Raw genomic sequence first — 57671 nt, 5'->3', positions numbered from 1 at the left:
ATGCTGCTGCCGCGTTCGGCCGAGGTCGAGGAGGAAGAGGACGACCCGCGTGCCGAACTGATCCGTCGCCTGCAGGAATATGAGCGGTTCAAGGCGGCGGCCGAAGGCATCGATGAATTGAGCCGGGTGGGCCGCGACGTCGTCGTGCCCAAGCTGGACGCCCCGGAAGCGCGGGCGCGCAAATTGCTGCCGGACGTCAGCCTGGAAGAGGTCCTGCTGTCCATGGCCGAGGTGCTGCGTCGTGGCGACATGTTCGAAAGCCATCAGGTCAGCCGTGAGCAACTGTCGACCCGCGAGCGCATGAGCGATGTGCTCGATCGGCTCAAGGGCGGCGGTTTTGTGCCGTTTGTCGAGCTGTTCACCGCCGAGGAAGGCAAGCTCGGCGTGGTGGTGACCTTCATGGCGATCCTCGAGCTGGTCAAGGAATCCCTGGTCGAACTGGTGCAGAATGAGCCCTTCGGGGCGATCCATGTGCGGGCCCGAGCCGAATAACGAGCGAATCAATGAACCTGACTGAACCCCGCGAGCTGGCTCCGCTGCTCGAAGCCTTTCTGCTGGCCTCGGGAAAGCCGCAATCCCTGGAGCGTCTGTACGAGCTGTTCGAGGAAACCGAGCGTCCCGAGCCGCCGGTCTTCAAGAAAGCCCTGACGCTGCTCGCCAAGTCCTGCGATGGCCGCGCCTTCGAACTCAAGGAGGTGGCTTCCGGCTATCGCCTGCAGATTCGCGAGAAGTTCTCGCCCTGGGTTGGCCGGCTCTGGGAAGAACGCCCGCAGCGTTATTCCCGGGCGATGCTGGAAACCCTGGCGCTGATCGCCTATCGCCAGCCGATTACCCGGGGTGAGATCGAGGACGTGCGCGGGGTGGCGGTCAACAGCCAGATCGTCAAGACCCTGCTGGAGCGCGAATGGATCCGGGTGGTCGGTTATCGCGAGGTGCCGGGCAAACCGGCGATGTTCGCGACCACCAAGGCCTTTCTCGACCACTTCAACCTGAAGAACCTTGATGACCTGCCGCCGCTGGCGGAACTGCGCGAACTGGAGCCGGACCCGGTGCTCGATTTCGAGGATGCGCCGGTGCCCGAAAGCCTGCAGGCCCTGGCCGACGCCAGCGCCGATCCGGAGGCGGTGGAGGAGCTGAAGGAAGAAACCAGCTTCCATACCCTGCTGCTGGAACTGGACTCGATGGAGGAGGGCATCAAGACCGACTTCGACGACTTGCTCAGGGATGGCGACAGCCCGCTGCCGAGCGGGGAGTTCCAGGAAGAACCCGGCCTGGAGCTGCCTGGCGAGGGCGAGGAAGCGCAGGCCGTCGAGACGCTCGATGAACCGCAGCCCGAGCAGGATTCCGACGAACTGCCCGATGAGCCGGAGGAGGATCTGGTCGGTGCCGCCGAAGCCCGCGAGCGCCTGCTGGCCGCGGTCGCCGCACTGGACGCCACCGCCCGGCCCGGGTTGAGTGACGAGGAGGCGGAAGCCCAGGCCCTGGCCGAAGCCATCGAGAACGAACGGCGCCAGTGGGAAGACTGATTGCCGCGACGGGGTGCGCCGACAAACTGCTACTCTGTGATGCGCGAAGCCGCGGATCCGCGTATGATTCGCGACCCTTCGACGATCCCATCGTCCAGAACAGGTTTTTTATCTCTTCAGGCCAGGCCTGAATCGACACACCGGGAGGTGCCCAGATGAGTGACAACGATCAGAAAGACAGCCAGGAAATCGGCCCAGCAGGCGAAAAACTGCAGAAGGTCCTCGCCCGTATCGGCGTCGGCTCGCGCCGCGACGTGGAAGGCTGGATCAGCAAAGGCCGGATCAAGGTCAATGGCAAAGATGCCACCCTTGGCCAGCGTGTCGACCTGCACGACGCCATCACCATTGATGGCAAGGTCATCAAGCGCGAAGAAGCGGCCGAATCGGTTCGCCGCGTGATCATGTACAACAAGCCCGACGGCGAAATCTGCACCCGTGACGACCCGGAAGGGCGCCCGACCGTGTTCGACAAGCTGCCGCGTCCGAAAGAAGGCCGCTGGATCAATATCGGTCGTCTGGACATCAATACCACCGGCCTGCTGATGTTCACCACCGATGGTGAACTGGCCAACCGCCTGATGCACCCGTCCTACGAGATGGACCGTGAATACGCGGTGCGTGTGCGTGGCGAAGTCGATGACGAGATGATCGAGCGGCTCAAGGCCGGTGTGGTTCTCGAGGATGGCCCGGCGAAGTTCACCGACATCCAGCAGGCGCCGGGTGGCGAAGGCTTCAACCACTGGTACCACTGCGTGGTGATGGAAGGTCGCAACCGCGAAGTCCGTCGTCTGTGGGAATCCCAGGGCCTGGTGGTCAGCCGCCTCAAGCGTGTGCGTTTCGGCCCGGTGTTCCTGAATTCCGACCTGCCGATGGGCCGCTGGCGTGAAATGACCCAGTACGAGGTCGATATCCTCAGTGCCGAGGTCGGCCTGACGCCGGTGGCGATGCCGCAACTGAACGCCAAGAGCAAGGACAAGCTGGAGCGGATGCAGCGCAAATCCTCGCGTCCGATGGGCAAGACCGAGCGTGTGCGCACCTTGCGTCCGGCCAACGGTGCGGCGGCTGGCGCCGAGCGCACTTCGCGCGAGCCGCAGATCGAAGGCGAACGTCCGGCCCGCAAGCCGGCCCCTCGCCAGGATGGTGAGCGTGCACCTCGTGCTCCGCGTCCGGCAGGCCGTGGCGAGTCGCGCGGGACACCGGTGGCGGATCGCCCGGTGGACAGCAAGCGTCCGGCCAAGCCGGCACCGAAGTCCAAGCGTCCTGGCATCAGCCTGGTGGACAAGGACGCCCCGTCGGGCAAGCGCCGTGGCGCCCCGGCCGGTTCCGGTCAGCGTCCAGGGTTCGGGCGGCGCAAGCCTGAATAAGCGCCCGGCGCCTCGCTGGAATAAAAAACGCCAATCATCGGATTGGCGTTTTTTTTTGCCTGGACGCTTGCGCCTCTGGAGGGGGCAAACGAGGAATCAGCGACGGCGGGAGCCACCATTCGTCAATTTGCCGGCAACTTTCCTGGCGGGCCTGGGTGGAAAAATTTCGTTACGGAGTGTCAGGCAATACTGACGCATTTGTCAGTCGAACCCCCTGGAATCAGCCGTTCCGGCGCCCCGTAAGGAATAGTTGCCGAGCGTCCGGGCGACCGGGCTTTTTCCTCCGGTCTGCCCCCTTGTTCCCCGACACCGGTCGCGGTGTGATGCGCCCATGCCTGCCGGTGCTGGCCTGGCGGTGTACAATGCGCGGCGTTTTAACTGTGACCCAACTGCGTATCCACGCATTTTGTGCTGTCCGGTGGCTGCCTTGCGATGCCCCGAAGGCCAATACACTCAAGGCTATCCGCCTTGTTCACTCCATCGCGCCACAAGCGTGATGGGTTCGATTTCGTCACAGATAAAAACAAACAGGTGACGCATGACCCGTACTATTTCCCGCAACTGCTGCCCTCCGAATGCCTGGCGTCCATGCCGTGGCCTGGTGTGTGTCTCTCCGGTTTCGTCTATCACCTATCGCTGATACCTCGACGCCCAACGAACCTCATCAAACCTTGCGTGAGACCCTTTGTAATGAGTGGATCCATCCCCCCTTCGGGCGAGCTGAAACGCGGCCTGAAAAATCGCCATATCCAATTGATCGCCCTCGGCGGCGCCATCGGCACGGGCCTGTTCCTCGGTTCCGCCGGGGTGCTGAAATCCGCCGGCCCGTCGATGATCCTCGGCTACGCCATCTGTGGCTTCATTGCCTTCATGATCATGCGCCAACTGGGCGAGATGATCGTCGAGGAGCCGGTGGCCGGTTCCTTCAGCCACTTCGCCCACAAGTACTGGGGCGGCTTCGCCGGCTTCCTGTCGGGCTGGAACTGCTGGATCCTGTACATCCTGGTGGGCATGTCGGAGCTGACCGCGGTCGGCAAGTACATCCACTACTGGTGGCCGGACGTCCCGACCTGGGTCTCGGCGGCGGCTTTCTTCGTGTTGATCAACCTGATCAACCTGGCCAACGTCAAGGTCTTCGGTGAAGCGGAGTTCTGGTTCGCAATCATCAAGGTGGTGGCCATCGTCGGCATGATCGCCCTCGGCAGCTACCTGCTGGTCAGCGGTCACGGCGGCCCGCAAGCCTCGGTGAGCAACCTGTGGGAGCACGGCGGGTTCTTCCCCAATGGCGTCAGTGGCCTGGTCATGGCCATGGCGATCATCATGTTTTCCTTTGGCGGCCTGGAGATGCTCGGCTTTACCGCGGCAGAGGCCGACAAGCCGAAAACCGTGATTCCCAAGGCCATCAACCAGGTGATCTACCGGATCCTGATTTTCTATATCGGCGCACTGGTCGTGCTGTTGTCGCTGACGCCGTGGGACAGCCTGCTGACCACCCTGAACGCTTCCGGCGATGCCTACAGCGGCAGCCCGTTCGTCCAGGTGTTCTCGATGCTGGGCAGCAACACCGCCGCGCATATCCTCAACTTCGTGGTCCTGACCGCGGCGCTCTCGGTGTACAACAGCGGCACCTACTGCAACAGCCGCATGCTGCTGGGCATGGCCGAGCAGGGCGATGCGCCGAAGATGCTGGCCCGGATCGACAAGCGCGGCGTGCCGGTGCGTTCGATCCTCGCTTCGGCACTGGTGACCTTCGTGGCCGTGGTGATGAACTACCTGATCCCGCAGCATGCCCTGGAGTTGCTGATGTCGCTGGTGGTCGCGACCCTGGTGATCAACTGGGCGATGATCAGCTACTCGCATTTCAAGTTCCGCCAGCACATGAACCGCACGCGGCAGACGCCGCTGTTCAAGGCGCTCTGGTATCCCTACGGCAACTATGTCTGCCTGGCGTTCGTGGTGTTCATCCTCGGCATCATGCTGATGATCCCGGGTATCCAGATCTCGGTGTACGCGATTCCGGTGTGGGTGGCGTTCATGTGGGTCTGCTACGGCATCAAGAACAAGCGTAGCGCCCGGCAGGCCTTGCTGGCGGCAGAACCGTCGCTGAAGTAGGTCATTGTCGTATCCAGCGAACCCGGCCCTGTGCCGGGTTTGTTATTTCGGTATCCTGAACGCCCTGATGTCGGACGCATTTCCCCATGCTGGTGATTTCCAACAACGTGCACCTGCCGGATGCCGAGATCGAGCTGACGGCCATCCGTGCCCAGGGCGCCGGCGGGCAGAACGTCAACAAGGTGTCCAGCGCGGTGCACCTGCGCTTCGATATTCCGGCCTCGTCCCTACCGCCGTTCTACAAGGAGCGCCTGCTGGCCTTGCGTGACAGTCGCATCACCGGTGACGGGGTGATCGTGATCAAGGCCCAGCAGTACCGGACCCAGGAGCAGAACCGCGCGGACGCCCTGGAGCGCCTGGTGGAGTTGATCCTGGCGGCGACCAGGGTCGAGAAGAAGCGTCGTCCGACCAAGCCGACACTGGGTTCGAAGAAGCGCCGACTGGAGACCAAGAACCAGCGCGGCGCGATCAAGGCCGGGCGCGGCAAGGTCGATTTCTAGATTCGGCCAGCCTGTGGGAGCTGGCTTGCCAGCGAAGAGGCCCCTGAGGCAGGTAGTGATCATCCGACCGCCATCGCCGGCAAGTCGGCTCCCACAGGGTTCAGGGAGCTCTTGAGAGCGGCGGCCAGATTCAGGTCTTGTCCCGCAACGCGCGCTGTTTGGGGGTCTGGCGGTAGAGATAAGCGCTCAGCAGCAACCCGCAAAGCGCGGCCAGCGCGGCGAACAGGAAGATCGAGGCGAAGCCGAAGCCGGACGCGATCGCGCCCACCAGCGGCCCGGTGATGCCCAGGGACAGGTCGATAAACAGCGAATAGGCCCCCACCGCCGCGCCCCGGCTGGAAGCCGGCACCAGGTTGACCGCCTCGACCCCCAGCGCCGGGAAGACCAGCGAGAAGCCGAAGCCGCTCAGCGCCGCACCGGCCAGGGCCCAATGGGCATCCGGAGCCAGCCATAGCAGCAACAGGCCGAGGGTTTCCACCGACAGGCAGGCAATCGCCACCCGAAAGCCGCCGAGACGGTTGATCAGGTTGCCGAACAGCAGCCGCGCGCCGATAAAGCTGGCGCCGAACAGGCTCAGGCAGAGGACGGCGTTGCTCCAGTGCTGGGTGGCGTAATACAGGGTGATAAAGGTTGCGATGGTGCCGAAGCCGATGGAGCCCAGCGCCAGCCCGGTGCCGTGGGGCAGGACGCGGCCAAGCACATGCAGGAACGGCAGGCGTTCGCCGGCAACGATCGGCGCGGCCTGTTTTGGCCATGCCAGCAGCAATCCGAGGCTGGCCAGCAGCAGGATGCTGACCCCCATGCTCCACAATCCCAGCTGGTTGACCATCAGTACCCCCAGTGGCGCGCCGACGGCGAGGGCGCCATAGCTGGCGATACCGTTCCAGGAGATCACCTTGGCGGTGTTCTGCGCCCCGACCCGGCCGATGCCCCAACCAATCGCGCCGGAGCCCACCAGGCTTTCGGCGCTGCCCAGGATCAGCCGGCCGATAAGCAGGCTGATCAGGCTCAGGGTCGGCCAGTCGTGGAGAAAGCTCGGCAGCAGCATGAAGATTCCGCTCAGGCCGCAACCGGCCAGGCCGTACATCACCGCGGGCTTGCTGCCCAGGTTATCGATGACCCGACTGGCATAAGGGCGACTGAGCAGGGTGGCGAGGTACTGCACGCTGATCACCAGCCCGGCGATGACCGCGCCGAAGCCCAGTTCGCTGTGGACATAGCCCGGCAGCACGGCCAGCGGGATGCCGATGTTCAGGTAGCCGATAAAGGTAAACAGGACGATGGAGACAACTTGCAGCGTGACCGCGAGGGGACGCTGGGTTTCTGGCGAAGGCAAAACGGGCACCCTGACAGCGAAGAAGAAAGATAGGTTGCTTATGATAGCGGCGGGAGGCGGCTTGCAGGGCGTCTAATCGAAAAAAATACCGGGCGGTGAGCGCTCAGGATTGGGCGGGTGCCAACAGCCGGGTGGTGACCAGGGCGGCCAGGGCATTCTCCTGGTTGCCGAAACGGGCGAGCAGGACGGCCTGTTTTTCCGGGCTGAGGTTGTTCCACAGCTCGATCATCTTTTCGGCGGTGCCGATCAGTACGCTGGCTTGGGTTTCGTCGAAAGTGTCGGTCACGGCGTGGTCCGGGGAGCGATGGCTGTGTCTGGCTGTGTGAAAAACACCGAGGGCGGTTTTTCACACGGCCAGCGTTCCAGGCGTTTCAGTCTTTGCTGTCGGCCTTGAGGCTTTCTGCGGCCTCGGTCTTTTCAGGCTGTTGGGCACTGGCTTGTTGCGGGGTTTTCTGCTCAGTCTCGTGCAGGCTTGGGAAGGGGAAGTTGGGTATCTCGTGCATCGTCGTCGCTCCTCGCAAGGTCTGTTTTTTAAATCGCTGGGTAGATCCGCGCTTTTAAAAAGCCTGGGCAGGATACAGCAGTACAAATGACAGAAAGATTTTTTTCGCCCCCGTTTGACGCCCATTCGTCAGCCCCCGAACGGCGCAGGCCGCTACGTCGGCTCCCCCCCTTCAGGGGCTGACGATTATCCTGCCAATCATCTGCGGATGCAGGGCGCAGAAGTACTCATAGGTGCCCGCCGTCTTGAACTCATAGGAAAAACTGTCGTTGGTGTCCAGAGCGCCCGAGCGGAACAGCTTGTGGGTTTCGGCCACCGTATGGGGGACCTGGTCGTCGTTGACCCAGGTCACCCGGGTGCCGGGCGCGACGGTCAGGTCCTTGGGCCCGAACATGAATTCCTTGATATCGATTTTCACTTCCTGTGCCCACACCGGGATCGAGAGCGCCAGGCACGCCAGGACCAGCCCCTGCAAAAGTCTTTTCATTCGCCTGTTCTCCTCAGATCAGTGTCGAGTCAATCAGCGCCAACGGGTGGGCGCCTTGTGTCGCGCGGATATCGGTGATCCCAAGATAATTGCGCAACTGGTCGGCGGCGACTGTCATCGGTCCCGGTGACGGCGCGGCTCCCGGCGCCGGTTGCGGGTAGGCGGTACCGCGCGCGGTGTGAAAGGTGATATTGCCTTCGACCTTCTGGATCACCTGGTGGATATGGCCGTTGAGCACGGTCACCGAGCCATATCTGCGCAGCAGGGCAATGGCTTGGTCGCCGTCCTCGGTCCCCCAGCCCCAGGGCTGGTAGATGGTCCACAACGGAATATGGGTGAACACCACGATCGGCGTGCTGGTCGCCACCGCGCGCAGGTCATCGGCCAGCCAGGCGAGTTGGTCGGCGCCGAGGTTGGCCTCGTGGCCGGCCTGGAAGTTGAACACGTTGACCAGCGCGATGAAGTGCACGCCATGGTCATCGAAGCTGTACCAGCCATTGCCCCTGGTGCCCTTGCCGTAGCGCTGCAGGTAGAGCTGGCCGCCACCCTCGTCGAGGGTGTCGTGTTCGCCCGGTACATAGTGCACGGTTGCGGGCAGCGCCTTGAGCAGTTGCGCGGCGGTGTCGAACTCCTCGGGCTTGCTGAGGTGGGTGATATCCCCGGTGTGGAGGATCAGTGATGGCCGCCTGGGCAATGCGATGACCTTGTCTATGGCCACCTGCAAGGTTTTCACCGGCTCGGGATTGGCTTCCTTGTTGAAACCGATATGCGAATCGCTGATTTGCACGAAGTGAAAACTCGCGGCCAGCGCGGCCGGGTCCGTGGGTTGGCCGTTCTGGTCCAGGGCAAAGGCGCGCGGAATCCCGCCGCTCAGCGCCCAGAGAACGCCGGCGCCGGCCCAGGCCGAGCATTTGAGCAGGCTCCGGCGGGCGGGGTCGAGCGGGCCGTCGGTACGTTTGTCGTGGGGTATCGGGTGCAGGTCCATGGGAACGCCCTCGCTGGCGGTCTACAGTGATTGAGCTCACATCTGTAAAACCGGGCGGCGCGGGGCTTTATTCCAGAAAAAAAGAAAATTCTTTCGGGAATAAAACACAACCTTTCACCGTTACAGGAACAAAGGTATCGGAGCCACTATGACGCGATTCGAGGCGCTGTTCGCGCCGCATCTGGATGCGGCCTATAACCTCGCGCGCTGGCTCACCGACAGTGACAGCGCTGCGCAGGATGTGGTCCAGGAAAGTGCCTTCAGAGCCTTCAAGTTCCAGCACCGCTTTGTCGACGGCAATGCCAGGGCCTGGTTCCTGACCATCGTGCGCAATGAAAGCTACAACTGGCTGAGGACTTCGATGGGCGCGCGCTGGGTGGCCATCGACGAGGAGTGGCTGCAGGACGATCCGGCGCTGGCCGATGTGCACGGCCCCGAATCCAGGATCGTCCAGGCCCAGGCGACCGAGCAGGTCCGCCAGGCGCTGCTGGCGCTGGCACCGGTGTTTCGCGAAGTGATCGTCCTCAAGGAGTTGGAAGACATGCCCTACAAGGACATAGCGAGAATCGTCGATATCCCCTTGGGCACCGTCATGTCACGGCTGGCCCGGGCCCGCGCGATGCTCAAGCGCGAACTGCTGAAGTTGCACCCTTATGAATGACCTCGACTGCAAGACCTGTGAGGTGTTGATCCATGGCTACCTCGACCATGAACTGGATGCGGCGACCACGACGCGGGTGGCCGGGCATCTGGCGGCCTGCGAGCAGTGCGCGCGACGGCATGAGCAGGCTCGTCAATTGATCGACGATGTCAGGAAGCGAGCGCCTTATTACCGTGCTCCCGAGGCCTTGAACCTGAGCCTGCTGGGCGCTGCCCCGACGCGCCCTTCGGCGGCAGCGGGTTTCATGCAGGGACTGCGGGCGTTATCGGGGCGCTGGTGGGCGCCGGCGTTTTCGACCCTGGCGTTGAGTCTCGCGGTCATGCTCTACGTGGTGACGCCGTCCGCCGAGCAACCCTGGCTGGATGAAGCGGTGTCCAGTCATGTGCGTTCGCTGATGGCCGAGCATTTGAACGATGTGGTGTCTTCCGACCGGCATACGGTGAAACCCTGGTTCACTGGCAAGCTCGATTTCGCGCCACCGGTCTTCGACTATGCGGCCCAGGGGTATCCGCTGCTGGGCGGGCGACTGGATTACCTGCAACACCAGACCGCCGCTGCGCTGGCGTATCGGCATGCCAGGCACACCATCAACCTGTTTGTCCTGCCGACAACCGAGTCTGATCGGGCGCTGGAGAGCCTGTCTTTGCGGGGATACAACGTGGTGGCGTGGCGACGCGATCATCTGCGCTTCATCCTCGTCTCGGATCTGGAGAAGGGCGAGCTGGAGGCCTTCGGGAAGCTGATCGAAAAGGGGTCGTGACTCCGTTGGGCATCAAGCCTGGTCTGATCGCGAGGGCACGATTGAACCGGTAGGAGCCGGCTTGCTGGCGATGCAGACACTGCGGTCCTTCAGACAGATCGCGTTATCGTTCATCGCCAGCAAGCCGGCTCCCGCAGGACCGGGTCCGGCCAGAGCCTGTCGTTGTGTCAGTCCTTGCACACCGCCGCAATCGCCTGTGCCAATGCATCCAGACGCGTCGCGTCGATACCGGCGACGTTGGCGCGTCCGGAGCTGACCATGTAGATGCTGTACTCGTCGCGCAGGCGCTTGACCTGGGCAGGCGACAGACCGGTGTAGGAGAACATTCCGCGCTGCACGCCGATATGCGCGAAGCGTTCCGCCAGGCCATGGGGCTGGAGGGCTTCGACCAGGCCGCTGCGCAACTGCGCGATCCGCAGGCGCATGGCTTCCACTTCGTCGGCCCACAGGCTTCTCAGCTGGGGATCGGCAAGGATGGTCATGACCACCGCCGCGCCATGATCCGGCGGGTTGGACCACAGGTTGCGCGCCACGGCGGCCAGTTGGCTACGGACATCCAGCAGCTTGTCGGCGTCGGCGGTGCAGACGATCAGGGCGCCGGTGCGCTCGCGGTACAGGCCGAAGTTCTTCGAGCAGGAACTGGTGATCAGCACTTCCGGCAGTTCCCGGGCGAACAGGCGCACGGCCCAGGCATCCTGCTCCACGCCATCGCCAAAGCCCTGGTAGGCGAAGTCGATCAGCGGCAGCAGTTCGCGGCGGCGGACGATATCCAGCACCTTGTACCAGTCGTCGTGGGACAGGTCGAAACCGGTCGGGTTGTGGCAGCAGGCGTGCAACAGCACCACGTCGCCCCGGGGCGCCTGCTCCAGGGCGGCCAGCATGCCCTCGATGTCCAGGCGGTTGTCGGCGTCGACGTAGGGGTAATGGCTGATCTTCAGGCCGGCGGCGGCGAAGATGGTTTCATGGATCGGCCAGGTCGGATCGCTGAGCCAGATGCCGCGCCCGGGCAGGCAGTGGGCGATGAAGTCCGCGCTCAGGCGCAGGGCACCGGTGCCGCCCGGTGTCTGGGTGGCCCCGACACGCTGGCCGGCGATCAGCGGCGAGTCGGCGCCCATGACCAGTTCGGTCAACAGGCTGCCGAAACGCAGGTCGCCATGGCCGCCGATATAGGACTTGGTCATCTGCCCGTCCACCAGCTTCTGCTCGGCCAGCTTGACCGACTGCAGGATCGGCGTCAGGCCCTGGGCGTCCTTGTAGACCCCCACGCCGAGGTCGAACTTGGCCGGGTTGGGGTCCTGGGCATAGGCCTCCAGCAACCCGAGAATCGGATCGCCAGGGACGCGCGCGATGGCGGTGAAATGCATTATTTACGGCCCTCGGCGGATTTGCTGACCTCGTCAGTGCGTGCCGCCATGATGAAATCGTTACGGTGCAGGCCCTTGATCGAGTGGCTCCACCAGGTAACGGTGACTTTGCCCCATTCGGTCAACAGGCCCGGATGATGGCCTTCGGCTTCGGAGATTTCGCCGACGGCATTGGTGAAGGCCAGGGCGAACTTGAAGTTCTTGAACAGGTAGACCTTCTCCAACTGCATGATGCCGTCGCGAACTTCGATATTCCAGTCCGGAATCTGTTTGATCAGCACCGGCAGTTCTTCATCGCTGACCTGTGGGGCATCGGCGCGGCAGGCTTCGCAGTGGGCTTGGTTCAAGGTGTTCATGGTGTATTCCTGTGGCTCGTTTTTGTTCGGTGGACGCCACCCGCCCATGCTCGGTGAAAGTGCGCGGGCGAGAAAGGCTCAGGTAATGGCAAAAGCCGCGGATCAGGCAGCCTTGGGTTTGGGTGGGAATTTCGGGGCGTGCAGGCCCAGCTTCATCCCTTGCTCGACCATGCCCATGATGTCCTCGTGGGCCAGGTCGAACAACCGCTTGAGGTTCGGCAGCGTGAAGTAGATCGGCTGCAGGATGTCGATGCGATACGGGGTGCGCATGGCTTCCAGCGGATCGAACGGTTGATGTTCGGGCGTATCGGACAGGCTGTACACCGTCTCCTTGGGCGAGGAGAGGATGCCGCCGCCATAGATGCGCCGGCCCTGCGGGGTGTCCACCAGGCCGAACTCGATGGTCATCCAGTACAGGCGCGCCAGGTAGACCCGTTGTTCCTTGCTGGCCTGCAACCCGAGCTTGCCGTAGGTGTGGGTGAATTCGGCGAACCAGGGGTTGGTCAGCAGCGGGCAGTGGCCGAAGATCTCGTGGAAGATGTCCGGTTCCTGCAGGTAGTCCAGTTCTTCTTCGGTACGAATGAAGGTGGCCACCGGAAACTGCTTGTTGGCCAGCAACTCGAAGAAGGTCTGGAAGGGGATCAGGGCCGGTACCCGGGCCACCTGCCAGCCGGTGGTGGCCGCCAGGACGGCGTTGATTTCGCTCAACTGCGGAATCCGGTCATGGGGCAGGCCGAGCTTTTCGATGCCGTCCAGGTATTCCTGGCACGCGCGGCCCTCGATCACTTTCAACTGACGGGTGATCAGGGTGTTCCAGACCGCGTGTTCGGCGGCCGGGTAGTCGATAAACCCTTGCGCATCGGGCTCTCGAGCCACGTATTGCGTCTGCTTCATACAGCTCTCCTGCTAGAGGGATCGTTCTTGTTATGTCCAGCGTTATCCCTAGTGTTGATCCGCGCCGGCAGGAAATGCATCGGGGGTGGGGGCCAAGCTGGCGAGCCTCGGGTGGTTAAATCGTAAAGTATTCGTTACGAATATCGGCTTTTGTCGAGATGACGGGGCTTGCGCGGGGTGACGAAGTGGATATCCGTCACGTAATCTTTACGAAAAACTGCAAGGCAACGAAAAAAATTGCCTGGAATCGGGCGGAAGAACCCCCGCGATGCAGTCCCGACCACCTTCCTGGGTCTTTCCATGCGTATCAAAGTGCATTGCCAGAACCGCATCGGCATCCTTCGCGACATTCTCAACCTGCTGGTGGACTACGGCATCAACGTGGCCCGGGGCGAGGTCGGCGGTGACCAGGGCAATGCCATCTACCTGCATTGCCCGAACCTGATCAATCTGCAGTTCCAGGCCCTGCGGCCGAAGTTCGAGACCATCGCCGGTGTGTTTGGTGTGAAGCGGGTCGGCTTGATGCCCAGCGAGCGCCGGCATATGGAACTCAACGCGCTGCTGGGGGCGCTGGAGTTCCCGGTGCTGTCCATCGACATGGGCGGCTCGATCGTCGCGGCGAACCGGGCGGCGGCCCAACTGCTCGGCGTGCGGGTCGACGAGGTGCCGGGGATTGCCTTGTCCCGCTATGCGCCGGATTTCGACCTGCCGGAACTGGTGCGGGCCAACAAGTCGCGGATCAATGGCCTGCGGGTCAAGGTCAAGGGTGACATCTTTCTGGCGGATATCGCCCCCCTGCAATCGGAACATGACGACAGCGAGGCGATGGCCGGCGCGGTGTTGACGCTGCACCGGGCCGATCAGTTGGGGGAGCGGATCTATAACGTGCGCAAGCAGGAGTTGCGTGGATTCGACAGTATCTTCCAGAGCTCGCGGGTAATGGCGGCGGTGGTGCGCGAAGCCCGGCGCATGGCGCCGCTGGATGCGCCGCTGTTGATCGAGGGCGAGACCGGTACCGGCAAGGAACTGCTGGCGCGCGCCTGTCACCTGGCCAGTCCGCGAGGCCAGGCACCGTTGATGGCGCTCAATTGCGCGGGGTTGCCGGAGTCGATGGCCGAGACCGAGCTGTTCGGCTATGGGCCTGGCGCCTTCGAGGGCGCACGCGCGGAAGGCAAGCTCGGGCTGTTGGAACTGACGGCCGGCGGCACGCTGTTTCTTGATGGCGTCGGCGAGATGAGCCCGCGCCTGCAGGTCAAGCTGCTGCGCTTTCTGCAAGATGGCGGTTTCCGCCGGGTCGGCAGCGACGAAGAGGTTTATCTCGATGTGCGGGTGATCTGCGCCACCCAGGTCGACCTGTCGGAACTGTGCGCCCGGGGCGAGTTTCGCCAGGACCTGTATCACCGTCTCAATGTGCTGTCGCTGCACATCCCGCCCCTGCGCGAATGCCTGGACGGACTGACGCCCCTGGTGGAGCACTTCCTCGACCAGGCCAGCCGGCAGATCGGTTGCCCGTTGCCGAAACTGGCACCGGCGGCCATGGAGCGCCTGAGTCATTACCACTGGCCGGGAAACGTCCGGCAATTGGAGAACGTGCTGTTCCAGGCGGTTTCGCTGTGTGACGGCGGTTTGGTCAAGGTCGAGCATATCCGCCTGCCGGACTACGGCGTACGCCAGCCCCTGGGGGACTTTTCCCTGGAGGGCGGGTTGGACGAGATTGTCGGGCGGTTCGAGAAGGCGGTGCTGGAGCGCCTGTATTCGGAGCATCCGAGCAGTCGTTTGCTGGGCAAGCGGCTGGGGGTTTCCCATACCACCATTGCCAACAAGCTGAAGGCCCATGACGTTGGCAAGCACGAGTAGGCCGGTGTGGGGGCGAAGCTTTCAGCAGCCTCGGGGGGGGGCTCTCTCGCGAAGCCGCTCCGCCCCACACCAATCAGATCCTCATGTCGATCAGATGTGGAAGTAACCCACGCATGAGTCAAACGGCAGGCGCTTGAGTTCGATCTTGTTCATGTCGAACACTTCGCGCAGCGCCTTGGTTTCGCCCGGGAAGTTGCGGTAGGCGACTTCGTCGAGAACCACGATGGCGCCCTTTGGCATGTACGGCAGGAAGGTTTCCAGCGCGACCTTGGTCGGCTCGTACAGGTCGGTGTCGAGGATCAGCATGGCCACTACCAGGTCCGGACGGGTCTTGACGAACTCCGGCACGGTCTTGCAGATGTCGCCTTTCACCAGTTCGCAGCGTGGGATGCGATTGACCGGGCGCAGCAGGTCGTTGGCATTGATCATGTCCTGGATCAGCGACTGGTCGGTATCGGAGAACATGGTCTCGTTGATATCGGCCGGGTCTTCGTCCTTGTTGATGCTGGTGAAGCCTTCGAAAGTGTCGAAACCGACGATCGAGCGGTTGATCGCGTAGGGTTCGAGGATCATCGACAGGTGCATGTAGAGCATCAGCGAGTTGCCCTTGTACACGCCGCACTCGACGATCGCGCCAGGGATATCCATGACCTTCTTGAACAGCTCCATGCGCGATAAGGCGGCGGTCACGTTGATGCGGTTGGCGAAGACGAACGGTGCATCGGCCACATACTCGGCATCGACCCGCTTGAGTACACCGGCACGGGTTTCGTTGTATTCGGCTTCGGCAGGCGTGAGGCGGCGCTTGGTCATTGGTAGATTCCTTGGAAATTCGAGAAGTCGTGGGCGTGGAAGTAATCTTTGAAGCCGGCCCCGACGTCCGGGCAGGCGCTGTCGACGTTCGGCGCGCCGCGCTTGTGCAGCAGGTCGTCGAGGTGCATCAGGCGGAAGTCCACGCTGAAGCGGGTCTGCTCGGTGTAGTTGGGCACGGTGCCGTGCAGGTGGGAGCCGGAGAAGGTCAGCATCTCGCCGGTGTTGCCGGCAATCCGGACTTCCGACGAACCGTCGATATCGCCCAGTGGCACGGGGTGCACGCGGACCTCTTCGGTCAGGTTGTCCTTGGCCTTGTGACGCTGGTTGTTGATCCAGTCGTTCAGGCTCCAGTCCTTCGAGGTGTTCAGCACCGGCTTGTCGAAGTAGGCGGCGTTGATCATCATCGTCTGTTCCGGCGCGATGGTGTAGACCGGCATCCAGGTGTTGATCTGGCAGTCGACGCTGCCATACCAGGTATCGCGGTGCGGCTTGTAGGCGTAGCTGACACCGGCGTGCAGGTAATTGTAATTGGGGACGACCCGCAGGCGCGGAACGTCAAAAATGTATTCGCGCGGGTCGAGGCCGATCTCATGGATGAAACCGAGGATCAGGTCCTTGACGCGCTGGCTGTTGGTGAACTGGCCCTTGAGGCGGGTCACCCGGCTGACGAACTCTTCGACGGCCATCATCTTGTGCAGCGACTGGTGATCGGTTTCACCGTCGAACGCTGCCGTGATGCTTTCCTTGGCGAAGCCACAGAGTTCCCTGGTCGCCGCCAGTTGGGTGTCCAGGAATACCGATCCTGAATAGATGGCTTCTTTGAAGTCGGCCTTTTTCTGTAGCTGGTTGATGTACAGGTTCACGGTAGCCCTCCTGAATACTCTGGCTGATCTAGGTGTCGGCAGCACCTTGGCAAACTGAAATCAGTCACTTGCTGCTGGGGCTTGCAAGGTCCGTTCCCGATCGGCGCTTTAATGCTTGATCGATGTGTAACCCGACTGATACTTGCCGCCAGCGGCATAACTCCGCCGTTTTTTCGTCTCCAGCCGGCATGCGCAAAACCCATGTTTGTTGCCCGGGCCCCGGCCCTGTTGGGTTGTGTTGTTCAAAAAACAAGTTGGTGCAGAAATTGCTAGGGCTCTCGCAGTACAGCGGTGGGCGGCAAACGTCCGTCAGAAAGAGGAAAGACTGTGGACAAGTACCTTTACGTGGCAATGACCGGCGCCAGCCAGAATGCTCTGGCGCAAAAGGCTCATGCCAACAATCTGGCGAACATCTCTACCAGCGGCTTTCAGCGTGACCTGGAACAGGCCCGCTCGATGCCGGTGTTCGGTGACGTCTTTCCGGCGCGCGCGTTTGCCATGTCCGAGCGGCCGGCAACCGACTTCTCTCCGGGCGCGATGCAGGAAACCGGTCGTGATCTGGACGTGGCCGTGGGCGGCGACGGCTGGGTGGCGGTGCAGGCTCCCGACGGCAGCGAAGGCTACGTGCGTACCGCGAGCATGAATATTGACGCGCTGGGCGTATTGCGCGCCGGCAACGGCATGCCGGTGATGGGCAATGCCGGGCCGATCGCCGTGCCGCCCGAGTCGAAGATCGAAGTGGGCGAGGATGGCACCATCAGTATCCGCGCCATGGGTGAGGGCCCGCGTGTGGTGGCGGTGGTCGACCGCATCAAGCTGGTCAACCCGGACCTGAAGAACATGACCAAGGGCCTGGACGGGATGATCCATACCAAGGACGGCCAGCCGGCGGTGGTCGATGCCAACGTCAAGCTGGTCTCCGGTTTCCTCGAGGCGAGCAACGTCAATGCCGTCGAGGAAATGACCTCGGTGCTGGCCTTGTCCAAGCAATTCGAGCTGCATATCAAAATGATGAACACCGCCAAAGACGATGACCAGGCAATGGCTCGGGTCTTGCAGATCAGCTAATCACCACAACGTAGCGCCGTAAAACAGGCGCGCGAAGGAGAACAGAATGCTTCCGGCACTATGGGTTGCAAAAACAGGTTTGGCGGCGCAAGACACCAACCTGACCACCATTTCCAACAACCTGGCCAACGTCTCGACCACCGGCTTCAAGCGTGATCGCGCCGAATTCCAGGACCTGCTGTACCAGATCAAGCGTCAGCCTGGCGCCCAGTCGACCCAGGACAGCGAACTGCCGTCCGGCCTGCAACTGGGTACCGGTGTGCGCATCGTCGGCACGCAGAAGAACTTCGCTGCCGGCAGCCTGCAGACCACCGACCAGCCGCTGGACATGGCGGTCAACGGACGCGGTTTCTTCCAGATCCTGCAGCCGGACGGCACCACGGCCTACACCCGTGACGGTACCTTCCACCTGGACAACAACGGCCAGATCGTCACCGCCAGCGGCTTTGCCCTGGAGCCGGCGATCGTGATCCCGAACAATGCCCAGACCTTCACCGTGGGCAAGGACGGCACCGTATCGATCACCGTCGCTGGCAACCCGGCTTCGCAAGTGATCGGCAACCTGCAGACCGCTGACTTCATCAACCCCGCCGGCCTGCAGGCCGTGGGCGGCAACCTGTTCCTGGAAACCGCCGCCAGCGGCGCGCCACAGGTCGGTACGCCGGGGCTCAACGGTTTCGGTACCACCGAGCAGAGCACCCTGGAAACCTCGAACGTCAGCACCGTGGAAGAGATGGTCAACATGATCACCACCCAGCGTGCCTACGAAATGAACTCCAAGGTGATTTCCACTGCCGACCAGATGCTCTCGTTCGTCGCGCAGAATCTGTAATCAAGTCTATGAGGCGGCCTGAGGGTCGCCTGCAACACCGTGAGGTAAGGGTCATGAATCGGTTGTTTTCTGTTCTCGCGCTGAGTGGGATTGCTGCGCTGGCAGGGTGCGTGAGTCCGCCGCCCAAGCCCAACGACCCCTACTATGCGCCGGTGTTGCCGCGCACCCCGTTGCCGGCGGCAGCGAACAACGGTTCGATCTACCAGGCCGGTTTCGAGCAGAACCTGTATGGCGACCGCAAGGCATTCCGGGTCGGTGACATCATCACCATCACCCTGAACGAGGCGACCCAGGCGAGCAAGAACGCCAACTCCAACCTGTCGAAGAAAAGCGCCACCAACATCGGCCTGACCTCGCTGTTTGGCAGCACCCCCAATACCAACAACCCGTTGGGCAGCGGTGACCTGAGCCTGAACGCCGGCTACAGCGGCACCCGTGCCACCGACGGTACTTCCAAGGCCGGCCAGAGCAACAGCCTGACCGGTTCGATCACCGTCACCGTGGCCGACGTATTGCCCAACGGCATCATCGCGGTACGCGGCGAGAAGTGGATGACCCTCAACACCGGCGACGAGCTGGTGCGGATTGCCGGCCTGGTCCGGGCTGACGACATCGCCACCGATAACACCGTACCGTCCACCCGGGTGGCCGATGCGCGCATCACCTATTCGGGGACCGGCTCCTTCGCCGATACGAGCCAGCCGGGTTGGTTCGACCGTTTCTTCCTCAGCCCGCTCTGGCCTTTCTAGGTGCCGATGACCATGTTCAACTTCAAGCATCTGATGGCGGCTGTGCTGCTGATGTCCACTGCCTTCGGTGTCCAGGCCGAGCGGTTGAAGGACATCGCCAGCATTTCCGGCGTGCGTTCCAACCAGTTGATCGGTTATGGCCTGGTGGTCGGCCTCAACGGTACGGGTGACCAGACCACCCAGACCCCGTTCACCCTGCAGACCTTCAACAACATGCTGTCGCAGTTCGGCATCAAGGTGCCGCCGGGTTCCGGCAACGTGCAGTTGAAGAACGTCGCGGCGGTCTCGGTCAGTGCCGACCTGCCGGCTTTCGCCAAGCCGGGCCAGGTGGTGGACATCACCGTTTCTTCCATCGGCAACTCCAAGAGCCTGCGAGGCGGTACCTTGCTGCTGACGCCGCTGAAGGGGATCGACGGCAACGTCTACGCCATCGCCCAGGGCAACCTGGTGGTGGGTGGTTTCGACGCCGAGGGCCGTGACGGCTCGAAGATCACCGTCAACGTTCCGTCGGCCGGTCGTATTCCTGGCGGTGCCTCCGTCGAACGTGCGGTACCGAGTGGTTTCAACCAGGGCAACAGCCTGACCCTGAACCTCAACCGCTCCGACTTCACCACGGCCAAGCGCATTGTCGACAAGATCAACGACATGCTCGGCCCTGGCGTGGCACAAGCCATCGATGGCGGCTCGATTCGTGTCACCGCGCCACTGGATCCGAGCCAGCGTGTCGACTACCTGTCGATCCTGGAAAACCTCGAGGTCGATCCGGGGCAGGCGGTGGCGAAGGTCATCATCAACTCGCGCACCGGCACCATCGTGATCGGCCAGAACGTCAAGGTCTCGCCGGCGGCGGTGACCCACGGCAGCCTGACGGTGACCATCACCGAGGACCCGATCGTCAGCCAGCCGGGCCCGCTGTCCAATGGCACCACGGCCGTGGTCCCACGCTCGCGGGTCAATGCCCAGCAGGAAGCCAAGCCGATGTTCAAGTTCGGCCCTGGCACGACCCTGGACGAAATCGTCCGGGCGGTGAACCAGGTGGGAGCGGCGCCGGGCGACCTGATGGCGATCCTCGAAGCCTTGAAACAGGCCGGCGCGCTGCAAGCCGACCTGATTGTGATCTGAGGCCGTTTCCATGGTGGATATTCGCAAGAGCGGGATCGTCAGTACCAGCGACTCGGGGGCCTATACCGACCTCAATCGCCTGAACAACCTGAAGGTCGGCGATCGCAACAGCGACGGCAACCTGCGCAAGGTCGCGCAGGAATTCGAGTCGCTGTTTCTCAGCCAGATGCTCAAGTCCATGCGTTCGGCCACCGAAGTGCTGGGCCAGGACAATCCGCTCAATACCCCGGCGGCCAAGCAGTACCAGGAAATGTATGACCAGCAACTGGCGGTGACCATGTCCCGCCAGGGTGGTGGTATCGGTCTGGCCGATGTCTTGATGCGCCAGATGTCCAAGGAAAAATCCTCGCGGCCATCCGACAGCGGGCTCAAGGCCGGACCGCCTGCGGACGCGATCGAGAAACCGGTCGAGACACCGATTGCCGCGGGCACCGCGACGGCGACGCCAGGTTCGCCGTTCGTGCGTTCCAACGGCCAGCATGTGTTGTGGGCGTCACGGGTCGGCACGCAGAACACTGCCGACGGCACGATGCGCAACGATGTCGCCAAGCTCAACGCGCGACGCCTGGCATTGCCGAGCAAGTTGGCGGATCGCCTGCTGGCCGGGCTCGTCCCGTCGGTGGATGGCGCCCAGGCCGCGCAGGCCAGGAATGTCCTGCCGCAACGCACGCCTGCCGCTGGCGATGGCGTGGTCAATGGTGACTGGCTGGCCATGCCGACCGGGACCATGCAGGTCTACGGGCGTGCCGTGGCCCAGCCGCCGCTGGCACCGGCCAAGCGGGCGTTCAGTTCCCAGGATGAATTTGTCGCCACCATGCTGCCCATGGCGCAGCAGGCGGCCCAGCGCATCGGTGTCGATCCGCGTTACCTCGTGGCCCAGGCGGCCCTGGAAACCGGCTGGGGCAAGTCGGTCATGCGCCAGCAGGACGGCAGCAGCAGTCATAACCTGTTCGGCATCAAGACCGGCAGCAGCTGGCAGGGGCCGCAGGCCCGGGCGATCACCAGCGAATTCAGGAATGGGCAGATGGTCAAGGAGACGGCGGACTTCCGTTCCTACGCGTCCTACCAGGACAGCTTCCACGATCTGGTGACGATGCTGCAAAGCAACAATCGCTATCAAGATGTGCTGAAGTCGGCCGATAACCCAGAACAGTTTGTACGTGAGCTGCAAAAGGCCGGGTATGCAACCGACCCGGACTACGCCAGCAAGATTTCGCAAATAGCAAAAACGATGAAGAGCTACCAGAACTACGCTGCGGCGGGCGCTTCCACGAATTTATAAGGTCTGAATCATGAGTCTGCTCAATATCGGGATGACGGGGTTGAACGCGGCCAGCTCGGCTCTATCGACCACCGGCAACAACATTGCCAACGTTGATACCGCCGGTTATTCGCGTCAGCAAACCGTGCAGAGCTCCGCGGCCTCGCAGAAGTACGGCAGCGTCTTCATCGGCACCGGGACCACCCTGGCCGATGTGCGCCGGGTCTACAGTTCGTACCTGGAATCGCAGCTGCATACCGCGACCTCGCTCAACAGCGATACCTCGTCGTACCTGGCCCAGGTCACGCCGACCGACTCGATGCTGTCCGACACCAACACCGGCATGACCGCTTCCCTGCAGAAGTTCTTCACTTCCCTGCAGGCGGTCTCGGCTTCGCCGACCGACGATCCGTCCCGTCAGACCGCGCTGAGCAGTGCCAAGGCCCTGAGTGACAAGTTCAACACCATCGCCAAGCAGCTCAACGACCAGAACACCGGGATCAACACCAACCTGGCGGACATGGCCGACCAGGTGAACAAGCTGGCGTCGAGCATCGCCAGCTACAACGACCAGATTTCCAGGATTTCCCCGTCCGCCGGCGCGCCCAACGACCTGATGGACAAGCGCAACGAGGCCGTCCGCCAGTTGTCCGAGCTGGTCGGCACCTCGGTGACCGAGCGTGGCTCCAACTACGACGTCTACCTCGCCAACGGCCAGCCGCTGGTCATGGGCAACAGCACCAATACCATTTCGGCCGTGCCGAGCAAGGACGACCCGAGCCGTTCCTCGCTGCAACTGAACCGTGCCTCGAGCACCATCGATATCACCGACTCGGTGACCGGTGGCGAAATGGGCGGCCTGATCCGTTATCGCAACGAAGTGCTGAACCCGGCGCTGAACGAACTGGGGCGCGTGGCGCTGGTCGTCGCCGACCAGATGAACAAGCAGAACGCCCAGGGTATCGACAAGAACGGCAACTTCGGTTCGGCGATCTTCAACGACATCAACAGTGCGGCCCTGGTCAGCCAGCGCAGCATCGCCAAGTCGACCAACAATCCGGCGTCCGGCAACCTGAACGTGAATATCAGCGACACTGGCGCGCTGACCACCTACGACTACCAGGTGACCTTCACCAGCGGCACGAACTACTCGGTCAAGCGTTCCGACGGGACCGACATGGGCAGTTTCAGCACGGCGACCACGCCGCCGCCGGTCATCGATGGCTTCACCCTCAATCCCAACAGCGCCACGGCGATGACCGCGGGTGACAGCTTCAAGATCACCCCGACCCGCAGCGGCGCCAGCGATATCCAGACGGTGATGACCGATTCGAAGACCATCGCCGCTGCCGCGCCCCTGACCGGCGTGACCAGTGCCAACAACGGCGGGACTTATACCCAGCCGACCCTGGTCGACCAGTTGGGCACCAGCAATGCAACCAACAACGCGCAGTTGCAGGACGCCATCAAATACGGGCTGCCGGCCAAAATCGTCTTCGGTGCTCCGGGTACCGGGGCCGCTGCGGGCACCCAGAGCTACACGCTGACCGACGCCAAGGGCAATGTCATGGGCACCGGTACCATCGTACCGGGCCAGAACAACACCCTGAACCTGAAGGTCAACATGGTGGACGCCTCGGGCAACCCGGTGATGGACACCACCGTCACGCCCAACGTGCAGAAGACCTTCACGGTCCAGACCACGGTGGGCGGCAATCCGAAAGCCGGCGAAAGCTTCACCATGTCCATGACCGGCGCGGGTTCCTCGGACAACCGCAACAGCACCGCCCTGGTCGGTCTGCAGACCAAGAAAACCGTCGATACCAGCACCGCGAGCGGCGGCATCAGCCTGTCGGACGCCTATGGCAAGCTGGTTTCCAATGTCGGCACCAAGGCGGCCACGGCCAAGTCGGACAGCGATGCGACCACCACGGTGCTGACCAACGCCAAGGGCGCGCGCGATTCCCTGTCCGGGGTCAACCTCGACGAAGAAACCGGCAACCTGGTCAAGTACCAGCAGTACTACACCGCCTCGTCGCAGATCATCAAGGCGGCGCAGGAAACTTTCAGCACGCTGATCAACAGTCTTTAAGGAGTCGTAATTCATGCGCATTTCCACCGCCCAGTATTACGAAACGACCGCTGCCAACTATCAGCGTGGCTACAACGACACCCTCAAGAGCGCCGCCGAGGCCAGCAGCCTGACCAAGGTCAACACCGCTGCCGATGATCCGGTTGGCGCGGCACGGCTGCTGCAACTGGGCCAGCAAAGCGCGGCGCTGACGCAGTACGGGACCAACGCTTCCGCACTCAAGACCCAATACAGTCAGACCGAAACGGCGCTGGATTCGATCCAGACGGCGATGCAGCGCGCCCGTGAGCTGGCGGTGGCCGCCAACACCGGCAGCAAGACCGATGCCGACCGCAAGGCCGCGGCCCAGGAGCTGGGGCAGTTGCAGCAGACGATTCTCGGGCTGATGAACAGTCAGGACTCCAACGGCAACTACCTGTTTGGCGGTTCGAAGACCAACACCCCGCCGTACACCGCGAACGCGGACGGCACCTACAGCTACAATGGTGACCAGTCCACCTTGAGCCTGCAGGTCGGCGACAACTTGTCGCTGGGCAGCAATATCACCGGTTGGGAGGCTTTCCAGCAGTCCATCAACACCGCACGAACCAATGTCACCATGACCGCCCCGGCGGTGGACGATGGCCGCGTGAGCTTGTCCAACGGCCAGGTCAGCAACAGTGCGACCTATGATTCCAAGTTCGCCGCGGGCCAGCCCTACACCGTGACTTTCCTCAGCAGCACGCAGTTGAAGATCACCGACGCCAGCGGCAACGACGTGACCTCGGAGGCCAGTCAGAACGGCGTCATCAGCAACAGCAACGGCGCCAACCAGTCGGTGAACTTCCGTGGCATCGACCTGGGCCTGAACATCAACCTGAAGTCCGGTGATGTCCCGGACACCGTGATTGCCGGCCACACCTTCACGTTGGCGGTACAACCGGACACCTTCAATACCTCGCGTAGCCCGGGCAACACCTCGACTTCGGTGATCACCGGTGCGACCACCACCAACCAGGCGGCCTACGCCAGTACTTTCCCGAATGGTGGGGCAATCATCAAGTTTGGTGCTGGTGGGGCCTATGACCTGTATGCCGCGCCGATCTCGGCGGACAGCAAACCGGTCTCCTCGGGCACCATGCCCGCGCTGCCTGCCGCGCAGACGATAACGGCAGCCGGTGTCACCTTCACCTTCAGTGGGGCGGCCAATACGGGCGATCAGTTCATCGTCCAGCCCAACGATCACCAGACCCAGAATATCCTCGACACCCTGGGCTCGATGATCAATGCCCTCAATACCCCGAGCGATGGCATTCCGACGGCCCAGCAGAAGCAGTTGGCAACGATGAATGCGGGGATCAGTAACATCGACAGCGCAATGAACCAGGTGGGCAGTGCGACGACCACTGTCGGTACGCGTGGGTCGGCGATGGATGTACAGGCAGCGACCAACGAAAGCCTCACCCTGGCCAACACCAGCAGCCAGCAGGCGATCAGGGACTCCGATCCGGCCGAGGTGATGACCCGCCTCACCTTGCAGCAGACCATGCTGCAGGCCGCTCAACTGGCCTTCAGCAAAATCAGCCAGCTGGGCCTGTTCAACAAGATCTAGGAATCATAATCGGGCGCGCAAGCGCCCGATTGCTGTCTCCCTCGAATACCCGCCGCTGTGGCCAGCGGCTCCAGGGACGCTGCCGTCGCAGGCGCGCTCCCGTCGCTTGAGAGTCCCGCCGTGAACACCACCCCCCTTGTCAGTCTCGTCATCCCCGCTTCCAACCCACGGTTCTTTCCCCGGGCCCTGGGCGGCGCCTTGACGCAGAGTTATGCCAACCTGGAAATCATCGTGTGCGATGACAGTCCGGGCGATGAGATCGAGAAGGCGGTAGAGGCGCTGAGCGAACGGACCGGCAAGGCCGTGCGTTATGTGCGCAATCCGCAGCCGCTGGGTTATATCGGCAATCTGCAGGCGTGCCTGGACCTGGCCACGGGTGAGTACATCAAGTTCCTGCTGGACGACGATCAACTGCTGCCCGGGATTATCGAGCAGCAGGCCCAGGTCTTTATCGATCATGCAGAGGCCAACCTGGTATTGGCACAGCGCTTCTACTGGGATGCCGACGATCTCCAATTGCCTTCGCGCCTGGAGAACAGCACCCTGTCGCCGGTTTCCGGGCTGTTCAAGGCCGAAGACCTGCTGGCCATCTGCGAGAACTTCCCGGTCAACTTTTTCGGCGGTCTGACTTGCGCGCTGTTTCGTCGGGATGATCTGCTCGAGTTGCTGCCGGCCCTGACCCAGCCCGGGCATTGTTTTGTCGCGTCCCTCGACCTGGCGCTGTATATCTGCCTGTTCCGGCGCGGCAGCCTGGCTGTATTGAACAATGTACTGAGCATCGAGCGCCTGTACCCCGAGCGGATCAATCGCCAGCAGGCGATGAAGGATGCCGCCGCCACGGAAATGCAGTGGCTGCTGCAAATGCTCAAGGCCCGTAGCGGCGAGAAGGCTCCGGCCCCGGGCTGGGTACGCTACGTGCCCCTGGCAACGGCCGGGGTCCTGCCGCGGGTCTGGGAAGAGCTGCCCCTGAGCCGGACCCTCGGCACCCGGCAGACCACCCAGCACTGGCGGGTCGGTATCGCCAGCGAAAGCTTCGCCCAGCTCTACGCCGAATGGCTGGCGTGCCGCACCCTGACCGAGCCTCAGCGCAAGTTGTTGCCGGATACGCTGAGCACCTGGCCCTGGCAGCCGAAGATCGTGCCCGTGGTGATTGACGAGCCGGGCGGTAGCGCCGATCTGGAAATGACCCTGCACAGCCTCGCACAGCAGCTCTACGCACCCCAGCTGACGTTGGTCCTGTCCAGTGCCTGTACCGAGGCCACGCTGGACGGTCGGGTGTTTCGCCTGCCTCTGGAGGAGGACTGGCGCCAGCAGGTGAACGGGTTGTTGGCGCAGCTCGATGAAGCCCACTGGTTCTATCTGTTGCGTGCCGGTGACCGCCTGCCCGAGCCGGCCTTGCTGGTGCTGGCCGAGCGTATCGTGATTTCGCCGAATGCCCGCTGTATCTACAGCGACGAGGGCGGCTTGCTGGCCGGTGAATCGACGGAGCCGGTGTTCAAGCCGGATTTCAACCTCGATCTCATGCGCAGCTACCCCTATGTCGGGCGTGCCCTGGCGTTCCAGCGCGAAGCTTTTCTGGCCCATGGCGGTTTCGACGTGCGCTGCGCCGAGCTGGCGCCCCACGACGTGCTGTGGCGGATGGTCGAAAGCGACGGCACGCGGGCGGTGGAGCATATTGCCGAGATTCAGCTGGAGTCGGCGTTTTCCCTGTCCCGATGGTTGTCCTTGCCCGAACTGGTCGAGCTCAACCCGTATGTCGTGCAGGCGCACCTGGAGCGGCTGGGGGTCGAGCATGAGGTTCGCCCCGGTGAGGGGCGACTGCTCAATCGTATCGACTACCACTACCCGTCGCGACCGCTGGTGTCGATCATCATTGTCAGCAAGGACCAGTGCGCAGCCTTGCAGCGCTGTGTCGAAAGCCTGCTGGAAAAGACTCTCTATACCGAATACGAACTGTTGCTGGTGGACAATGGCAGCGAAGGTGCCGAAGCGCAGGCCTGGTTGGCCGGCATGGCGCAGTTGGGCAGTGACCGCCTGCGCGTACTGGAGTACCTGCCACAGGGCAATGCGGCGGCGGTGCGCAACTTCGCTGCCAGTCAGGCGCGTGGCGAATACCTGGTGACGCTCAATCCCTACACCGTGATCACCCAGGGTGAGTGGCTGGACGAGTTGCTCAACCACGGCCAGCGCCCGGAAGTCGGCGTGGTCGGGGCCAAGCTGTTCAGTCCCGACGGACGCGTGCTGCACGCGGGCTTGATCCTCGGGCTGCGTGGCCCGGCAGGCATACCGTTCTACGGCGAGGCGATGCATGCGGCCGGCTACATGTACCGGCTGCAAGTCGTGCATGACCTGAGTGCGGTGGGCGCCGATTGCCTGATGGTCCGCAAGTCGCTGTTCGATGAGCTGGGCGGATTGAATGAACAGCAGTTCGGCCAGTCCCTCAACGAAGTCGACCTGTGTCTGCGGGTCGGCCAGAGCGGTCACCTGGTGGTCTGGACGCCCCATGCGCAGTTGGCCCTGGGCGCGCAACCGGCGGTGCAGCTGGAGGCCGAGCAGCAGCAACAGCGCGCCCTGGAAGAAGAGACGTTCTACAAGCGCTGGCTGCCCGTTGTCGCCCGCGATCCGGCCTACAATCCCAGCCTGACGCTGGACAGCCTGGGCGGCTCCAGCTTCAGCCTGGAGCCGGGCCTGCGCACGGGCTGGAGTGCCTTCTCCGGGCGTTATCTGCCACGGATCATGGCATTGCCGGTAAATGCCTCGGCCATCGGCCATTACCGCGTCACCCAGCCGCTGATCGAGCTGGAAGCGGCGGGACGGGCAGTCGGGAAGACGTACTACAACTTGCCTTCGATTATCGAGGTCGAGCGTCAGTCTCCTGACGTTATCGTTCTGCAGGGTCGCTACGCCGCGCAACCGATTGATGAAATCACCGGTCTGAAGACCTACAGCCAGGCCCGCCGTATCTATGAGCTGGATGACTATGTCATCAGCGTGCCGCGCAAGAACGGACATATTCGCAACCTGCCCGACCAGGACGAAATGGAGCGGCTGGTGCGTCGCGGCATCGGCATGTGCGATCGGGTGGTGGTCTCCACCGCACCCCTGGCGGACGCCTTGTCTTCCATGCACAGCGATATCCGGGTGGTGCCGAACATGCTGGCCACGCACCTGTGGAACGGCTTGCGCAGTCAGCGCCGGACCTCAAAAAAACCGCGGGTGGGTTGGGGCGGAGGGACCAGTCACGCCGGCGACCTGGCGATCATCGCCGACGTCGTGAAGGAACTGGCCAATGAGGTGGATTGGGTCTTCTTCGGCATGTGCCCCGATGATCTGCGCCCCTATATGCATGAGTTCCACGGGGTGATCGACCTGGCGATCTACCCGGCGAAGCTGGCCAGCCTGAACCTCGACCTGGCGCTGGCACCCCTCGAGTTCCACATCTTCAACGACTGCAAGAGCAACCTGCGTCTGCTGGAGTATGGCGCCTGTGGTTATCCGGTGATCTGCACCGATACCAAGGCCTATACCGGGTATCTGCCGTGCACGAAGATCAAGACCAACACCACGGATGAGTGGCTGCAGGCGATTCGCATGCACCTGGCCGATCCCGATGCCAGCTACCGTATGGGCGATGAGTTGCGTGAGATCGTGCTGCGGGACTACATGCTGCGTGGCGACAACCTGCGTTACTGGGAAAACGGCTGGCTGGCCGACTGATTCGCGTCCCCGATGTATTGCGCCGGCTCCGTCCGCGGAGCTGGCGCGTTTCCTGCAAGTCCCCCTTCATATCGCCATAAATCGTGCATTTGGCGGCGCGGCCAATCGGCCCTGAGCCATTGCGAACGATTTGACCCGGCAGTCTGGGAAGTCCCACAGGGCCCGAGCAGCTCCTGTGATGAAGAAGAAGGGGACGTTGATGAAGGCAGTAATTCTGGCGGGTGGCCTGGGCACGCGGATCAGCGAGGAATCGCACCTCAAGCCCAAGCCGATGATCGAGATCGGCGGCAAGCCAATTCTCTGGCACATCATGAAGCAGTACTCGGCCCACGGTATCCACGACTTCGTGATCTGCCTGGGCTACAAGGGCTACGCCATCAAGGACTTCTTCGCCAACTACTTCCTGCACACCTCCGACGTCACCTTCGACATGTCCAACAACCGCATGGACGTTCACCAGAATTACAGCGAACCGTGGCGCGTCACCCTGATCGACACGGGTGAGGAAACCATGACCGGTGGCCGCCTGCGTCGCGCCGGCCGTTACTTGGAAAACGAAGAGGCCTTCTGCTTCACCTACGGCGACGGCGTTTCGGACCTGAATATCGGTGCGTTGGTGGACTTCCACCGTGGCAGCGGCAAGCTGGCCACGGTCACCGCCGTGCAACCGCCGGGGCGTTACGGCGCGCTGGAGCGCGATGGCGACATGGTCCGCGGCTTCATCGAAAAACCCCGTGGCGACGGTGGCTGGATCAACGGCGGGTTTTTTGTCCTGTCGCCCAAGGTCTTGTCATTGATCAGCGACGATACCACGGTCTGGGAAGCCGAGCCGCTGATGGGGCTGGCTGCCCAGGGGCAGTTGAATGCCTTCCAGCATGATGGCTTCTGGCATCCGATGGACACCCTGCGCGACAAGAATCACCTGGAGCAGTTGTGGCAGAGCGGGGAGGCCCCATGGAAGCAGTGGGACTGAGCCCGGCTTTCTGGCGTGGCAAGCGGGTCCTGCTGACCGGCCATACCGGCTTCAAGGGCAGTTGGCTGGCGCTCTGGCTACAAAGCCTGGGCGCCGAGGTCAGTGGCTTTGCCCTGGCCCCGGCCACCGAGCCGAACCTGTTCGAACTGGCGCGGGTCGGCGAAGGCATCAAGGACCGGCGCGGCGACCTGCGTGACCTCGGTGCGTTGCTGGAACTGATCGCCGAGACCGAGCCGGAAATCGTCCTGCACCTGGCCGCGCAGCCACTGGTGCGTGAGGCGTATCGCGATCCCCTCGGTACCTATTCGAGCAACGTCATGGGCACCCTCAACCTGCTCGAGGCGATCCGCCAGGTGGGTGGCGTGCGTGCCTGCGTGCTGGTGACCACCGACAAGGTCTACGCCAATCAGGAATGGGCATGGCCCTATCGGGAAAACGAAGCCCTTGGTGGCCACGATCCCTATAGCAGCAGCAAAGCCTGTTGCGAGTTGCTGGCACAGTCCTACGTGGCTTCCTTCTTTCCCGCCGGGCGCTACGACGTGCATGGCCTGGCGCTGGCGACAGCGCGGGCGGGCAATGTCCTGGGCGGCGGCGATTTTTCACCGGAGCGATTGATTCCGGATGTGCTCCGCGCCTGGTCGGCGGATGAGCCGGTGACCTTGCGTTATCCACAGGCCGTGCGCCCCTGGCAGCATGCGCTGGAGCCGCTGGCCGGCTACCTGTTACTGGCGGCCGCGCTTTATGAGCGCGGGCCGGAATCGGCCGGGGCCTGGAACTTCGGGCCAGGTGAAGACGATATGTGCAGTGTCGGCGACGTGGTCGGGCGGCTTGCCGGGCGCTGGCCGCAGGCCCCGGGCCTGCGGGTCGAGCCGAGCGAGCTGCACGAAGCAGGGCTGTTGCGCCTGGACAGCAGCCGCGCGCGGCAACTGCTTGGCTGGCAACCGCGCTGGTCGTTGCAGCAATGCCTGGAACATACCCTGGACTGGCACCTGGCGTGGAAGAACGGCGCGGACATGCGGGCCTTCACCCTGGCGCAGTTGGATCTCTATCGGGGGGCGTTGTGAGCGAATTGCTGATTCACCCCTTGCCCCTCGAGGGTCTGTTCAGTGTGCAGCACAAACGGCACGCCGATCAGCGCGGGCAGTTTTCCCGGTTGTTTTGCGAAGGCAGCCTGAGTGCCTTTGGCCAGGTTTTTCATGTCCGCCAGATCAACCATTCCTGCACCCGTGAGCGCGGTAGCGTGCGCGGCCTGCATTATCAGAATGCCCAGGCTCCGGAAGCCAAGCTGATCACCTGCCTGCGGGGCGAGGTCTGGGATGTCGCGGTGGACCTGCGTCCGGATTCGCCGACCTTCCTGCAGTGGCACGCCGAGCACCTGCGCGCCGGCGACGGTCGCAGCCTGCTGTTGCCCGCCGGTTTCGCCCACGGCTTCCAGACCCTGAGCGACGACGCCGAGCTGCTGTACCTGCACAGCGCCGACTATGCGCCGGACGCCGAGGGTGGCCTGTCGGTGCTCGACCCGCGCCTGGCGATTGCCTGGCCCGAGGCTGTCAAAAATCTGTCGGCCAGGGATGCGGGTCATCCGCTGCTCGACACGTCTTTCCCTGGAGTACGTCTATGAACTGCCGAGGTTGCGGCACCCCGTTGGTCTTGCCGTTGATCGATCTCGGCACTTCGCCGCCGTCCAATGCTTACTTGCGGGCTGACCAGTTGGAGCAGGCGGAGCCCTGGGTCCCGTTGAAAGTCGCGGTGTGCCAGAGCTGCTGGCTGGTGCAGACCGAGGACTACACCCGTGCCGATACGCTGTTCGATGCCGAGTACGCCTACTTCAGTTCGTTTTCCAGCACCTGGCTGGCCCACGCCGAGCGTTATGTGGCCGAGATGGTCGAGCGCTTCGGGTTGAGCGCCGACAGCCGCGTGGTGGAGGTGGCCGCCAACGATGGCTACCTGCTGCAATATGTGGCCGGGCGCGGCATCCCCTGTCTGGGTGTCGAGCCGACTCGCAGCACCGCCCAGGCGGCGCGGGACAAGGGCCTGGAGATCCGTGAACTGTTCTTCGGCCGCGACACCGCGTTGCAGTTGTGCGAAGAGGGTTGGTCGGCCGACCTGATGACGGCCAACAATGTGCTGGCCCATGTGCCGGACATCAACGATTTCCTCCAGGGTTTTGCCACCCTGCTCAAGCCTGCGGGCGTGGCGACCTTCGAGTTTCCGCACCTGCTCGCCCTGATGGCCGGGCATCAGTTCGATACCCTGTATCACGAGCACTACTCCTATCTGTCACTGACCGCGGTGCAGGCCCTGTGCGCGCGCAACGGCCTGGAAGTCTTCGACGTCAGCGGCCTGCCGACCCATGGTGGTTCGCTGCGGGTCTTCGTGCAGCGCGCCGATGGTTCGCAGCGTGCGGTACAGCCGGTGGTCGGGCAGGTTCTGGCGGCCGAACTGGCCACCGGCGTGAAGACCGCGGCGTTCTACGCCACCCTGGCACCGGCCGCCGAACGCATCAAGCATGGCCTGCTGCGGTTTCTCCTGCAGGCCAAGGCCGAAGGCAAGCGCGTGGTGGGTTATGGCGCGGCGGCCAAGGGCAATACCTTGCTCAACTACGCCGGGGTCAGGGCTGACCTGCTGGCCTGGGTGGCCGATGCCAACCCGCACAAGCAGGGTAAATTCCTCCCGGGCAGCCGCATTCCGGTGGTCTCGCCCGAGCGCATCGAGGCCGAGAAGCCGGACTACGTGCTGGTGTTGCCGTGGAACCTGCTGCAGGAAGTCAGCCAGCAACAGGCGGTCGTACGTGAATGGGGCGGGCGTTTCGTGGTTGCGGTGCCCGAGTTGACGGTCCTGTGAGCGGCCTCAAGGTGCTGGTGACGGGAGCGACCGGTTTTGTCGGTCGGCATCTGGTCACGGCCTTGCTGGCGCGTGGCCATTCCGTTCGCGCCGTGGCCCGTCATCCCGAAGCCGCCCGGAACCTGCCATGGGCCGATGCGGTGGAACTGGTTGCCGCCGACGTGCACGCCGAGGACCTGGACGTGGCTGCGCTGAGCGACGGCATCGATGTCCTGGCTCATCTGGCCTGGCCCGGGCTGCCGAACTACCAGGCGCTGTTTCACTTCGAACACAACCTGTTCGCCGATTACCGCTTTATCAAGCAGGCGGTCGAGGCCGGTATCCCCCAGGTGCTGGTGACCGGCACCTGTTTCGAGTATGGCCTGCAGAGCGGGCCGCTGAGTGAGGCGGTGGCGGCACAGCCGAGCAATCCCTATGGTCTGGCCAAGAACAGCCTGCGCCTGTTTCTGGAGGCGCTGCGCCAGCAGGTGCCGTTCAACCTGCAATGGGCGCGGTTGTTCTACCTGTACGGCGAGGGGCAGAACCCCAACAGCTTGCTGGCCAGCCTGGACCGTGCCATCGAGGCCGGCGACAGCCACTTCAACATGTCGGCGGGCGAGCAGCTACGCGATTACCTGCCGATCGAAGTGGCTGCCGGTCATCTCGCGCGGCTTCTGGAACAACGGGACTTTTCCGGTGTGGTCAACTGCGCCAGCGGCCGGCCGATAGCGGTCAGGACCCTGGTTGAGCAGCGTCTGCGCGAGCGCGGGGCATCGATCACGCTGAACCTGGGTCACTACGGTTACGCCAACCACGAACCGATGGCGTTCTGGGGCGTGGCCGAGCGGTTGCAACAGTTACTGGGAGGCGAACATGGCGCATGAGTTGTACCGGGCGAGCGATCTGCCGGTCCTGCAGAACCGTACCTTTGCTGATGCGGCTTCGGCCAGGACCTCGGCCAGCGCCGATATCGTGCTGGTGCAGGACGAGGTCAGCGGGCTGATCTTCAACCAGGCCTTCGATGCCGGCAAACTGAGCTACGACAGCGATTACCAGAACGAACAGGCACATTCCGGCCAGTTCCAGCAGCACCTGAACGATGTGGAGGGCATCATTGCCCGCCATTTCAAGGGGCAGAGCCTGATCGAGGTGGGTTGTGGCAAGGGCTATTTCCTCGAACTGTTACGCGGCCTGGGCTATGCAATCACGGGTATCGACCCGGCGTACGAAGGCAGTAACCCCGAGGTGATCAAGGCACCGTTCACCCGTGGCCTGGGGCTGGCGGCCGATGCCCTGGTGCTGCGCCATGTGCTGGAACATATCGCCGACCCGGTGGCCTTCCTGGCCGCCATGGCCGAGGCCAACCAGGGCGGGCAGATCTATATCGAGGTGCCATGCTTCGACTGGATCGTCGAGCACAGTGCCTGGTTCGATCTCTTCTATGAGCATGTCAATTACTTCCGCCTCGACGACCTGCGTCGCCTGTTCGGCACCGTGCACGAGGCCGGCCATCTGTTTGGCGGGCAGTACCTGTATATCGTCGCCGACCTCGGCAGCCTGCGCCTGACACCGAGCGAACCGGTGGTGCGCCAGCACTTGCCGGAGCACTTCACCGCCAGCCTGGACAAGGCCATCCGCATTATCCGCGAGGCACCCGAGCAGGGTTCCTGCATCTGGGGGGCGTCGTCCAAGGGCGTGATCTATTCGTTGTTCCTGCAACGGGCGGGCGTGGCTGTCGACCAGGTGGTGGATATCAACCCGGCCAAGCAGGGGCGTTACCTGCCACTCAGCGGTGTCCGTGTGTCGTCACCGCAGGAAGCCCTGGAAACCTTGCCCATCGGGGCCAACCTGTTTGTGATGAATTCCAATTACCTCGAAGAAATAAAGCGCATGACCGGTGGACGTTATGTCTACCACGCCGTCGACAGCGCCTCCTTTCAATGAACTTTTGCCGAGACCGAACAATGACCAAGACCGTAATGCAAGCCTTCGAAGCCGAATGCCAGGCTGAAATCGCCGCCCAGGGCCAGGACGAAAAACTCCAGGGCCTGGCCCGCGAGTTCTTCAATGAATCGGCCAAGCACAAGTACAGCTACCACTTTTCCTGGATGGGCCGGCCGATCATCCAGTTGCCCCAGGACATGATGGCGATGCAGGAGATCATCTGGCAGGTCAAGCCGGACCTGGTCATCGAGTGCGGTATTGCCCATGGCGGCTCGATCATCTACTACGCCTCGCTGCTGGAACTGCAAGGCCATGGCGAGGTGCTGGGTATCGACCGTGACATTCGCCCGCACAACCGCGAAGCCATCGAAAGCCACCCGATGAGCAAGCGCATCAGCATGATCGAAGGTTCGAGCATCGAGCTGTCGACCGTCGAGCAGGTTCGCGCTGCCGCCGAGGGCAAGAAGGTGATCCTGGTCCTGGACTCCAACCATACCCACGATCACGTGCTGGAAGAGCTGCGCCTGTACGCGCCGCTAGTCTCGGTCGGCAGCTACTGCGTGGTGATGGACACCGTGGTCGAGGACATGCCGCCGGAGTTCTTCCCGGATCGTCCATGGGGGCCGGGTGACAACCCGAAGACCGCGGTCTGGGCCTACCTGGAAGAGAACCGTGATTTCGAGATCGACAAGCAACTGGAAAACAAGTTGCTGGTCACCGTTGCACCGGACGGCTACCTGCGTCGGGTTCGCTGAGTAACAACATCATCCTGGGTTCATGGGTCGATTCGGCAGTTTTGGGGAAAGTTTATGCAAGGCAAGTACGTATCTGAGCAGGCACGGCAGCAGGGGGACCTGCAGTTCCTCGGCGATTTGTTGACGGTCGTGCTGGTCACCCATAACCGGCCGGCCTTCCTGCGCCGTGCGGTGAAGTTCTACGGCGCGCTGCCTTGCAAACTGCTGGTGCTGGATTCGTCCCCGGTGGCCAATGCCGGGGTTGCCCACGGCTACGACTCGGTCGAGTACCTGCATGTACCGCAGTACGACTACTGGAAGCTGCAGAACAAGTTCGCCCATGGCGTGATGAGCGTGCAGACGCCGTACATGGTGTTTGCCGCCGACGACGACTTCATCGTCCATGACGCGCTGGCCGAATCGGTAGCTTTTCTCGAGGCCAACCCGGACTACGGCATGTGCCATGGCTATTGCATGATGTACCTGGCCATGGCCGGCAGCGTCGGCTACTACCGTCGCGACAAGAAGGTCTGCGAGGACTACGCCTCCGAGCGGGCCCAGGATCGGGTGGTGGAGTACATGCGCCAGTATCTGCCTCCATTCTATGCCGTGCACCGTACCGCGCTGATGCGCGACTGGCACTCGGCGCTGCCGGAAGGCACCAGTTTCCAGTGGCAGGAAATCGGTCACGTGTACTACATGCTGGCACGGGCCAAGGCACGGATCCTGCCGATCCCCTATGTGGTCCGCGAGGTCAACTACGGCGATTCGGAGCACAGCACCGAGGTCTACCACTCCTTGAGCTACACCGATGCCAAGTCGGTCGCCGAGCGCGAGGCCTTTGCCGATTTCCTGGCAACGCTGCCCACCGCCATCGAGGGCCTCGATACGGCACAGACCAAGGCCTTCGCCCTGGAAAGCTTCGAGGCAATGGTCGACAGCCTGCGCAGCGGGCGGGCACTGACCGTGGAACTGCTCTTCGATTCGACGTGGAACAGCATCAAGGAAGGCCCGCAACGCCGGTTCGGACCCAAGCAGTACATGGAGATGCCTTACTACAACCAGGCCTTCTTCGATCAGTTGACCTGGTTCGAATTCCTGATCCATGCGATGCCGGCCGGCCGTGTCCAGTTGCAAGGGCTGGAAGGCGTGTGGACCCGTCAGCGGGCGCTGATGCGTGCGCACAACAACGACACCCCGGAAAGCGTGGTGGATCGCCTGTGGCTGGCCCAGGACATCAACCTGTTCAACCGTCCGCTGGTCAAGCGCCTGGCCGCGCAACTGCAACTGCTGGGCGAGGAGGACGAGGCGCGGGATATGTCCGCCTGGGCCGAGCGGCTGGATGCGTTGTGCACCGAGGATAATGTCTCGACCTTCGAGGCAATGCCGTCGGGGCGCCTGCTGAACTGGCTGCAAGCCCGCGAGCCGGTTGCCGGCGAACTGGAGGCGATCGCCGGGTATCGGCGCGAGCAGGGCAGCGGCCCGGTCTTCGGTCTATTGGTACTGGATCTGGAGGATGAGGTCGGTCAGTTGCAGGTGACGCTCGACAGCCTGCTGGAAGGGCATGGCATGGCCTTCCGGATCGTGGTTTTCACCACGGGCGAACCGCAGGCGGCGACCACGCTGCAGAATACCCTGCACTTCGTCCGGGTCACGCCGGGCAATCTGGTCGACAAGCTGAACCAGACGATTGCCCAACTGCCTTGCGACTGGCTGTTGCTGGCCGAGGCCGGGGACGAATTCACGCCGGCGGGCCTGTTGCGGGCCGGCCTGGAATTGCGCAACGCCGGCGAGTGTCGCGCGGTGGCGACCGATGAAATCCAGCGCGATGCCAACGGCGCGCTGATCGAGGTGTTCCGGCCGGACTTCAACCTCGATCTGTTGCAGAGCGTACCGGCGCTGATGGCCCGGCACTGGCTGGTGCGGCGCGAGGTCGTGCTGGGCGTCGGCGGCTACAAGGCCGACTTCAGCAAGGCACTGGAGTTCGATCTGCTGCTGCGCCTGATAGAGGAGGGGGGCATGGCCGGGCTGGCTCACCTGGACGAGCCCCTGCTGATCACCAGTGTGCCTTCGCACGAGGAGAACGCCCACGAACGCCTGGCGCTGATGCGTCATCTGGGGACTCGGGGCTACAAGGCAATGGTCAGTTCGCCGCAGCCGGGCAGCTACTTTGTCGATTATCGCCATACCGAGCGTCCGCGGGTGTCGATCATCCTTCATGGCCAGGCGAGCTTCGGCGAGCTGGAGCGCTGCCTCAAGGCCGTTCTGCAACGAACCCGCTACCTGAACTTCGAAGTGCTGCTGGCCGATCAGGCGGGCGACTCCGAGGCACTTGCCAACTGGCTCCGCGAGCAGCCGCAGGCCGGCAAGGTGAGCGTGTTGCAATCCGACTGGTCGAGCCGTTCGGCGTTTTGCAACGCGGCAGCGCGTCAGGCCACCGGCGAGTATCTGTTGCTGCTTGCGGCGGACAGCGAGGTGGTCAATCCCAACTGGATCGAGTCCCTGCTCAACCAGGCGCTGCGACCGGAAATCGGCGTGGTCGGGGCCAAGCTCTACAGCCGCGATACCAAGGTGTCCCAGGCCGGTCTGGTGCTCGGCCTGAACGGCGGTGTCGGTTCGCCTTTCATCGGCGAGAAGAAGGACGCCAAGGGCTATATGCAGCGTCTGATGGTGGAGCAGAACTATTCGGCGGTGTCGGCGGTATGCCTGATGGTGCGCAAGGCGCTGTTCGAGACGGTCGGGGGGCTGGACGAGAAGGATTTCGCCGAGGCCTTCGCCGATGTCGACCTGTGCCTCAAGGTCGGCCAGTCCGGCCACCTGGTGTCGTGGACGCCGCAGGTACAGGTCCTGCACCCCGGTCTCCTGCCCGAGGCGCCGGCGGCCCTGGCGGCCTTGCGCGAGAAATGGTCGGCGACGTTCCAGGCCGATCCTGCCTACAACGCCAACCTGGCCTTGACGGGCAAGGGCTTCACCCTCGGCATGGCCAAGGGTGTGGATTGGTCGCAGTTGCTGGTTTAAAAAAGGACCTACGGCATGTTCAACGGCAAATCGATTTTCATCTCCGGTGACACCGGCTCGTTCGGGCGTAATTTCATTCACTGGACGCCGGATCGGTCCCCGCTGGAGCTGTTGCCATGACGCCGTACCAGATTCCTTATGGTTGCCAGAGTATCGAACAGGCAGATATCGATGCCGTGGTCGAGGTGCTCAAATCGCCCTGGCTGACCCAGGGGCCGACCATCCCACGGTTCGAGGCGGCACTGGCGGAACATTGCCAGGCCGACTTCGCGGTGGCGGTGTGCAATGCCACGGCGGCCCTGCACATTGCCTGCCTGGCAGCGGGCCTGGGGCCTGGTGACCGCTTGTGGACCAGCCCGAACACCTTTGTCGCCTCGGCCAACTGCGGTCGCTACTGTGGCGCCGAGGTGGACTTTGTCGATATCGACCCTTCGACCCTGAACCTCGATGCCCGCTTGTTGGCGCACAAGCTGGAAGCCGCGGCAGTGACCGGTCGCTTGCCCAAGGTGGTGGTGGCCGTGGCCTTTGCCGGCCAGAGCTGCGATATGCGCGCCATCGCCGGGTTGGCCGAGCAATATGGCTTCATCCTGATCGAGGACGCCTCCCATGCGGTGGGCGCCTCCTACCTCGGTCGGCCGGTGGGCTGCGGCGCCCATGCGGCGATGACCATCTTCAGTTTTCATCCGGTGAAGATCATCACCTCGGCCGAAGGCGGCATGGTCCTGACCAACAGCGCCGAACTGGCCGAACGCCTGCGTCGCCTGCGCAGTCATGGTATTACCGGCGATCCGGCGCAGATGAAGGTGCCCGAGCACGGTCTCTGGTACTACCAGCAACTGGAGCTGGGTTTCAATTACCGGATGACCGACCTGCACGCGGCATTGGGCCTTTCGCAAACGGCGCGACTCGACAGTTTTGTCGCCCGACGGCGGGAGCTGGCGGCCCGTTACAACCGCTTGCTGGCCGATCTGCCCTTGACCCTGCCAGCCGCGCAGGCGGGTGCCGAGTCTGCCTGGCACCTGTACGTGGTGCGTTTGCAACTGGATCGGGTCAAGGTCACCCAGCGCGATGTCTTCGAGACACTGCGGGCGGCGGGGATCGGTGTGAACCTGCATTACATTCCCGTGCACCTGCAGCCGTATTACCGTGAGCAGGGATTCAAGGACGGCGACTTTCCCGAAGCCGAGCGTTATTTCAGCGAAGCGATCAGTTTGCCGTTGTTCCCGTTGCTCACTGAAGAACAGCAAGACTATGTGGTCGAACAATTACGCAAGCTTGTCGGTTAAACACGATCAATGCTCCGAGGATAAGAGTCAGATATGCGTGAGTTCAGCGAACAGGAAGTCTTCTGGCGTGGCGAGTTCGGCGACGAATACGTGGGCCGCAACCAGGGGCCGGCGCTGATCGCCGCCAACCTGGCGTTGTTTGCCAAGGCCCTGGCGCGAACCACCGGGCTCGGCAGCCTGCTGGAACTGGGTACCAATACCGGGAACAACCTGCAGGCCCTGCACCGGCTCCTGCCCGGTTGTGCCCTGCAGGGCGTCGAGATCAACGCCAGGGCTTGCGAGCAGGCGCGCAGCCTGGGTATCGCCGAGATCTGGCAGGGCTCGCTATTCGACTACCCACGCGAGCGCCGTTTCGACCTGACCCTGAGCAAGGGCGTGCTGATTCACCTGGCGCCCGAGTTGCTGGCGACCGCCTATGAGCAACTGTACGCACTGAGCGGACGCTATATCCTGATTGCCGAGTACTACAATCCGGTACCCGTTGAGGTGCCTTATCGCGGCAACAGCGGCAAGTTGTTCAAGCGTGACTTCGCCGGGGAAATGCTCGATCGCTATCGGGATTTGCAGTTGCTGGACTACGGTTTCGGTTATCACCGCGATCCGCAGTTCCCGGTTGACGATGTGAACTGGTTCCTCCTGGAAAAACGCCCTTGAGTGCGATTGCGATCATTCCGGCACGGGGTGGCAGCAAACGCATCCCGCGCAAGAATCTCAAGCTGTTCCATGGCGAGCCGATGATCGCGCGTTCGATTCGGCTCGCCTTGGCGTGCGGCCTGTTCGATCGGGTCATGGTCAGTACCGACGATCCGGAAATCGCCGCCCTGGCCCGTGAGCACGGGGCCTTGGTGCCGTTCGTGCGGCCGGCGGCCCTGGCCGACGATTTCACCGGCACGGCGGCGGTGATCGTGCATGCCATCGAGACGCTGGAGCAACAGGGCGAGACCTTCGACTACGCCTGTTGCCTCTATGCCACTGCACCGCTGCTGCAAACCCGTTTCCTGCGCCAGGGCCTGGCGCTGCTGGAGCAGCATGGGGAAAAATCCTTTGCGTTTTCGGTCTGCGAGTTCGGCTTTCCGATCCAGCGGGCCCTGACCCTGACCGACGAAGGAGCGCTGACCGCGCTTTACCCCGAGCATCGGCAGACCCGCTCCCAGGATCTGCCGCCGGCCTTTCAGGATGCCGGGCAATTCTACTGGGGGCGCAGTGCTGCCTGGTTGCGCGGCGATGTGCTGTTTTCCGAGAAGAGCCTGCCGGTGCGTTTGCCGCGCCATCTGGTCCAGGATATCGATACCCCCGAGGACTGGCGTCGGGCGGAATACCTGTATGCGGCCCTGAAGGCGGCCGGAGAGCTGGAATCGTGAGAGTGCTGGTGCGTGCCGACGCCTCGGCGGCCATCGGCAGCGGACATGTCGCGCGTTGTCTGACCCTGGCCCGGGTGCTGCGCGACATGGGCGCCGAAGTGCTGTTCGCCTGTCGGGAGTTGCCCGGCAATGCCTTTGCCCGCCTGGCGCAGGAGGGGTTTGCCGCGCTGGTGCTGCCGCCCCTGTATTGCGGGGAGAATCCGGCCCTGGGTATCGAGGCGCTGTTGCCCTGGCAGGCCGATATCGCTGCCCTGGAAGCCTGCCTGGCAGGCGATCGCGGTTTTGACTGGATCGTGGTCGACCATTACGGACTCGATCATCACTGGCAGACAGCCGCTCGCCGATGGGGCTGGCAGATCGCGGCCATCGATGACCTGAACAACCGCCAGCATGCGGTGGATATCCTTTTCGACCAGAACTTCACCGCCGGCGATCGCGATTTTTCCCGGCGCGCCTTGCAGCCCTGTCGCCAGTTGCTGGGGCCGCGCTATGCGCTGATCCGTGATGACTTCCAGCGTGCGCCGGTGCCGATCAGAAGCCAGGCGCAGCGGGTGCTGGTGAATTTCGGTGGGCTCGACGGCGCCGGCGAAACCTGGAAGGCCATGTGTGCACTGGCGGACTTCGATGATCTGCAGGTGGACTTTGTCGCCGGTACCGCCAATCCGAAGTTGGCGCAGTTGCAGGCCATGGCGGCGGATCGTCCGTTATGGCGGGTGCAGACATTCGTTGAAGATTTCGCCGCACTGATGGCCCAGGCCGATCTGTTTATCGGCGCCGGCGGCGGTACCAGCTGGGAGCGCGCCGCCCTGGGATTGCCGACCCTGTGCATCGCCGTCGCGGAAAATCAGCAGGCCAACGCCGAGCGCCTGGCCGCGGCTGGCATGCATATCTATCTCGGCACCAGCCAGACGGTAAGTGTCGACGGTCTGAAACAGGCGGTGGGTTTTGTGCTGGGCAATATCGGCCTGCGGCAGAGCCTGGCCGAACGCTCGCGGCGCCTGGTCGATGGCCTGGGCGCGCGGCGATTCGCCGTGGCGCTGGCCGGTTCAGCCCTGAAGCTGCGGCAAGTGACGCTGGAGGATGCGCGCCTGTTGTTTGAGGGGCGCAACCAGCCGTCGGTGCGCAGCGCTTCCTTGAACTCCGCGCCGATCGACTGGGACGCGCACCGGGTCTGGCTGGCGGCGAAGCTGCGCGACCCCGGATGCCTGCTGCTGGTCGCCGAAGCGCAAGAGGGGCCGGTGGGCGTGCTGCGCTACGACCTCGCGGTCAACCGCGCCGAGGTCTCGCTGTACTTGCTTGACGGCCGGGCGGGCCTGGGCTGGGGCAGGGCGCTGCTGGCCCGTGGCGAAGAGGTTGTGTGCGGGCACTGGCCGCAAGTGACGGTGATTGAGGCGCAGGTACTGCCGGATAATCCGGCTTCGATCGAATTGTTTCGTCATGGCGGCTATGTCCAGTCGGCCAGCCGTTTCGAGCGTGTAGTGAAGGATCAGGTTCATGACTAGTTTCAAGATCGGCCAGCGAACGATTGGCCCGGATGCGCCGCCGTTCATCATTGCCGAGATGAGCGGCAACCATAACCAGTCGCTGGACGTCGCCCTGCGGATCGTCGAGGCGGCGGCCAGGGCCGGTGCCCATGCGCTGAAGCTGCAGACCTACACCGCCGATACCATGACCCTGGACCTGGCGGAGGGCGAGTTCTTTATCCAGGACCCTGGCAGCCTGTGGGCCGGGTCCTCGCTCTATGACCTCTACGAGAAGGCCCATACGCCCTGGGAATGGCATGCGCCGATCTTCACCCGGGCGAAGGAGCTGGGCATGCTGGCCTTCTCGACTCCGTTCGATGAAAGCGCCGTGGACTTCCTGGAAAGTCTCGACGTGCCGGCCTACAAGATCGCCAGTTTCGAAAACACCGACCTGCCCTTGATTCGCCGGGTGGCCGCGACGGGCAAGCCGCTGATCATTTCCACCGGCATGGCCAGTGTCGCCGAGCTGGATGAAACGGTGCGCGCCGCCCGCGAGGCCGGTTGCCGGGACCTGGTGCTGCTCAAGTGCACCAGTACCTATCCGGCGTCGCCGCTCAACAGCCACATCCGGACGATCCCCCACCTGTATGAGCTGTTCGGCTGTCAGGTCGGGCTCTCCGACCATTCCATGGGCGTGGGGGTTTCGGTGGCGGCGGTGGCCCTGGGGGCGACGGTGGTGGAAAAACATTTCACCCTGGATCGTGCCGCCGGTGGCGTGGACGCCAGTTTCTCCCTGGAACCGGCGGAACTGGCCAGCCTGGTGGTGGAAACCGAACGGGCCTGGCAGGCGCTTGGACAGGTGCGCTACGGCGCCACCGAGGCGGAGCAGAAATCCCTGGTCTACCGCCGCTCGCTCTATGTCGTGCAGGACCTGCTCGAGGGTGAATGTTTTACCGCGCAAAACGTGCGGGCCATCCGCCCCGGGCTGGGGCTGGCACCGAAACATGTCGATGGCGTGCTCGGGCGCAAGGCCCGCATGTCCCTGAAACGCGGCACACCGCTGGATTGGTCGCTGATCGAATAACCCCTCGCGCACGCATTCGGGCAAAATAAGCGTGACCTGTGAGTCATAACGCGCATCTTCACTGTATTGTATTTGCCGGGGATGCGGGCGCCTGAGCCTTTTCGGTCGGTGATTGCCCCTCGATTGCGCCGTTTCTGCTCCATTTTGGAGTGACGGCAAATCCCTGTTGATCGGCGCCCCTCGATTCCTGCGAGCGGTGATATTCAGCTGTTTATTATTGGGAAGCCATAATGATTGGCATAAAAAGCATTGCCAGTTACGTGCCGACAGCCGGCGTGGATAACTACGCTCAGGGTGCCAAATTCGCCAAGGATGAAGAATTCATCCTGGGCAAGATCGGTTCAGCCTTCCTGCCGCGCAAAGACGCCGGGCAGGAAACCTCGGACCTGTGTGTCGAAGCCGTGAACGCCTTGTTCGCCAACAACCCCGAACTCAAGCGCGAGAGCATCGATGCGCTGATCGTCGTCACCCAGAACGGTGACGAGGAAGGCCTGCCGCACACCGCGGCCATTGTCCAGGACAAGCTCGGCCTGCCGACCACCGTGGCGGCGTTCGATATTTCCCTGGGCTGTTCCGGTTATGTCTATGGCATCTATGCCATGAAAGGTTTCATGGAAGCCGCTGGCCTGAAGAACGGCCTGCTGGTGACCGCCGACCCGTATTCGAAGATCGTCGATCCGGAAGATCGCAACACCACCATGCTGTTCGGTGATGCCGCGACCGCGACCTGGATGGGCGAAGACGCACCCTGGCAGTTGGGCAAGGCCAAGTTCGGTACCGACGGTGCCGGTGCGCCGCACCTGAAGGTCAGCGACGGCGTGTTCTTCATGAACGGGCGCCAGGTGTTCAATTTCGCCCTGCTGAAGGTCCCGGCGCATTTGCACGAGCTGCTCGATGATTCCGGCCTGCAGCCGGCCGATATCGATGCGTTCTGCATCCACCAGGGCAGTGCGGCGATTGTCGATGCCGTGGCGCGTCGTTTCGAGGGCGAGCCGGAGAAGTTCATCAAGGACATGGTCGAGACCGGTAATACTGTGTCTTCGAGCATTCCGCTGCTGCTGGAGAAGCATGTCCTCGATTCCACCTGGAAGCGCGTCGCCCTCAGTGGTTTCGGTGTCGGCCTGTCGTGGGGCTCGGCGATTATTCATCGACCTTGATCCGACAAGGTCGCAAAGTAGCGCTCCGGGTAGGTTAACCTTGAGCGCTATTTTTTTTGCGTGGATATTGAGCGAGGCGACATGAGCGAGAGCTTTGAGCTGAATGCACGGATCATCGAGGCGCGCTGGCCGGGGTTGCTGCCCCGGCTGTTGGCCGAAGATGGCGATAGCCTGGCACTGGAGCTGGTCGAAGGGCAGGGCTCGACCCTGAGTGTCGGCGGCGTGCAACTGACCAGCCGTCACGACCGGGTGGCCGAAGCGCGCCTGCAGGCTTCCAGCCTGCCGCCCGGCAGCGCGCAAGTGCATGTCTATGGCACCGGGCTCGGAGATTTGCAGCAGGTGCTACTGGAGGCACCGGGCTTGCAGCGCCTCGCTGTGCATATTCTCAATGGCGCGCTGTTCAAGCAGGTGCTCGGTTTGCTGGAGCAGGACCAATGGCTCGCCGATCCGCGGGTCGAGTTGAGTTATGCCGCCGATCACCCGGAAATCCTCTTTCCGTTCTTTGCGCTGCCGGCCGAGCTGGTCCTGGCCGACGATTTCAACGCCCGGATGCGCGATCGGCTGGTCGGCGAGGTGCATCTGAGCTTCAACAATCGTGAGTTCGACCCGCAATCGCCGGAGATCCTCCAGCGTCTGCGCGACAGTCGCGAGATCTTTGCCGCTGATCGCGATGTCGCGCAGTTGTTTGCGACACGGCCGAGGCAGCACATCTACGTGATCGGTACGGGGCCGAGCCTGGAGCAGCAGTTCGACAAGCTGCGGGCCATCCGTGGGCAGGCGCGGCGACCGCTGTTCATCAGCGTCGATACCGCCTATCGCCCCTTGTGCGAGCAAGGTATCCGGCCGGACTTGGTGGTGAGCGTCGACCAGCGCATCAGCTTCCGGCATCTGCCGCCCGAGGCGTCCGCGGATATTCCGCTGGTCTATATGCCGATGAGCGATCCTCAGGTGCTGGAAGCCTGGAAGGGGCCGCGTTATGGGGCTTATTCCCTCAGCCCTGTCTATGAGACGGTTCGCCAGCAGGTCGGGCGGGGCGTGCTGTATGTCGGTGGTAGTGTCCTGCACCCGGCCGTGGACCTGGCGGTGAAGATGGGGGCGGGGAGCGTGACGCTGTTTGGCGCCGACTTCGCCTTTCCGATGAACAAGACCCACGCTGGCTGGAAGGACGGCGAACTCGGTCCGGGTGTCAACGAAGCCCGTTACTGGGTACAGGACGGCAATGGCCAGCGGGTCAGGACGCAGTTGAATTTCCGCCGTTACCTTTGCGAGCTGGAGCGTTATATCGCCAGGCATCCGCAGGTGCGTTTCCTCAACAGCAGTCGTGCGGGCGCGCGGATCATTGGTACCGCTTTCGACCAGGAGTTCGTCCAATGAAGTCCTTCGAATACAGCCTCAAGGAGGCCTGGCGCTGTTCGGCGCTGTTCCGCTTCGGGCGCGATGTCGAGGCGGCGCTGGTGATGGTCGAGTTGTTCGATGGTGTCCAGGTACTGTTGTCCGAGGCATCGTCCGTGCACCAGCAGGCATGGACACGGCTGTTGCTGTTGATGCTCGGTTGTCAGGAGCGTCAGGACTGGTTGGGGTTGGCGGATACCCTGCAGTACGAAATGATTGAGCTGCTGGAGGCGGTTCAGGCAGATCGTTGAGGCATTGTTGGCAAATTCTCGTTTCCGGGCAGTTCTCTGGCGCCATTTTTCCCTCGTGGGTGTGCGCTAAGCCCTTGTTTTTCGAGGGGTGGCAGGTTGATGGCAAATTTTTTGAAAAAAGCCCTCAAGCAACCTGCTATCCCGACGATAACTATTACGAAGGTTCTCTAGGCCACACCCGGCGGTTGCCAGGGCCGGAAGCCGCAGTACCCAACCAACGAGGATTTCGTCATGGCTTTAACAGTAAACACCAACACCACGTCGTTGAACGTTCAGAAGAACCTGAACCGCGCTTCCGATGCCCTGTCTACCTCCATGCAGCGCCTGTCTTCCGGCCTGAAAATCAACAGCGCCAAAGACGACGCCGCCGGCCTGCAGATCTCCAACCGTATGGGTGCCCAGATCCGCGGTAACACCCAGGCCATCCAGAACGCCAACGACGGTATCTCCGTAGCCCAGACCGCTGAAGGCGCTCTGCAAGCTTCGACCGACATCCTGCAGCGTATGCGTGAACTGGCTGTTAAAGCACGTAACGGTACCAACGGTACTGCTGACCAGACCGCTACCAACGCTGAATTCGCTCAGATGTCTGACGAATTGACTCGTATCTCGGCTGCCACCAACCTGAACGGCAAGAACCTGCTGGACGGCTCGGCTGGTACTGTGACCCTGCAAGTCGGCGCCAACACCGGTTCGGCCAACCACATCGACCTGGTACTGAGCTCCAAGTTCGACGCCGCCAGCCTGTCGGTAGGTAGCGGTACTGTAGTTCTGACCGGTGCGACCTCCGCCGCCGCCGCTTCGAACATCGACAACGCGATCACCGCGATCGACGCTGCAATCGCTGCCATCGGTGCTACCCGTGCCAGCCTCGGTGCTTCGCAGAACCGTCTGACCAGCACCATCCAGAACTTGCAGAACATCAACGAAAACACCACTGCTGCACAAGGTCGCGTACAAGACACCGACTTCGCCGCAGAAACTGCTAACCTGACCAAGCAGCAGACCCTGCAACAGGCTTCCACCTCTGTTCTGGCCCAGGCTAACCAACTGCCTTCCGCTGTACTGAAGCTGCTTCAGTAATTTCGGAATGAGTTTCGGCGGGGGAGTGTGCTGGTCGCGCTCTCTCGCTTTTTTACGTTAGGAGGTGATGGACATGGACATGAGCGTAAAGCTTAACTTGTCTTATCCGGCTCCCAAGCCAGCGACCACTGTGACCGATAAACCGCCAGAGGCGCCTCAAGCTGCTCCTCAAGTCGCCAGTGTCGCTGATCCCGCGGCAGACAAAAGCCAGGGCTCGGATGGTGACAAGCTGAAATTGGCGGTGCAGGAGATCGAGAAGTTCGTACAGTCGATCAAGCGCAATCTGGAGTTCTCCATCGACGAGCACTCTGGAAAGGTCATCGTCAAGGTGATTGCAAGCGAAACGGGTGAGGTTGTTCGACAGATCCCCTCCGCGGAAGCGCTCAAACTGGCAGATAGCCTCAGCAATGCCAGTCATGTGTTGTTCGACGCCAAAGTCTGATAGCTGGCATGAATAGTGTTTGTACGTTCTTTGGGTGCTGGTAAAGGCCAAAAGACTGGCAGCAACCTGATGGGAGAGGCAAATGGCAAGTCCAATTTTACCGGGTACGGGCCTGGGTTCCGGCCTGGACATCGGTTCGATCGTGACCGCTCTGGTGAACGCCGACAAATCGGCCAAGCAGACGCAGATCGATAGCGCGACAAAAACCAACACGCTGAAGATTTCCGGCATCGCGTCCCTGAAGAGTGCGCTGTCCGCATTCCAGGCAACGCTCACTACGCTGAGTAGCACGACGACCCCGGCATTCGCTGGGTATGCGGCGACATCCAGTGCTTCGTCGGTGATGACGGTCACTTCCGATAATACGGCGGTCGCGGGTAACTACACCGTTGTCGTCAAGAACCTGGCCACCAGTTCGAAAGTAGCCAGTGCTTCTTTTGCCGGCGGTGCGTCCAGTGCCATTCCGAGTGGTACCCTGAAAATCAGTCAAAATGGCACTGATTACAATGTCACGATTCCGGCCAATGCCACGTTGCAGAGCACCCGGGACGCGATCAACTCGGCCCAGGGCACCAACGGTATCTCGGCCAACATCGTGACCGACAGCTCGGGTTCGTCGCGCCTGGTCATCAGCTCGAACAAGACGGGCGCGGGCTCCGACCTGACGGTCAGCGGCATCGCCGGGCTGGAAATCGATGGTACCCAGGAGATGGGGGCGAACCCCTCGGCCTCGAGTTCCGGGGCGGTCAACGGGATTGCCAAGAATGCAAACCTGACTGTCGACGGCCTGGCCGTTTCCAGCAAGAGCAACACGGTTACCGGTGCGATCAGCGGCATTACGATGAATCTGGTCTCGGCTGACGCAGGCACGCCTCCGGGAACCTCGAACGTGAGCGTGACGACCAATACCTCGGGATTACAGACGTCGATCCAGTCGTTCATTGACTCCTACAACACCCTGATGAACACCATCAACAGCCTGTCCAAGGCGACCGCGGATGCCGATGGCAACCTGACTGTAGCGGCAGCCTTCACCGGCGACTCCATGCCGCGCGCGCTGATTTCCGATATCCGCAGTCAGCTCACTGCGGTGGGCGCGGGTGGTCCGCTGGCTGTGCTGTCGCAGTTGGGGGTGTTGACGGTGGCGGGTAATGACGCCAGTAACTCCGGCAACCTGGCCCTGGATACTGCCGCCTTCAACAAGGCCATGGCCACCAACGGCATGAGCGGGCAGGTACAGCAACTGTTCAACGGCACCAACTCCAGCAACGGCCTGTTGTCGCGTCTGAGCAATACGCTCAACCCGTATCTGGGCACGCCGCTCTCGACCGGTTTGCGCCTGGGCGGCATGCTCGATCAGCGCAACACCAGCTATCAGAGCACGGCCAAGAGCCTGTTGAGCCAGCAATCGGCACTGGATGCGCGGGTCAAGAGCCTGACGACAACCCTGACCGCCAAGTACAACGCGATGGACCTGCTGGTCGGGCAAATGAAGGCGACGGCGAACAGTATCACCTCGTTCTTCAGCTCCCTGAACGCGCAGAAGTCCAGCTAGTTCCTGGGCTGACGCCAAAAACCCGGCTACGCTTTACCGCGCGCCGGGTTTTTGCCTTTTGGGTTAAAGTTTTTTGACTCAAAGGCGATACACTGGGTATACGAACTCTTGAGTTGTGACGAGGTAGAACATGAACCCGATGCTAGCCCTTCGGCAATATCAGAAGGTGGGTGCTCAAGCACAGACTTCCGAGGCCAGTCCTCATCGCCTGGTACAGATGCTGATGGAAGGTGGCCTGGACCGCATCGCGCAGGCCAAGGGCGCCATAGAGCGCAAGGATATTCCCGCCAAGGGCGTGGCGATCGGCAAGGCCATCGGCATTGTCGGCGGCTTGCGCGAAGGCCTGGACCTGGAAAAGCAGGCGGATGCGCTCGCTGACCTGGACAGCCTCTACACCTACATGATGAAGCGCCTGGCCGAGGCCAATATCACGTCCGATCCGAAGATCCTCGATGAAGTCTCAGGCCTGCTCAGCACGGTCAAAGAAGGCTGGGACGCCATCGGTACCCCGGGTCCACAGTTTTAAGGAGTCCATCTTCATGAACCTCGTACTGCAGCGTATCCAGGATACCCGCGAAGCCCTTGTCAGGGCCTTGGCCGAGCGCGACTGGGGGAGCATTGCCCAGTTGGACCTGGCCTGTCGTGCCTGCATGGAAGACGTGCTCAACGAGGCTTCACTGGATGAAGATGCCCTGCGCAGCAGCCTGGAAGAGCTGCTGCATGTCTATCGCGAGTTGCTGGAAACGGCGATGGCGGAAAGACAGGCGATAGTCGACGAGATGCAACAGATCCAGCAAGCGCAGAACGCGGCAAAGGTTTACCATCTGTTCGGTTAACGCAGGGTTAATCGAAGCGTATTGCGCCATAAATTTGACTGCGTACGAATTTTTGACTTAACTAGTGCTGTTTTTCAGGTTTAAGTCGTCTTTGAAGGTGATATCCCACCTCGGGCGTCTAGCTTGCCCACCCATCCCGGGCATCGAGTTGACTAGGGAAGTTGCTATTGCATGTGGCGTGAAACCAAAATTCTGCTGATCGATGACGATAGCGTTCGCCGCCGCGACCTGGCGGTGATTTTAAATTTTCTCGGCGAAGAAAATCTGTCCTGCGCCAGCCTTGACTGGCAGCAGGCGGTCGACTCTTTGGCTTCCAGCCGCGAGGTGCTTTGTGTCCTGATCGGGACAGTCAATGCGCCGTCGGGGCTATCGGGCTTGTTAAAGACACTCGGAACCTGGGATGAGTTCCTTCCGGTTCTGCTTTTGGGTGAAAATACTTCCACCGACCTTCCCGAGGACCTGCGTCGCCGGGTGCTTTCCAGCCTGGAAATGCCGCCCAGCTACAGCAAGTTGCTCGACTCCCTGCACCGTGCCCAGGTCTATCGCGAGATGTATGACCAGGCGCGTGAGCGTGGTCGTCAGCGCGAACCGAACCTGTTCCGCAGCCTGGTCGGCACCAGTCGCGCCATCCAGCACGTCCGCCAGATGATGCAGCAGGTGGCCGATACCGACGCCAGCGTGCTGATCCTGGGCGAGTCCGGCACCGGCAAGGAGGTGGTGGCGCGCAACCTGCACTATCACTCCAAGCGCCGTGACGCGCCGTTTGTCCCGGTCAACTGCGGGGCGATCCCCGCGGAACTGCTGGAAAGCGAGCTGTTCGGCCATGAGAAAGGTGCCTTTACCGGTGCCATCACCAGCCGTGCCGGACGTTTCGAGCTGGCCAACGGCGGTACCCTGTTCCTCGATGAAATCGGCGACATGCCGTTGCCGATGCAGGTCAAGCTGTTGCGCGTGTTGCAGGAGCGCACCTTCGAACGCGTGGGCAGCAACAAGACCCAGAGCGTTGACGTGCGCATCATCGCCGCGACTCACAAGAACCTCGAAAGCATGATCGAGGTCGGCAGCTTCCGTGAGGACCTCTACTACCGCCTGAACGTCTTCCCGATCGAAATGGCGCCGCTGCGCGAGCGGGTCGAAGATATCCCGTTGCTGATGAACGAATTGATCTCGCGCATGGAGCACGAAAAGCGCGGTTCGATCCGTTTTAACTCGGCGGCGATCATGTCCCTGTGCCGTCATGGCTGGCCGGGTAACGTTCGCGAACTGGCCAACCTGGTGGAGCGCATGGCGATCATGCATCCGTACGGGGTGATCGGCGTAGTCGAGTTGCCGAAGAAATTCCGCTACGTCGACGATGAAGACGAGCAGATGGTCGACAGCCTGCGCAGCGACCTGGAAGAGCGCGTGGCGATCAACGGCCATACGCCGGACTTCAGCACTTCGGCGATGCTGCCGCCCGAAGGCCTGGACCTCAAGGACTACCTCGGGGGCCTGGAGCAGGGGCTGATCCAGCAGGCGCTGGACGATGCCAACGGCATCGTTGCACGGGCCGCCGAACGGCTGCGCATCCGTCGCACCACCCTGGTGGAGAAGATGCGCAAGTACGGCATGAGCCGTCGTGAAGGTGATGAACAGGCGGATGATTGACGCCTGTTTTTCAAGTCACTGAAAACCGGGCGGTTTTTTTTAGGCACGGGTATTGCTAAGTCTCTCGCAACGTTCCGTTTAAATGACGGTCAGTCAAGCGAGAGAGCACGATGCCCCAAGCCGCCCAGATGTCTCCTGTCCCTGAAGTCCCGGGGCAACCGTCGTCCGTAGAGCAGGCAAGCCGGTTGGGTCTTGAGCAGGCCTTCAACCTGTTCAACCAGATGTCGACGCAGCTCACCGATTCCTACAGCATGCTCGAGGCGCGGGTCACCGAGCTCAAGGGCGAGCTGGCCGTGGTCAGTGCCCAGCGCATGACCGAGCTGGCGGAAAAGGAACGCTTGGCCAATCGTCTGCAGAACCTGCTCGATCTGCTGCCGGGCGGCGTGATCGTGATCGACTCCCATGGTTTTGTCAGCGAGGCCAACCCCGCCGCCCGTGAGCTGCTGGGCTCGCCGCTGGAAGGTGAGTTGTGGCGCCAGGTGATCGCCCGCTGCTTTGCTCCTCGTGAAGACGACGGTCATGAAATCTCCCTCAAGGATGGTCGGCGGCTGTCGATTGCCACGCGTTCGCTGGAAGGCGAGCCGGGGCAGTTGGTGCTGCTCAATGACCTGACTGAAACCCGTCGCCTCCAGGATCAGCTGGCTCGTCATGAGCGGCTGTCGTCCCTGGGGCGGATGGTCGCTTCCCTCGCGCATCAGATTCGCACCCCGCTGTCGGCGGCCCTGCTGTACGCCAGTCATCTCACCGAACAGGCCTTGCCGGTGGAGACCCAGCAACGTTTCGCCGGACGCCTGAAAGAGCGCCTGCATGAGCTTGAACACCAGGTTCGCGACATGCTGGTGTTTGCCCGTGGCGAGTTGCCGCTGACCGATCGCCTGGCGCCCAAGGTGTTGCTGCAGGCCTTGCAGGCAGCCGCGCAGACCCATGTGCAGGGTGTGGCGATCCGCTGGCAGTGCGACAGCCATGACGGCGAGCTGCTGTGCAATCGCGATACCCTGGTCGGGGCGCTGCTCAACCTGATTGAAAATGCCATGCAGGCCAGCGGCCGCGACGTGCGCCTCAAGGTGCACCTGTACAGCCGCGGCAATACCTTGCGCCTGAGTGTCAGCGACAATGGCAGCGGGATCGAACCCGAAGTGCTGGCGCGCCTGGGCGAACCCTTCTTTACCACCAAGACCACCGGTACCGGCCTCGGCCTGACCGTGGTCAAGGCCGTTGCCCGGGCGCACCAGGGTGACATGCAATTACGTTCACGGCTGGGGCGTGGCACCTGCGCGATGTTGTGCCTGCCGCTGATTCCCGGCGCCATGGAGACACAATGATGATCGGGATGATCAAGGTCCTGTTGGTCGAGGATGATCGGGCGCTGCGCGAAGCGCTGGCGGACACCCTGCTGCTGGCCGGCTATGAGTTCCGTGCGGTGGCCTGTGCCGAGGAGGCGCTGGAGGCGGTGGCGCAGGAATCGTTCAGCCTGGTGGTCAGCGATGTGAATATGCCAGGCATGGACGGGCACCAGTTGCTGGGTTTGCTGCGTGCGCGCCAGCCACTGCTGCCGGTGCTGCTGATGACGGCGCACGGCGCGGTCGAGCGGGCGGTGGAAGCCATGCGCCAGGGCGCCGCCGATTATCTGGTCAAGCCCTTCGAGCCCAAGGCGTTGCTCGACCTGGTGGCGCGTCATGCGCTGGGGCGGCTGGGCGCGGTGGAGAGCGAAGGGCCGATTGCGGCCGAGCCGGCCAGTGCGCAATTGCTGGAACTGGCGGCGCGGGTAGCGCGCAGTGATTCGACCGTGCTGATCTCCGGGGAGTCGGGGACCGGCAAGGAAGTGCTGGCGCGCTATATCCACCAGCAATCCCATCGTGCCGACCAGCCGTTCGTCGCGATCAACTGTGCGGCGATCCCCGACAATATGCTCGAGGCGACCCTGTTCGGGCATGAGAAGGGCTCGTTTACCGGTGCCATCGCCGCCCAGGCGGGCAAGTTCGAGCAGGCCGACGGCGGGACGATCCTGCTTGACGAGATTTCCGAAATGCCCCTCGGCCTGCAAGCCAAGCTGCTGCGGGTGCTGCAGGAGCGTGAAGTCGAGCGGGTGGGGGCGCGCAAGCCGATCACCCTGGATATCCGCGTGGTGGCCACCACCAACCGTGACCTGGCCGGCGAAGTGGCGGCGGGGCGCTTCCGTGAAGATCTCTATTACCGGCTGTCGGTGTTTCCGCTGGCCTGGCGCCCGTTGCGCGAGCGCACCGCCGATATCCTGCCGCTGGCCGAGCGCTTGCTGGCCAAGCACAGCGCAAAAATGAAGCATGCCGCCGTTAGATTGTCGCCCCAGGCCCAGGCTTGCCTGATCGGGTATGCCTGGCCGGGCAATGTCCGCGAACTCGACAATGCGATCCAGCGTGCGTTGATTTTGCAGCAGGGCGGACTGATCCAGGCGGAGGATTTCTGTCTGGCCGGGCCGCTCGGTTGTGCACCCTTGCCGGTCATGCGTGCACCGCTGGCCGAGACGGTTGCCAGCGAAGTGGCGCCTGCCGAGTCCGCCGGGGCCCTGGGCGACGACCTGCGTCGGCGCGAGTTCCAGATGATCATCGACACCCTGCGCGCCGAGCGCGGGCGTCGCAAGGAAGCGGCGGAACGCCTGGGTATCAGCCCGCGTACGCTGCGCTACAAACTGGCGCAGATGCGCGATGCCGGCATGGACGTCGAGGCTTATTTGTTCGCCAGTTGAGTCGATTTATCGGCTTTACGGTCGTGTATCGGTTTTTGTTCAGAGGCGACAAGGAGCTGGCACCCTTGTTGCTAACACCTCATTAACCGCTGCACGAGTGTCAAAAAATTGCAGGTCGCCGGAGAGAGTAGTCCATGAGCCAGGGTATTGAATTTAATCGATTGATGTTGGACATGCGTTCCATGCAGATGGACGCCATGGCTCAACCGAAGTCGGCTGTGGCGGCGCCTGAAATGGGCGGTAGCAGCTTTGCCGATCTGCTCGGCAAGGCCGTCGGCAAGGTCAACGACACCCAGCAGGCCGCTGGCCAGTTGGCGAACGCCTTCGAGATCGGCAAGACCGGCGTGGACCTGACGGACGTGATGATTTCTTCACAGAAAGCCAGCGTCTCGTTCCAGGCCCTGACCCAGGTGCGCAACAAGTTGGTCCAGGCGTATCAAGACATCATGCAGATGCCGGTTTAAGGACGAGATTGAGTCATGGCTGAAGCAGTCGCCGATAACGTACCGGCCAAGGCCGGTTCGACAGACGGCAAACCGCCGCTGTTTGGTTTGTCCTTTCTGGAAAACCTTTCCGAAATGACCATGCTGCGTCAGGTCGGCCTGATGGTCGGCCTGGCCGCGAGCGTGGCGATTGGCTTTGCCGTGGTGTTGTGGTCCCAGCAACCCGACTACCGGCCGCTGTACGGCAGCCTGGCCGGTATGGACGCCAAGCAGGTCATGGAAACCCTGGCGGCTGCGGATATTCCCTACACCGTCGAACCGAATTCCGGCGCGTTGCTGGTCAAGGCCGACGACGTGTCCCGTGCCCGCCTGAAACTGGCCGCGGCCGGTGTGACGCCCACCGATGGCAATATCGGTTTCGAGATCCTCGACAAGGACCAGGGCCTGGGCACCAGCCAGTTCATGGAGGCGACCCGTTACCGTCGCGGCCTTGAAGGTGAACTGGCACGGACCATTTCCAGCCTGAACAATGTCAAGGGTGCGCGTGTGCACCTGGCGATTCCGAAGAGTTCGGTATTCGTCCGTGACGAACGCAAGCCGAGCGCTTCGGTACTGGTCGAGCTGTATTCCGGGCGTTCCCTGGAGCCTGGCCAGGTGGTGGCGATCATCAACCTCGTGGCGACCAGTGTTCCCGAGTTGAGCAAGTCGCAGATCACCGTGGTCGACCAGAAGGGCAACCTGCTCTCCGACCAGGCGCAAAACTCCGAATTGACCATGGCCGGCAAGCAGTTCGACTACAGCCGTCGCATGGAAAGCATGCTGACCCAGCGCGTGCACAATATCCTGCAACCGATCCTCGGTAACGATCGCTACAAGGCTGAAGTGTCCGCGGATGTGGACTTCAGCGCGGTCGAGTCGACCTCCGAACAGTTCAACCCGGATCAGCCGGCACTGCGCAGCGAGCAGTCGACCACCGAACAACGTACTGCCAGCAACGGTCCGCAAGGGGTTCCCGGGGCGTTGAGCAACCAGCCTCCGGCACCGGCCTCGGCACCGCAGACCACCGGTGGCGCCACCGCGTCGTCGGGGCCTGTGCAACCCGGCCAGCCGCTGCTCGATGCCAACGGCCAGCAGATCATGGACCCGGCCACCGGCCAGCCGATGCTGGCGCCGTATCCGGCGGACAAGCGTCAACAATCCACCAAGAACTTCGAGCTGGACCGCTCCATCAGCCACACCAAGCAGCAGCAGGGTCGCCTGACCCGCCTGTCGGTGGCCGTGGTGGTCGACGATCAGGTCAAGGTCAACGCCGCCAACGGCGAAACCACCCGTGCGCCATGGAGCGCCGACGAATTGGCGCGCTTTACCCGCCTGGTCCAGGATGCCGTCGGTTTCGACGCCAGCCGCGGCGACAGCGTCAGTGTGATCAACGTGCCATTCTCCGCCGAGCGCGGGGAAGTGATCGCCGATATCCCGTTCTACTCGCAACCCTGGTTCTGGGATGTGGTCAAGCAGGTACTGGGCGTGCTGTTCATCCTGGTGCTGGTATTCGGTGTGCTGCGTCCGGTGCTCAACAACATCACCGGCGGCGGCAAGAAGCAACTGGCGGGCCTGGGCAGCGATGTCGAACTCGGTGGCATGGGCGGTCTGGATGGCGAACTGGCCAACGATCGCGTGAGCCTCGGCGGTCCGCAAAGCATCCTCCTGCCAAGCCCGAGCGAAGGCTATGACGCTCAACTGAACGCCATCAAGAGTCTGGTAGCCGAAGATCCGGGCCGTGTGGCACAGGTCGTCAAAGAGTGGATTAACGCCGATGAGTAATAACGCCGCCGTCACCCAGAAGCTGACCCGGGTCGATAAAGCCGCGATCTTGCTGCTGTCGCTGGGTTCCACCGATGCTGCACAGGTGCTGCGCCACATGGGGCCCAAGGAGGTCCAGCGGGTCGGCGTGGCCATGGCGCAGATGCGCAACGTGCATCGCGAGCAGGTCGAGCAGGTCATGAGCGAGTTCGTCGAGATCGTCGGCGACCAGACCAGCCTGGGCGTCGGCTCCGACGACTATGTCCGCAAGATGCTCACCCAGGCCCTCGGCGAGGACAAGGCCAACGGCCTGATCGACCGCATCCTGCTCGGTGGCAACACCAGTGGCCTGGACAGTCTCAAGTGGATGGAACCGCGCGCCGTGGCGGACGTGATCCGCTACGAGCACCCGCAGATCCAGGCCATCGTCGTGGCCTACCTCGATCCCGACCAGGCCGGCGAGGTGCTGAACAACTTCGATCACAAGGTGCGCCTGGACATCATCCTGCGCGTCTCGTCGCTGAACACGGTACAGCCGGCGGCCCTCAAGGAGCTCAACCAGATTCTCGAGAAGCAGTTCTCCGGCAACTCCAACGCTGCCCGCACCACCCTGGGCGGTATCAAGCGTGCGGCGGATATCATGAACTTCCTCGACAGCTCGATCGAAGGCCAGTTGATGGACTCGATCCGCGAAGTGGACGAGGACCTGTCGACGCAGATCGAAGACCTGATGTTCGTCTTCAACAACCTGTCGGATGTCGACGACCGCGGTATCCAGGCGCTGTTGCGCGAAGTTTCTTCCGACGTGCTGGTACTTGCCCTCAAGGGTTCGGACGAGGGCGTCA

Annotated in this window: 53 protein-coding genes (2 of these 53 running past the window's edge); 43 read left to right on the top strand and 10 right to left on the bottom strand. The window is 62.6% G+C overall.

From position 1 onward, the window contains the following. From HX881_RS31830 to arfB, 5 genes are all read left to right on the top strand, one after another. A protein-coding gene (locus tag HX881_RS31830) for a segregation and condensation protein A (RefSeq protein WP_177060501.1) crosses the window boundary here: on the top strand, window positions 1–492 show its 3' portion. 207 nt of this gene lie to the left of the window's left edge; only the last 492 of its 699 coding nucleotides appear in the window; the start codon falls outside the window, past its left edge; the stop codon is at window positions 490–492. An 11-nt stretch (window positions 493–503) separates the two neighbouring features. Continuing rightward, the gene (gene scpB, locus HX881_RS31825) at window positions 504–1526 is read left to right on the top strand and encodes an SMC-Scp complex subunit ScpB (RefSeq protein ID WP_177088535.1); all 1023 of its coding nucleotides are present in this window, start codon (window positions 504–506) and stop codon (window positions 1524–1526) included. A gap of 155 nt (window positions 1527–1681) precedes the next feature. Further along, window positions 1682–2890, top strand: a complete 1209-nt coding sequence (rluB, locus tag HX881_RS31820) for a 23S rRNA pseudouridine(2605) synthase RluB (protein WP_177088533.1) — start codon at window positions 1682–1684, stop codon at window positions 2888–2890. Between the two features lie 690 nt (window positions 2891–3580). Beyond that, a complete protein-coding gene (locus tag HX881_RS31815) occupies window positions 3581–5002 on the top strand; it encodes an amino acid permease (protein WP_017124476.1) in 1422 nt (473 codons plus the stop codon). Between the two features lie 86 nt (window positions 5003–5088). Further along, entirely contained in the window at window positions 5089–5502 is a 414-nt protein-coding gene (gene arfB / locus HX881_RS31810) for an alternative ribosome rescue aminoacyl-tRNA hydrolase ArfB (protein ID WP_017124475.1), read from the top strand. A gap of 130 nt (window positions 5503–5632) precedes the next feature. Here the strand turns inward: arfB and HX881_RS31805 are convergent, their stop codons facing one another. From HX881_RS31805 to HX881_RS31790, 5 genes are all read right to left on the bottom strand, one after another. Continuing rightward, complete coding sequence (locus tag HX881_RS31805) at window positions 5633–6838, bottom strand: MFS transporter (protein WP_177088531.1); 1206 nt, start codon at window positions 6836–6838, stop codon at window positions 5633–5635. A gap of 103 nt (window positions 6839–6941) precedes the next feature. Then, a complete protein-coding gene (locus HX881_RS31800) occupies window positions 6942–7124 on the bottom strand; it encodes a hypothetical protein (protein ID WP_017124473.1) in 183 nt (60 codons plus the stop codon). A gap of 85 nt (window positions 7125–7209) precedes the next feature. Then, entirely contained in the window at window positions 7210–7341 is a 132-nt protein-coding gene (locus HX881_RS33035) for a hypothetical protein (RefSeq protein WP_017124472.1), read from the bottom strand. A gap of 171 nt (window positions 7342–7512) precedes the next feature. After that, a complete protein-coding gene (locus HX881_RS31795; protein WP_042934633.1) occupies window positions 7513–7827 on the bottom strand; it encodes a cupredoxin domain-containing protein in 315 nt (104 codons plus the stop codon). A gap of 13 nt (window positions 7828–7840) precedes the next feature. Further along, window positions 7841–8812, bottom strand: a complete 972-nt coding sequence (locus HX881_RS31790) for a metallophosphoesterase family protein (protein ID WP_177088529.1) — start codon at window positions 8810–8812, stop codon at window positions 7841–7843. Window positions 8813–8960: 148 nt separating this feature from the next. Between HX881_RS31790 and HX881_RS31785 the strand changes: the two genes are divergently transcribed. Both HX881_RS31785 and HX881_RS31780 read left to right on the top strand, forming a co-directional pair. Beyond that, on the top strand, window positions 8961–9473 hold the full coding sequence (locus tag HX881_RS31785) for a sigma-70 family RNA polymerase sigma factor (RefSeq protein WP_017124469.1): 513 nt from the start codon (window positions 8961–8963) through the stop codon (window positions 9471–9473). Next, window positions 9466–10233: an anti-sigma factor family protein gene (locus tag HX881_RS31780; protein WP_177088527.1), complete on the top strand. Its 768-nt coding sequence runs from the start codon at window positions 9466–9468 to the stop codon at window positions 10231–10233. The genes HX881_RS31785 and HX881_RS31780 overlap by 8 nt, the downstream gene beginning before the upstream one ends. 167 nt (window positions 10234–10400) lie before the next feature. On the opposite strand, the gene HX881_RS31775 is transcribed toward HX881_RS31780, so the two are convergent. The 3 genes from HX881_RS31775 to phhA all read right to left on the bottom strand — a co-directional run bounded on the left by HX881_RS31775 (window position 10401) and on the right by phhA (window position 12847). After that, entirely contained in the window at window positions 10401–11597 is a 1197-nt protein-coding gene (locus HX881_RS31775) for an amino acid aminotransferase (RefSeq protein WP_017124467.1), read from the bottom strand. Beyond that, window positions 11597–11953 (bottom strand): 4a-hydroxytetrahydrobiopterin dehydratase, encoded by a 357-nt coding sequence (locus HX881_RS31770; protein ID WP_017124466.1) that lies wholly within the window; start codon window positions 11951–11953, stop codon window positions 11597–11599. The genes HX881_RS31775 and HX881_RS31770 overlap by 1 nt, the downstream gene beginning before the upstream one ends. 102 nt (window positions 11954–12055) lie before the next feature. After that, window positions 12056–12847 (bottom strand): phenylalanine 4-monooxygenase, encoded by a 792-nt coding sequence (gene phhA, locus HX881_RS31765; RefSeq protein WP_017124465.1) that lies wholly within the window; start codon window positions 12845–12847, stop codon window positions 12056–12058. A 300-nt stretch (window positions 12848–13147) separates the two neighbouring features. Here phhA and HX881_RS31760 point away from each other — a divergent pair, with 300 nt between their 5' ends. Further along, window positions 13148–14704: a sigma-54-dependent phenylalanine hydroxylase transcriptional regulator PhhR gene (locus HX881_RS31760; protein ID WP_017124464.1), complete on the top strand. Its 1557-nt coding sequence runs from the start codon at window positions 13148–13150 to the stop codon at window positions 14702–14704. A gap of 90 nt (window positions 14705–14794) precedes the next feature. Here HX881_RS31760 and HX881_RS31755 read toward each other — a convergent pair whose 3' ends face one another. Next, the gene (locus HX881_RS31755; protein ID WP_017124463.1) at window positions 14795–15517 is read right to left on the bottom strand and encodes a TylF/MycF/NovP-related O-methyltransferase; all 723 of its coding nucleotides are present in this window, start codon (window positions 15515–15517) and stop codon (window positions 14795–14797) included. Next, on the bottom strand, window positions 15514–16380 hold the full coding sequence (locus HX881_RS31750) for a 2OG-Fe(II) oxygenase family protein (protein WP_177088525.1): 867 nt from the start codon (window positions 16378–16380) through the stop codon (window positions 15514–15516). The genes HX881_RS31755 and HX881_RS31750 overlap by 4 nt, the downstream gene beginning before the upstream one ends. A gap of 327 nt (window positions 16381–16707) precedes the next feature. On the opposite strand from HX881_RS31750, the gene HX881_RS31745 reads away from it, so the two are divergent. The 35 genes from HX881_RS31745 to fliG form a co-directional block, all read left to right on the top strand. After that, on the top strand, window positions 16708–17448 hold the full coding sequence (locus HX881_RS31745; protein WP_042934632.1) for a flagellar basal body rod protein FlgF: 741 nt from the start codon (window positions 16708–16710) through the stop codon (window positions 17446–17448). 46 nt (window positions 17449–17494) lie between these two features. After that, window positions 17495–18280 (top strand): flagellar basal-body rod protein FlgG, encoded by a 786-nt coding sequence (gene flgG / locus HX881_RS31740; protein WP_042934631.1) that lies wholly within the window; start codon window positions 17495–17497, stop codon window positions 18278–18280. Between the two features lie 53 nt (window positions 18281–18333). Continuing rightward, the gene (gene flgH, locus HX881_RS31735) at window positions 18334–19029 is read left to right on the top strand and encodes a flagellar basal body L-ring protein FlgH (RefSeq protein WP_042934630.1); all 696 of its coding nucleotides are present in this window, start codon (window positions 18334–18336) and stop codon (window positions 19027–19029) included. A gap of 12 nt (window positions 19030–19041) precedes the next feature. Continuing rightward, on the top strand, window positions 19042–20151 hold the full coding sequence (locus tag HX881_RS31730; RefSeq protein WP_042934662.1) for a flagellar basal body P-ring protein FlgI: 1110 nt from the start codon (window positions 19042–19044) through the stop codon (window positions 20149–20151). Window positions 20152–20164: 13 nt separating this feature from the next. After that, window positions 20165–21433 carry a flagellar assembly peptidoglycan hydrolase FlgJ gene (flgJ, locus tag HX881_RS31725; RefSeq protein ID WP_177088657.1) on the top strand — a complete coding sequence of 423 codons (1269 nt, stop codon included), beginning with the start codon at window positions 20165–20167 and terminating at the stop codon, window positions 21431–21433. A 10-nt stretch (window positions 21434–21443) separates the two neighbouring features. Next, window positions 21444–23504 (top strand): flagellar hook-associated protein FlgK, encoded by a 2061-nt coding sequence (flgK, locus tag HX881_RS31720; RefSeq protein ID WP_017124456.1) that lies wholly within the window; start codon window positions 21444–21446, stop codon window positions 23502–23504. A 13-nt stretch (window positions 23505–23517) separates the two neighbouring features. After that, a complete protein-coding gene (locus HX881_RS31715) occupies window positions 23518–25095 on the top strand; it encodes a flagellar hook-associated protein 3 (protein ID WP_177088523.1) in 1578 nt (525 codons plus the stop codon). 120 nt (window positions 25096–25215) lie between these two features. Continuing rightward, the gene (locus HX881_RS31710) at window positions 25216–28812 is read left to right on the top strand and encodes a glycosyltransferase (RefSeq protein ID WP_017124454.1); all 3597 of its coding nucleotides are present in this window, start codon (window positions 25216–25218) and stop codon (window positions 28810–28812) included. 199 nt (window positions 28813–29011) lie between these two features. Further along, window positions 29012–29785 (top strand): glucose-1-phosphate cytidylyltransferase, encoded by a 774-nt coding sequence (gene rfbF, locus HX881_RS31705; protein WP_017124453.1) that lies wholly within the window; start codon window positions 29012–29014, stop codon window positions 29783–29785. Beyond that, window positions 29767–30849 carry a CDP-glucose 4,6-dehydratase gene (gene rfbG / locus HX881_RS31700; RefSeq protein WP_017124452.1) on the top strand — a complete coding sequence of 361 codons (1083 nt, stop codon included), beginning with the start codon at window positions 29767–29769 and terminating at the stop codon, window positions 30847–30849. The genes rfbF and rfbG overlap by 19 nt, the downstream gene beginning before the upstream one ends. Then, window positions 30846–31406, top strand: a complete 561-nt coding sequence (locus tag HX881_RS31695) for a dTDP-4-dehydrorhamnose 3,5-epimerase family protein (protein WP_017124451.1) — start codon at window positions 30846–30848, stop codon at window positions 31404–31406. Before rfbG ends, HX881_RS31695 begins: the two co-directional genes overlap by 4 nt. Next, entirely contained in the window at window positions 31403–32629 is a 1227-nt protein-coding gene (locus HX881_RS31690) for a class I SAM-dependent methyltransferase (protein ID WP_177088521.1), read from the top strand. Before HX881_RS31695 ends, HX881_RS31690 begins: the two co-directional genes overlap by 4 nt. Beyond that, window positions 32626–33492: an NAD-dependent epimerase/dehydratase family protein gene (locus HX881_RS31685; protein ID WP_343054886.1), complete on the top strand. Its 867-nt coding sequence runs from the start codon at window positions 32626–32628 to the stop codon at window positions 33490–33492. The genes HX881_RS31690 and HX881_RS31685 overlap by 4 nt, the downstream gene beginning before the upstream one ends. Then, window positions 33482–34552, top strand: a complete 1071-nt coding sequence (locus HX881_RS31680) for a class I SAM-dependent methyltransferase (protein ID WP_177088518.1) — start codon at window positions 33482–33484, stop codon at window positions 34550–34552. Before HX881_RS31685 ends, HX881_RS31680 begins: the two co-directional genes overlap by 11 nt. 20 nt (window positions 34553–34572) lie before the next feature. Beyond that, on the top strand, window positions 34573–35307 hold the full coding sequence (locus HX881_RS31675) for a cephalosporin hydroxylase family protein (protein ID WP_017124447.1): 735 nt from the start codon (window positions 34573–34575) through the stop codon (window positions 35305–35307). Window positions 35308–35361: 54 nt separating this feature from the next. Then, window positions 35362–38304 carry a TIGR00180 family glycosyltransferase gene (locus HX881_RS31670; RefSeq protein ID WP_177088516.1) on the top strand — a complete coding sequence of 981 codons (2943 nt, stop codon included), beginning with the start codon at window positions 35362–35364 and terminating at the stop codon, window positions 38302–38304. A gap of 116 nt (window positions 38305–38420) precedes the next feature. Then, window positions 38421–39590 (top strand): UDP-4-amino-4,6-dideoxy-N-acetyl-beta-L-altrosamine transaminase, encoded by a 1170-nt coding sequence (gene pseC, locus HX881_RS31665; RefSeq protein WP_177088514.1) that lies wholly within the window; start codon window positions 38421–38423, stop codon window positions 39588–39590. A 33-nt stretch (window positions 39591–39623) separates the two neighbouring features. Further along, window positions 39624–40244 (top strand): pseudaminic acid biosynthesis-associated methylase, encoded by a 621-nt coding sequence (locus HX881_RS31660; protein WP_177088512.1) that lies wholly within the window; start codon window positions 39624–39626, stop codon window positions 40242–40244. Beyond that, window positions 40241–40951: a pseudaminic acid cytidylyltransferase gene (pseF, locus tag HX881_RS31655; protein ID WP_177088510.1), complete on the top strand. Its 711-nt coding sequence runs from the start codon at window positions 40241–40243 to the stop codon at window positions 40949–40951. Before HX881_RS31660 ends, pseF begins: the two co-directional genes overlap by 4 nt. Continuing rightward, the gene (pseG, locus tag HX881_RS31650) at window positions 40948–42453 is read left to right on the top strand and encodes a UDP-2,4-diacetamido-2,4,6-trideoxy-beta-L-altropyranose hydrolase (protein ID WP_177088508.1); all 1506 of its coding nucleotides are present in this window, start codon (window positions 40948–40950) and stop codon (window positions 42451–42453) included. The genes pseF and pseG overlap by 4 nt, the downstream gene beginning before the upstream one ends. Then, the gene (gene pseI / locus HX881_RS31645; RefSeq protein ID WP_177088505.1) at window positions 42446–43498 is read left to right on the top strand and encodes a pseudaminic acid synthase; all 1053 of its coding nucleotides are present in this window, start codon (window positions 42446–42448) and stop codon (window positions 43496–43498) included. The genes pseG and pseI overlap by 8 nt, the downstream gene beginning before the upstream one ends. 230 nt (window positions 43499–43728) lie before the next feature. Further along, window positions 43729–44655 carry a ketoacyl-ACP synthase III gene (locus tag HX881_RS31640; RefSeq protein ID WP_017124438.1) on the top strand — a complete coding sequence of 309 codons (927 nt, stop codon included), beginning with the start codon at window positions 43729–43731 and terminating at the stop codon, window positions 44653–44655. 81 nt (window positions 44656–44736) lie between these two features. Continuing rightward, entirely contained in the window at window positions 44737–46029 is a 1293-nt protein-coding gene (locus HX881_RS31635) for a motility associated factor glycosyltransferase family protein (protein ID WP_017124437.1), read from the top strand. Further along, the gene (locus tag HX881_RS31630) at window positions 46026–46298 is read left to right on the top strand and encodes a hypothetical protein (protein ID WP_177088503.1); all 273 of its coding nucleotides are present in this window, start codon (window positions 46026–46028) and stop codon (window positions 46296–46298) included. Before HX881_RS31635 ends, HX881_RS31630 begins: the two co-directional genes overlap by 4 nt. A gap of 231 nt (window positions 46299–46529) precedes the next feature. Next, complete coding sequence (locus HX881_RS31625; RefSeq protein ID WP_042934627.1) at window positions 46530–47381, top strand: flagellin domain-containing protein; 852 nt, start codon at window positions 46530–46532, stop codon at window positions 47379–47381. A gap of 73 nt (window positions 47382–47454) precedes the next feature. After that, a complete protein-coding gene (locus HX881_RS31620; RefSeq protein ID WP_042934660.1) occupies window positions 47455–47823 on the top strand; it encodes a flagellar protein FlaG in 369 nt (122 codons plus the stop codon). A gap of 82 nt (window positions 47824–47905) precedes the next feature. Then, entirely contained in the window at window positions 47906–49378 is a 1473-nt protein-coding gene (fliD, locus tag HX881_RS31615) for a flagellar filament capping protein FliD (RefSeq protein ID WP_017124433.1), read from the top strand. Between the two features lie 130 nt (window positions 49379–49508). After that, a complete protein-coding gene (fliS, locus tag HX881_RS31610; protein ID WP_042934626.1) occupies window positions 49509–49904 on the top strand; it encodes a flagellar export chaperone FliS in 396 nt (131 codons plus the stop codon). Window positions 49905–49917: 13 nt separating this feature from the next. Further along, window positions 49918–50214 (top strand): flagellar protein FliT, encoded by a 297-nt coding sequence (fliT, locus tag HX881_RS31605; protein ID WP_017124431.1) that lies wholly within the window; start codon window positions 49918–49920, stop codon window positions 50212–50214. A 171-nt stretch (window positions 50215–50385) separates the two neighbouring features. Continuing rightward, on the top strand, window positions 50386–51861 hold the full coding sequence (locus HX881_RS31600; protein WP_017124430.1) for a sigma-54 dependent transcriptional regulator: 1476 nt from the start codon (window positions 50386–50388) through the stop codon (window positions 51859–51861). A 128-nt stretch (window positions 51862–51989) separates the two neighbouring features. Beyond that, entirely contained in the window at window positions 51990–53183 is a 1194-nt protein-coding gene (locus tag HX881_RS31595) for a sensor histidine kinase (protein ID WP_177088501.1), read from the top strand. A gap of 8 nt (window positions 53184–53191) precedes the next feature. After that, window positions 53192–54583: a sigma-54-dependent response regulator transcription factor FleR gene (gene fleR, locus HX881_RS31590; RefSeq protein ID WP_177088655.1), complete on the top strand. Its 1392-nt coding sequence runs from the start codon at window positions 53192–53194 to the stop codon at window positions 54581–54583. A gap of 134 nt (window positions 54584–54717) precedes the next feature. After that, window positions 54718–55047: a flagellar hook-basal body complex protein FliE gene (gene fliE / locus HX881_RS31585; RefSeq protein WP_042934624.1), complete on the top strand. Its 330-nt coding sequence runs from the start codon at window positions 54718–54720 to the stop codon at window positions 55045–55047. A gap of 15 nt (window positions 55048–55062) precedes the next feature. Beyond that, complete coding sequence (gene fliF / locus HX881_RS31580) at window positions 55063–56847, top strand: flagellar basal-body MS-ring/collar protein FliF (protein ID WP_017124427.1); 1785 nt, start codon at window positions 55063–55065, stop codon at window positions 56845–56847. Further along, window positions 56840–57671, top strand: the 5' portion of a protein-coding gene (gene fliG / locus HX881_RS31575) for a flagellar motor switch protein FliG (protein WP_017124426.1). Its footprint extends 188 nt past the window's final position; only the first 832 of its 1020 coding nucleotides appear in the window; the start codon lies at window positions 56840–56842; its stop codon lies off the right edge, out of view. Before fliF ends, fliG begins: the two co-directional genes overlap by 8 nt.

The sequence above is a fragment of the Pseudomonas gingeri genome (genome assembly GCF_013386115.1).
In the GTDB taxonomy this organism is placed as follows: Bacteria; Pseudomonadota; Gammaproteobacteria; order Pseudomonadales; family Pseudomonadaceae; genus Aquipseudomonas; species Aquipseudomonas gingeri.
The sequence above is the reverse complement of the archived record's forward strand: the minus strand, read 5'-3'. Positions and strand labels throughout refer to the sequence as shown.

Coding starts and splice junctions, on each gene's coding strand:
- scpB (WP_177088535.1), top strand. CDS start 504: ATGAACCTGACTGAACCCCGCGAGCTGGCTCCGCTGCTCGAAGCCTTT.
- rluB (WP_177088533.1), top strand. CDS start 1,682: ATGAGTGACAACGATCAGAAAGACAGCCAGGAAATCGGCCCAGCAGGC.
- HX881_RS31815 (WP_017124476.1), top strand. CDS start 3,581: ATGAGTGGATCCATCCCCCCTTCGGGCGAGCTGAAACGCGGCCTGAAA.
- arfB (WP_017124475.1), top strand. CDS start 5,089: ATGCTGGTGATTTCCAACAACGTGCACCTGCCGGATGCCGAGATCGAG.
- HX881_RS33035 (WP_017124472.1), bottom strand. CDS start 7,341: ATGCACGAGATACCCAACTTCCCCTTCCCAAGCCTGCACGAGACTGAG.
- HX881_RS31795 (WP_042934633.1), bottom strand. CDS start 7,827: ATGAAAAGACTTTTGCAGGGGCTGGTCCTGGCGTGCCTGGCGCTCTCG.
- HX881_RS31790 (WP_177088529.1), bottom strand. CDS start 8,812: ATGGACCTGCACCCGATACCCCACGACAAACGTACCGACGGCCCGCTC.
- HX881_RS31785 (WP_017124469.1), top strand. CDS start 8,961: ATGACGCGATTCGAGGCGCTGTTCGCGCCGCATCTGGATGCGGCCTAT.
- HX881_RS31780 (WP_177088527.1), top strand. CDS start 9,466: ATGAATGACCTCGACTGCAAGACCTGTGAGGTGTTGATCCATGGCTAC.
- HX881_RS31775 (WP_017124467.1), bottom strand. CDS start 11,597: ATGCATTTCACCGCCATCGCGCGCGTCCCTGGCGATCCGATTCTCGGG.
- HX881_RS31770 (WP_017124466.1), bottom strand. CDS start 11,953: ATGAACACCTTGAACCAAGCCCACTGCGAAGCCTGCCGCGCCGATGCC.
- phhA (WP_017124465.1), bottom strand. CDS start 12,847: ATGAAGCAGACGCAATACGTGGCTCGAGAGCCCGATGCGCAAGGGTTT.
- HX881_RS31760 (WP_017124464.1), top strand. CDS start 13,148: ATGCGTATCAAAGTGCATTGCCAGAACCGCATCGGCATCCTTCGCGAC.
- HX881_RS31755 (WP_017124463.1), bottom strand. CDS start 15,517: ATGACCAAGCGCCGCCTCACGCCTGCCGAAGCCGAATACAACGAAACC.
- flgG (WP_042934631.1), top strand. CDS start 17,495: ATGCTTCCGGCACTATGGGTTGCAAAAACAGGTTTGGCGGCGCAAGAC.
- flgH (WP_042934630.1), top strand. CDS start 18,334: ATGAATCGGTTGTTTTCTGTTCTCGCGCTGAGTGGGATTGCTGCGCTG.
- HX881_RS31730 (WP_042934662.1), top strand. CDS start 19,042: ATGTTCAACTTCAAGCATCTGATGGCGGCTGTGCTGCTGATGTCCACT.
- flgK (WP_017124456.1), top strand. CDS start 21,444: ATGAGTCTGCTCAATATCGGGATGACGGGGTTGAACGCGGCCAGCTCG.
- HX881_RS31715 (WP_177088523.1), top strand. CDS start 23,518: ATGCGCATTTCCACCGCCCAGTATTACGAAACGACCGCTGCCAACTAT.
- rfbF (WP_017124453.1), top strand. CDS start 29,012: ATGAAGGCAGTAATTCTGGCGGGTGGCCTGGGCACGCGGATCAGCGAG.
- rfbG (WP_017124452.1), top strand. CDS start 29,767: ATGGAAGCAGTGGGACTGAGCCCGGCTTTCTGGCGTGGCAAGCGGGTC.
- HX881_RS31690 (WP_177088521.1), top strand. CDS start 31,403: ATGAACTGCCGAGGTTGCGGCACCCCGTTGGTCTTGCCGTTGATCGAT.
- HX881_RS31680 (WP_177088518.1), top strand. CDS start 33,482: ATGGCGCATGAGTTGTACCGGGCGAGCGATCTGCCGGTCCTGCAGAAC.
- HX881_RS31675 (WP_017124447.1), top strand. CDS start 34,573: ATGACCAAGACCGTAATGCAAGCCTTCGAAGCCGAATGCCAGGCTGAA.
- HX881_RS31670 (WP_177088516.1), top strand. CDS start 35,362: ATGCAAGGCAAGTACGTATCTGAGCAGGCACGGCAGCAGGGGGACCTG.
- pseC (WP_177088514.1), top strand. CDS start 38,421: ATGACGCCGTACCAGATTCCTTATGGTTGCCAGAGTATCGAACAGGCA.
- HX881_RS31660 (WP_177088512.1), top strand. CDS start 39,624: ATGCGTGAGTTCAGCGAACAGGAAGTCTTCTGGCGTGGCGAGTTCGGC.
- pseI (WP_177088505.1), top strand. CDS start 42,446: ATGACTAGTTTCAAGATCGGCCAGCGAACGATTGGCCCGGATGCGCCG.
- HX881_RS31640 (WP_017124438.1), top strand. CDS start 43,729: ATGATTGGCATAAAAAGCATTGCCAGTTACGTGCCGACAGCCGGCGTG.
- HX881_RS31635 (WP_017124437.1), top strand. CDS start 44,737: ATGAGCGAGAGCTTTGAGCTGAATGCACGGATCATCGAGGCGCGCTGG.
- HX881_RS31630 (WP_177088503.1), top strand. CDS start 46,026: ATGAAGTCCTTCGAATACAGCCTCAAGGAGGCCTGGCGCTGTTCGGCG.
- HX881_RS31625 (WP_042934627.1), top strand. CDS start 46,530: ATGGCTTTAACAGTAAACACCAACACCACGTCGTTGAACGTTCAGAAG.
- HX881_RS31620 (WP_042934660.1), top strand. CDS start 47,455: ATGGACATGAGCGTAAAGCTTAACTTGTCTTATCCGGCTCCCAAGCCA.
- fliD (WP_017124433.1), top strand. CDS start 47,906: ATGGCAAGTCCAATTTTACCGGGTACGGGCCTGGGTTCCGGCCTGGAC.
- fliS (WP_042934626.1), top strand. CDS start 49,509: ATGAACCCGATGCTAGCCCTTCGGCAATATCAGAAGGTGGGTGCTCAA.
- fliT (WP_017124431.1), top strand. CDS start 49,918: ATGAACCTCGTACTGCAGCGTATCCAGGATACCCGCGAAGCCCTTGTC.
- HX881_RS31600 (WP_017124430.1), top strand. CDS start 50,386: ATGTGGCGTGAAACCAAAATTCTGCTGATCGATGACGATAGCGTTCGC.
- HX881_RS31595 (WP_177088501.1), top strand. CDS start 51,990: ATGTCTCCTGTCCCTGAAGTCCCGGGGCAACCGTCGTCCGTAGAGCAG.
- fleR (WP_177088655.1), top strand. CDS start 53,192: ATGATCAAGGTCCTGTTGGTCGAGGATGATCGGGCGCTGCGCGAAGCG.
- fliE (WP_042934624.1), top strand. CDS start 54,718: ATGAGCCAGGGTATTGAATTTAATCGATTGATGTTGGACATGCGTTCC.
- fliF (WP_017124427.1), top strand. CDS start 55,063: ATGGCTGAAGCAGTCGCCGATAACGTACCGGCCAAGGCCGGTTCGACA.